Source organism: Kitasatospora sp. NPDC057595, assembly GCF_042800875.1.
In the GTDB taxonomy this organism is placed as follows: domain Bacteria; phylum Actinomycetota; class Actinomycetes; order Streptomycetales; family Streptomycetaceae; genus Kitasatospora.
On record NZ_JBHVGL010000008.1, the window covers coordinates 76,935 to 132,320 of the forward strand.

The 55,386-nt window shown below is 74.4% G+C and carries 54 protein-coding genes and 1 pseudogene; 25 read left to right on the forward strand and 30 right to left on the reverse strand.

Annotation, left to right across the window (positions count from 1 at the left end):
- Nucleotides 1-120: 120 nt before the first annotated feature.
- Nucleotides 121-1,821, reverse strand: coding sequence for an acyl-CoA dehydrogenase family protein (locus ACFU9E_RS14730; RefSeq protein WP_380689699.1), 1,701 nt, complete (start codon nt 1,819-1,821; stop codon nt 121-123).
- Nucleotides 1,822-1,899: 78 nt separating this feature from the next.
- Nucleotides 1,900-2,478 carry a PadR family transcriptional regulator gene (locus tag ACFU9E_RS14735; RefSeq protein WP_380689697.1) on the reverse strand — a complete coding sequence of 193 codons (579 nt, stop codon included), beginning with the start codon at nt 2,476-2,478 and terminating at the stop codon, nt 1,900-1,902.
- 199 nt (nt 2,479-2,677) lie between these two features.
- Here ACFU9E_RS14735 and ACFU9E_RS14740 point away from each other — a divergent pair, with 199 nt between their 5' ends.
- Nucleotides 2,678-3,148 (forward strand): SPW repeat protein, encoded by a 471-nt coding sequence (locus ACFU9E_RS14740; protein ID WP_380689695.1) that lies wholly within the window; start codon nt 2,678-2,680, stop codon nt 3,146-3,148.
- Between the two features lie 158 nt (nt 3,149-3,306).
- Here the strand turns inward: ACFU9E_RS14740 and ACFU9E_RS14745 are convergent, their stop codons facing one another.
- From ACFU9E_RS14745 to ACFU9E_RS14755, 3 genes are all read right to left on the reverse strand, one after another.
- Nucleotides 3,307-4,710, reverse strand: coding sequence for a class II fumarate hydratase (locus ACFU9E_RS14745; protein WP_380688984.1), 1,404 nt, complete (start codon nt 4,708-4,710; stop codon nt 3,307-3,309).
- Between the two features lie 201 nt (nt 4,711-4,911).
- Nucleotides 4,912-5,640 carry a carbon-nitrogen hydrolase family protein gene (locus ACFU9E_RS14750; RefSeq protein WP_380688975.1) on the reverse strand — a complete coding sequence of 243 codons (729 nt, stop codon included), beginning with the start codon at nt 5,638-5,640 and terminating at the stop codon, nt 4,912-4,914.
- Between the two features lie 245 nt (nt 5,641-5,885).
- The gene (locus tag ACFU9E_RS14755) at nt 5,886-6,464 is read right to left on the reverse strand and encodes a helix-turn-helix domain-containing protein (RefSeq protein ID WP_380688977.1); all 579 of its coding nucleotides are present in this window, start codon (nt 6,462-6,464) and stop codon (nt 5,886-5,888) included.
- A 69-nt stretch (nt 6,465-6,533) separates the two neighbouring features.
- Between ACFU9E_RS14755 and ACFU9E_RS14760 the strand changes: the two genes are divergently transcribed.
- Nucleotides 6,534-7,280, forward strand: a complete 747-nt coding sequence (locus ACFU9E_RS14760; RefSeq protein WP_380688979.1) for an AzlC family ABC transporter permease — start codon at nt 6,534-6,536, stop codon at nt 7,278-7,280.
- Nucleotides 7,280-7,588 carry an AzlD domain-containing protein gene (locus ACFU9E_RS14765; RefSeq protein ID WP_380715037.1) on the forward strand — a complete coding sequence of 103 codons (309 nt, stop codon included), beginning with the start codon at nt 7,280-7,282 and terminating at the stop codon, nt 7,586-7,588. The genes ACFU9E_RS14760 and ACFU9E_RS14765 overlap by 1 nt, the downstream gene beginning before the upstream one ends.
- A 101-nt stretch (nt 7,589-7,689) precedes the next feature.
- Here the strand turns inward: ACFU9E_RS14765 and ACFU9E_RS14770 are convergent, their stop codons facing one another.
- Nucleotides 7,690-8,019: a hypothetical protein gene (locus ACFU9E_RS14770; RefSeq protein WP_380687204.1), complete on the reverse strand. Its 330-nt coding sequence runs from the start codon at nt 8,017-8,019 to the stop codon at nt 7,690-7,692.
- Nucleotides 8,020-8,062: 43 nt separating this feature from the next.
- Nucleotides 8,063-8,689, reverse strand: a complete 627-nt coding sequence (locus tag ACFU9E_RS14775; RefSeq protein ID WP_380687206.1) for a GNAT family N-acetyltransferase — start codon at nt 8,687-8,689, stop codon at nt 8,063-8,065.
- 202 nt (nt 8,690-8,891) lie between these two features.
- On the opposite strand from ACFU9E_RS14775, the gene ACFU9E_RS14780 reads away from it, so the two are divergent.
- The 6 genes from ACFU9E_RS14780 to ACFU9E_RS14805 all read left to right on the forward strand — a co-directional run bounded on the left by ACFU9E_RS14780 (nt 8,892) and on the right by ACFU9E_RS14805 (nt 14,802).
- Nucleotides 8,892-10,082, forward strand: a complete 1,191-nt coding sequence (locus tag ACFU9E_RS14780; RefSeq protein ID WP_380687208.1) for an acyl-CoA dehydrogenase family protein — start codon at nt 8,892-8,894, stop codon at nt 10,080-10,082.
- A gap of 80 nt (nt 10,083-10,162) precedes the next feature.
- Nucleotides 10,163-10,549 carry an ADP-ribosylation/crystallin J1 gene (locus tag ACFU9E_RS14785; protein ID WP_380687210.1) on the forward strand — a complete coding sequence of 129 codons (387 nt, stop codon included), beginning with the start codon at nt 10,163-10,165 and terminating at the stop codon, nt 10,547-10,549.
- Nucleotides 10,550-10,560: 11 nt separating this feature from the next.
- Complete coding sequence (locus ACFU9E_RS14790; RefSeq protein WP_380687218.1) at nt 10,561-11,370, forward strand: ATP-grasp domain-containing protein; 810 nt, start codon at nt 10,561-10,563, stop codon at nt 11,368-11,370.
- A gap of 187 nt (nt 11,371-11,557) precedes the next feature.
- Nucleotides 11,558-12,433 carry an alkaline phosphatase family protein gene (locus ACFU9E_RS14795; RefSeq protein ID WP_380687212.1) on the forward strand — a complete coding sequence of 292 codons (876 nt, stop codon included), beginning with the start codon at nt 11,558-11,560 and terminating at the stop codon, nt 12,431-12,433.
- Between the two features lie 366 nt (nt 12,434-12,799).
- Entirely contained in the window at nt 12,800-13,279 is a 480-nt protein-coding gene (locus tag ACFU9E_RS14800) for a hypothetical protein (protein WP_380687214.1), read from the forward strand.
- Between the two features lie 131 nt (nt 13,280-13,410).
- Nucleotides 13,411-14,802, forward strand: a complete 1,392-nt coding sequence (locus tag ACFU9E_RS14805) for a multidrug effflux MFS transporter (protein ID WP_380715039.1) — start codon at nt 13,411-13,413, stop codon at nt 14,800-14,802.
- Between the two features lie 248 nt (nt 14,803-15,050).
- On the opposite strand, the gene ACFU9E_RS14810 is transcribed toward ACFU9E_RS14805, so the two are convergent.
- From ACFU9E_RS14810 to ACFU9E_RS14855, 10 genes are all read right to left on the reverse strand, one after another.
- On the reverse strand, nt 15,051-17,174 hold the full coding sequence (locus ACFU9E_RS14810; RefSeq protein ID WP_380685890.1) for a glycosyl hydrolase family 18 protein: 2,124 nt from the start codon (nt 17,172-17,174) through the stop codon (nt 15,051-15,053).
- A 931-nt stretch (nt 17,175-18,105) separates the two neighbouring features.
- Nucleotides 18,106-18,744 carry a hypothetical protein gene (locus ACFU9E_RS14815; protein WP_380685888.1) on the reverse strand — a complete coding sequence of 213 codons (639 nt, stop codon included), beginning with the start codon at nt 18,742-18,744 and terminating at the stop codon, nt 18,106-18,108.
- Between the two features lie 83 nt (nt 18,745-18,827).
- Entirely contained in the window at nt 18,828-19,793 is a 966-nt protein-coding gene (locus tag ACFU9E_RS14820; RefSeq protein WP_380685886.1) for an ABC transporter substrate-binding protein, read from the reverse strand.
- Nucleotides 19,794-19,946: 153 nt separating this feature from the next.
- Entirely contained in the window at nt 19,947-20,639 is a 693-nt protein-coding gene (locus ACFU9E_RS14825; protein WP_380685884.1) for an ABC transporter permease, read from the reverse strand.
- Nucleotides 20,636-21,304 carry an ABC transporter permease gene (locus ACFU9E_RS14830; protein WP_355362911.1) on the reverse strand — a complete coding sequence of 223 codons (669 nt, stop codon included), beginning with the start codon at nt 21,302-21,304 and terminating at the stop codon, nt 20,636-20,638. Before ACFU9E_RS14830 ends, ACFU9E_RS14825 begins: the two co-directional genes overlap by 4 nt.
- The gene (locus ACFU9E_RS14835) at nt 21,294-22,568 is read right to left on the reverse strand and encodes an ABC transporter ATP-binding protein (protein ID WP_380685882.1); all 1,275 of its coding nucleotides are present in this window, start codon (nt 22,566-22,568) and stop codon (nt 21,294-21,296) included. Before ACFU9E_RS14835 ends, ACFU9E_RS14830 begins: the two co-directional genes overlap by 11 nt.
- 242 nt (nt 22,569-22,810) lie before the next feature.
- Nucleotides 22,811-23,197 (reverse strand): rhodanese-like domain-containing protein, encoded by a 387-nt coding sequence (locus ACFU9E_RS14840; RefSeq protein WP_380685879.1) that lies wholly within the window; start codon nt 23,195-23,197, stop codon nt 22,811-22,813.
- The gene (locus tag ACFU9E_RS14845) at nt 23,191-23,751 is read right to left on the reverse strand and encodes a cysteine dioxygenase (RefSeq protein WP_380685877.1); all 561 of its coding nucleotides are present in this window, start codon (nt 23,749-23,751) and stop codon (nt 23,191-23,193) included. Before ACFU9E_RS14845 ends, ACFU9E_RS14840 begins: the two co-directional genes overlap by 7 nt.
- 186 nt (nt 23,752-23,937) lie before the next feature.
- A complete protein-coding gene (locus ACFU9E_RS14850) occupies nt 23,938-24,018 on the reverse strand; it encodes a putative leader peptide (protein WP_344330530.1) in 81 nt (26 codons plus the stop codon).
- A gap of 47 nt (nt 24,019-24,065) precedes the next feature.
- Nucleotides 24,066-27,296 carry a hypothetical protein gene (locus ACFU9E_RS14855; RefSeq protein WP_380715041.1) on the reverse strand — a complete coding sequence of 1,077 codons (3,231 nt, stop codon included), beginning with the start codon at nt 27,294-27,296 and terminating at the stop codon, nt 24,066-24,068.
- 391 nt (nt 27,297-27,687) lie between these two features.
- Here ACFU9E_RS14855 and ACFU9E_RS14860 point away from each other — a divergent pair, with 391 nt between their 5' ends.
- The 3 genes from ACFU9E_RS14860 to ACFU9E_RS14870 all read left to right on the forward strand — a co-directional run bounded on the left by ACFU9E_RS14860 (nt 27,688) and on the right by ACFU9E_RS14870 (nt 31,135).
- Nucleotides 27,688-28,530: a nitrilase-related carbon-nitrogen hydrolase gene (locus tag ACFU9E_RS14860; RefSeq protein WP_380685010.1), complete on the forward strand. Its 843-nt coding sequence runs from the start codon at nt 27,688-27,690 to the stop codon at nt 28,528-28,530.
- A gap of 14 nt (nt 28,531-28,544) precedes the next feature.
- Complete coding sequence (hydA, locus tag ACFU9E_RS14865) at nt 28,545-30,011, forward strand: dihydropyrimidinase (protein ID WP_380685011.1); 1,467 nt, start codon at nt 28,545-28,547, stop codon at nt 30,009-30,011.
- A 95-nt stretch (nt 30,012-30,106) separates the two neighbouring features.
- Nucleotides 30,107-31,135, forward strand: coding sequence for a TIGR03842 family LLM class F420-dependent oxidoreductase (locus ACFU9E_RS14870; protein ID WP_380685012.1), 1,029 nt, complete (start codon nt 30,107-30,109; stop codon nt 31,133-31,135).
- 263 nt (nt 31,136-31,398) lie between these two features.
- Here the strand turns inward: ACFU9E_RS14870 and bla are convergent, their stop codons facing one another.
- Entirely contained in the window at nt 31,399-32,295 is an 897-nt protein-coding gene (bla, locus tag ACFU9E_RS14875; protein WP_380685013.1) for a class A beta-lactamase, read from the reverse strand.
- Nucleotides 32,296-32,425: 130 nt separating this feature from the next.
- A pseudogene (locus ACFU9E_RS14880) lies at nt 32,426-32,924 on the reverse strand (DUF6624 domain-containing protein); the annotation flags it as partial.
- 290 nt (nt 32,925-33,214) lie between these two features.
- On the opposite strand from ACFU9E_RS14880, the gene ACFU9E_RS14885 reads away from it, so the two are divergent.
- A complete protein-coding gene (locus ACFU9E_RS14885) occupies nt 33,215-33,481 on the forward strand; it encodes a GlsB/YeaQ/YmgE family stress response membrane protein (protein WP_355362929.1) in 267 nt (88 codons plus the stop codon).
- A gap of 17 nt (nt 33,482-33,498) precedes the next feature.
- Here the strand turns inward: ACFU9E_RS14885 and ACFU9E_RS14890 are convergent, their stop codons facing one another.
- From ACFU9E_RS14890 to ACFU9E_RS14910, 5 genes are all read right to left on the reverse strand, one after another.
- Nucleotides 33,499-34,422 carry an ADP-ribosylglycohydrolase family protein gene (locus ACFU9E_RS14890; RefSeq protein WP_380685014.1) on the reverse strand — a complete coding sequence of 308 codons (924 nt, stop codon included), beginning with the start codon at nt 34,420-34,422 and terminating at the stop codon, nt 33,499-33,501.
- 146 nt (nt 34,423-34,568) lie between these two features.
- On the reverse strand, nt 34,569-35,159 hold the full coding sequence (locus ACFU9E_RS14895; RefSeq protein ID WP_380685015.1) for a TetR family transcriptional regulator: 591 nt from the start codon (nt 35,157-35,159) through the stop codon (nt 34,569-34,571).
- A gap of 143 nt (nt 35,160-35,302) precedes the next feature.
- Nucleotides 35,303-36,325 (reverse strand): aldo/keto reductase, encoded by a 1,023-nt coding sequence (locus tag ACFU9E_RS14900; protein WP_380715044.1) that lies wholly within the window; start codon nt 36,323-36,325, stop codon nt 35,303-35,305.
- Between the two features lie 109 nt (nt 36,326-36,434).
- The gene (locus ACFU9E_RS14905; RefSeq protein WP_380687272.1) at nt 36,435-36,737 is read right to left on the reverse strand and encodes a GNAT family N-acetyltransferase; all 303 of its coding nucleotides are present in this window, start codon (nt 36,735-36,737) and stop codon (nt 36,435-36,437) included.
- Nucleotides 36,738-36,788: 51 nt separating this feature from the next.
- Nucleotides 36,789-37,802 (reverse strand): class I SAM-dependent methyltransferase, encoded by a 1,014-nt coding sequence (locus ACFU9E_RS14910; RefSeq protein WP_380687274.1) that lies wholly within the window; start codon nt 37,800-37,802, stop codon nt 36,789-36,791.
- Nucleotides 37,803-37,962: 160 nt separating this feature from the next.
- On the opposite strand from ACFU9E_RS14910, the gene ACFU9E_RS14915 reads away from it, so the two are divergent.
- The 3 genes from ACFU9E_RS14915 (at nt 37,963) to ACFU9E_RS14925 (ending at nt 42,567) form a co-directional block, all read left to right on the forward strand.
- On the forward strand, nt 37,963-39,630 hold the full coding sequence (locus tag ACFU9E_RS14915) for a sensor histidine kinase (protein WP_380687276.1): 1,668 nt from the start codon (nt 37,963-37,965) through the stop codon (nt 39,628-39,630).
- On the forward strand, nt 39,627-40,286 hold the full coding sequence (locus ACFU9E_RS14920) for a response regulator transcription factor (protein WP_355362943.1): 660 nt from the start codon (nt 39,627-39,629) through the stop codon (nt 40,284-40,286). The genes ACFU9E_RS14915 and ACFU9E_RS14920 overlap by 4 nt, the downstream gene beginning before the upstream one ends.
- An 838-nt stretch (nt 40,287-41,124) precedes the next feature.
- Entirely contained in the window at nt 41,125-42,567 is a 1,443-nt protein-coding gene (locus ACFU9E_RS14925) for a M20 family metallopeptidase (RefSeq protein WP_380687278.1), read from the forward strand.
- A 119-nt stretch (nt 42,568-42,686) separates the two neighbouring features.
- Here the strand turns inward: ACFU9E_RS14925 and ACFU9E_RS14930 are convergent, their stop codons facing one another.
- Nucleotides 42,687-43,283 carry an ArsR family transcriptional regulator gene (locus ACFU9E_RS14930; protein WP_380687413.1) on the reverse strand — a complete coding sequence of 199 codons (597 nt, stop codon included), beginning with the start codon at nt 43,281-43,283 and terminating at the stop codon, nt 42,687-42,689.
- Nucleotides 43,284-43,592: 309 nt separating this feature from the next.
- Between ACFU9E_RS14930 and def the strand changes: the two genes are divergently transcribed.
- Nucleotides 43,593-44,243 (forward strand): peptide deformylase, encoded by a 651-nt coding sequence (def, locus tag ACFU9E_RS14935; protein ID WP_380687427.1) that lies wholly within the window; start codon nt 43,593-43,595, stop codon nt 44,241-44,243.
- Between the two features lie 44 nt (nt 44,244-44,287).
- On the opposite strand, the gene ACFU9E_RS14940 is transcribed toward def, so the two are convergent.
- Complete coding sequence (locus tag ACFU9E_RS14940) at nt 44,288-45,220, reverse strand: aminoglycoside phosphotransferase family protein (RefSeq protein ID WP_380687415.1); 933 nt, start codon at nt 45,218-45,220, stop codon at nt 44,288-44,290.
- A 251-nt stretch (nt 45,221-45,471) separates the two neighbouring features.
- Here ACFU9E_RS14940 and paaA point away from each other — a divergent pair, with 251 nt between their 5' ends.
- From paaA to paaE, 5 genes are read left to right on the forward strand one after another with little or no spacing between them, the layout of a single operon-like run.
- Nucleotides 45,472-46,521, forward strand: coding sequence for a 1,2-phenylacetyl-CoA epoxidase subunit PaaA (gene paaA, locus ACFU9E_RS14945; RefSeq protein ID WP_380687417.1), 1,050 nt, complete (start codon nt 45,472-45,474; stop codon nt 46,519-46,521).
- On the forward strand, nt 46,518-46,811 hold the full coding sequence (gene paaB / locus ACFU9E_RS14950; RefSeq protein WP_380687420.1) for a 1,2-phenylacetyl-CoA epoxidase subunit PaaB: 294 nt from the start codon (nt 46,518-46,520) through the stop codon (nt 46,809-46,811). Before paaA ends, paaB begins: the two co-directional genes overlap by 4 nt.
- Before the next feature lie 47 nt (nt 46,812-46,858).
- On the forward strand, nt 46,859-47,740 hold the full coding sequence (gene paaC, locus ACFU9E_RS14955; protein ID WP_380687429.1) for a 1,2-phenylacetyl-CoA epoxidase subunit PaaC: 882 nt from the start codon (nt 46,859-46,861) through the stop codon (nt 47,738-47,740).
- A gap of 5 nt (nt 47,741-47,745) precedes the next feature.
- Entirely contained in the window at nt 47,746-48,321 is a 576-nt protein-coding gene (gene paaD / locus ACFU9E_RS14960; RefSeq protein ID WP_380687423.1) for a 1,2-phenylacetyl-CoA epoxidase subunit PaaD, read from the forward strand.
- Entirely contained in the window at nt 48,322-49,500 is a 1,179-nt protein-coding gene (paaE, locus tag ACFU9E_RS14965) for a 1,2-phenylacetyl-CoA epoxidase subunit PaaE (protein WP_380687425.1), read from the forward strand.
- Between the two features lie 40 nt (nt 49,501-49,540).
- On the opposite strand, the gene ACFU9E_RS14970 is transcribed toward paaE, so the two are convergent.
- Entirely contained in the window at nt 49,541-50,467 is a 927-nt protein-coding gene (locus tag ACFU9E_RS14970) for an NAD(P)H-binding protein (protein ID WP_380689932.1), read from the reverse strand.
- 76 nt (nt 50,468-50,543) lie between these two features.
- On the opposite strand from ACFU9E_RS14970, the gene ACFU9E_RS14975 reads away from it, so the two are divergent.
- Nucleotides 50,544-50,918: a winged helix-turn-helix transcriptional regulator gene (locus ACFU9E_RS14975; RefSeq protein ID WP_380689930.1), complete on the forward strand. Its 375-nt coding sequence runs from the start codon at nt 50,544-50,546 to the stop codon at nt 50,916-50,918.
- Between the two features lie 69 nt (nt 50,919-50,987).
- On the opposite strand, the gene ACFU9E_RS14980 is transcribed toward ACFU9E_RS14975, so the two are convergent.
- The gene (locus tag ACFU9E_RS14980) at nt 50,988-52,145 is read right to left on the reverse strand and encodes a flavin-containing monooxygenase (RefSeq protein WP_380689934.1); all 1,158 of its coding nucleotides are present in this window, start codon (nt 52,143-52,145) and stop codon (nt 50,988-50,990) included.
- Nucleotides 52,146-52,232: 87 nt separating this feature from the next.
- Nucleotides 52,233-52,607: a YbjQ family protein gene (locus ACFU9E_RS14985; RefSeq protein WP_355362963.1), complete on the reverse strand. Its 375-nt coding sequence runs from the start codon at nt 52,605-52,607 to the stop codon at nt 52,233-52,235.
- Nucleotides 52,608-52,754: 147 nt separating this feature from the next.
- Here ACFU9E_RS14985 and ACFU9E_RS14990 point away from each other — a divergent pair, with 147 nt between their 5' ends.
- On the forward strand, nt 52,755-53,684 hold the full coding sequence (locus ACFU9E_RS14990) for a hypothetical protein (RefSeq protein ID WP_380686400.1): 930 nt from the start codon (nt 52,755-52,757) through the stop codon (nt 53,682-53,684).
- A gap of 31 nt (nt 53,685-53,715) precedes the next feature.
- Nucleotides 53,716-54,471: an aminoacyl-tRNA hydrolase gene (locus tag ACFU9E_RS14995; protein ID WP_380686398.1), complete on the forward strand. Its 756-nt coding sequence runs from the start codon at nt 53,716-53,718 to the stop codon at nt 54,469-54,471.
- A 79-nt stretch (nt 54,472-54,550) separates the two neighbouring features.
- Here ACFU9E_RS14995 and ACFU9E_RS15000 read toward each other — a convergent pair whose 3' ends face one another.
- A complete protein-coding gene (locus ACFU9E_RS15000; RefSeq protein WP_380686396.1) occupies nt 54,551-54,994 on the reverse strand; it encodes an SRPBCC domain-containing protein in 444 nt (147 codons plus the stop codon).
- Nucleotides 54,995-55,386 lie beyond the last annotated feature (392 nt).

Consider the following 55,386-nt stretch of genomic DNA (forward strand, 5'->3'; position numbering starts at 1 on the left):
CTACATGCCACACCCACCGATATAAACCCCCCCCCTAGGCGGGGCTGCCACTGTTTGTTAACCCTCACGGGCCCCGGGGGGGGCGGGCCCGGGCCCGGCCACCGCGCAGGCCCGGCTCGGCTACGGAGCCATCTCGTACGCGCCCGAGAGTGCCTCGACCATGCCCCACACCTTCGCCGCCCGCGCGCCGTCCGCGACCGGGCGGCGCACGTGCGCCAGCGCCCATGCCGCCTGGGCCTCGGTGGCGGACGCCTTGCCGTGCAACTCGGTGGCGTGCGCGGAGAAGTCCCGCACCAGCGCGTCGAAGACCTGGTCCAGCAGGTCCGCGTCCAGCCCGGTGAGCGTCGCCTGTTCCAGCACCAGCTGCCCGTAGACGATCAGCGCGAACAGCTGGCCGATCTCCAGCAGGAAGTCGAGGTCCGCCTGCTGTTCCGCGCTCGGAGCGTGGCTGAGCAGCAACTCGCAGAATCCGTCGGCCTGTTCGCGGAAGCGGGCGACGTTCGGCAGGTGTCCGTGCGCGTCGTAGGCGGCGCGCCAGTCGTGGAAGCGGATCGTGCCGAGGCCGCGGGCCGGTCCCTGCCGGAACAGGAACGCGTCGTCGGCGGCGTCCTGCCGGGTCGGCACCGGGGCGTACTCGGCCGGGTCGAACAGGTAGTTGGCCATGAACTTGAGGATCAGCGCCAGGTTGACGTGGACGGTGCCCTCCAGCTTCGGAAGGCCGCGGATGTCCTTGGCGGCCTTGTCGAAGTAGGTGTCCGCCTCGAAGCCCTTGGCCGCGATGACGTCCCACATCAGGTCGATGACCTTCTCGCCCTCGGTGGTGACCTTCATCTTGGTCATCGGGTTGAAGAGCAGGTAGCGACGGTCCTCGGGGGAGGCGGTGCGGAAGTAGTCCACCGAGCGGGCGGCGAACAGCTTCATCGCCACCAGGCGCGCGTAGGCGTCGGTCAACTCGCGGCGCACGTGCGGGAAGTCGGTGACCCGCTTGCCGTACAGCACCCGGTTGTGGGCGTGCGTCACGGCCTCGTACATCGCGTGCTCGCAGATGCCGACGGACGCGGTGCACAGGTTGAACTTGCCGACGTTGACGGTGTTCAGAGCGGCGTCGAAGGCGGCCTTGCCGGTGTGCAGCACGTCCTCGGCGCGGACCGGGTAGTCCTCCAACCGGAACTCGCTCACGTACATCTGGGCGTTCACCACGTTCTTCACCAGGTGGTACGCCTCGTGGCGGCTGTCGGCGGCGAAGAAGACGTAGCCCTCCGGCCCCTCGACGTCCGAGCGGCGGCCGAACACCGAGACCAGGCCGGCGACATTGCCGTTGCCGATGTAGTACTTGGAGCCGGTGGCGGTGAAGCCGCCCTCGCCGTCCGGGGTGAGGATCATGTCGGTGGAGTAGATGTCGGCGCCGTGGCCGCGCTCGGAGAGGCCGAACGCCATGACGTGACCCTCCGCCAGGAGACGGGCGGCGCGCGCCCGGACGGCCTCGTTCTCGCTCTGCCACACCGGGCCCAGGCCCAGGATGGTGACCTGCCAGGTGTACCAGTAGCCGAGGCCGTAGAAGCCGAGGATCTCGTTCAGCTCGGCGATCCGGGCGGTGTCCCAGCGCTTGGCCGGGTCGGCGGCGGAAGGCGTCAGGAACTCGGCGAACAGGCCTTCCTTCGCGGCGAATTCGAGGAAGTCGGCGTACCAGGCGCGGTCGATGTAGGTGTCGATCAGCGCCTTCTTGCCACGTGATTCGAACCAGTCCACGGTCGCGCGCAGCAGCCGGCGGGTCGGCTCGTCGAACTGCGCGGGGTCGTAGCTGCGCGGGTTGAAGAGCATCGCGGGCTCCCGGGGGTCGAGGATGGGGGTGAGGGCGGGGGTGGGGTGAAGAACGGAGGGGGAGTGGAAGCGGGGAGGTCAGCGGCCGGCGCCGGGCGCGTCGCGGCCGTCGGCCAGTTCGCGCAGGGTGGCGAGCACGTCGTCGAGCCAGGCGAGCGTCATCCGCTCGTACTCGATGCCGCCGCGCAGCACCACGTGCTGGAGCCGCTCCGCGGCGTCGAGCGCCCCCGGGGTCGCGGCGGCCGGGAAGTCGCGCTGCTCACCGTGCAGATAGCGGGCGAGCAGGGCGGCGTGGCCCTCCCGGTGGCGCTCGACCTCGGGGATCAGTGCGGCCGGGTCGTCGAAGGCCGCCGCCCGGATCCGGACGGCCAACTCGTGGCGGACGGTCTCCGGTTCGACGGGCTCGCGCAGCCAGGCGGCGAGCGCGTCGCGGCCGGGAGGGGCCGCCGAGTAGACCTTCTTGTCCGGTCGGCCGTCCTGGGCGACCTCCTCGGCGCGGACCCAGCCGTCCGCCTCCATGCGCCGCAGCACCCGGTAGATCTGCTGGTGGGTGGCGGTCCAGAAGCGGCCGATGGACCGGTCGAAGCGCCGGGCCAGTTCGTAGCCGGAGCCGGGCCGTTCCAGCAGCGAGACGAGGATCGCGTGCTCCAGTGCCATGACCGGCATCCTGCTATGCAACGAGTTGCATAGGCAAGGGCGGCCGTCCGCGGTGAGACGGAGGTCACCAGCTCCGCCGGCCGCCCCGGGGGGCGAGGCAGGGTAGCCGTCGGGGCGAAATGGTGCAAAACGGTCTAACGGCGCCAGAATGGTAGCTGGGCTAGAGCCCTCCATGTTCGAAACCTAGGAGGTGGTATCGGTGTCGACCCAAGCGCCGATGGGCATGGAGCACCATCCGGACATCGTCGAACTCCGGGAGCAGTACGAGCGGGTCACCCTGACCCCGCGGGCCCAGGCCGTCGAGGCCCTGGCCGTTCTGGCCGGTCTGTTCCTGGCGGCCTCGCCGTGGATCGTCGGCTTCACCGCGTTCAACACGCTGACCGTCACCTGCCTGATCGTCGGCATCGCCTACAGCGTGCTGATGGCCGGCTACGGCTCGGCGTACGAGCGCACGCACGCACGGGCCTGGGCGGCCACCCTGCTCGGCGTGTGGACGATCATCTCCCCGTGGGCCGTCTCGGGCGGGGCGGACCGGGGCAAGAACATCGTCACCTGCCTGATCGTGGGTGCCGTCATGTTCCTGCTGGGACTCGCCGCCATCTCGATGGCCACCATGACGTCGAACGGAGCAGCGATGCGGCGCGGCCGGGCCGGCCGGGCCAGGGGCTGACGGTCACCGGAAGCCCGACACCCGGGGCGCGGAGGGCGGCAACGCCCGTTCCGCGCCCCGGGCGCGCGTCCGGAGTGTCGGCGTGGGCCGCCGGCGTGGGCCGACAGAGACCGACAGGGGCCGGCGCCGACGAACAGCGGCGCCAGTGACGGCGACGGCTACGGCCGGGTCATCCGCAGCACGTCCAGCGCCTCGTCCAGCTGCTCGACGCTCAGCCGCCCCTGCTCGACGTACCCGCGCTCCAGCACGACCTGGCGGATCGTCTTGCGCTCGGCCAGTGCCTGCTTCGCGACCTTGGCCGCCTCCTCGTAGCCGATGTACCGGTTCAGCGGCGTCACCACCGACGGCGAGGACTCCGCGTACTCCCGGGCCCGTTCGGCGTTGGCCGTGACGCCGTCCACCGCCCGGTCGGCCAGCAGCCGGGCGCTGTTGGCGAGCAGCCGGACCGACTCCAGGACGTTGCGGGCGATCACCGGCAGCATCACATTGAGCTCGAAGTTGCCGCTCGCCCCGGCCACCGTGACCGTGGCGTCGTTGCCGATCACCTGCGCCGCGACCATCAGCACCACCTCGGGCAGCACCGGGTTCACCTTGCCCGGCATGATCGAGGAGCCGGGCTGGAGGTCCGGCAGGTTCAGCTCGCCGAGGCCGGTGCGCGGGCCCGAGCCCATCCACCGCAGGTCGTTCGCGATCTTGGTGAACCCGACGGCGACGGTGCGCAGTTGGCCGCTCAGCTCGACCAGGCCGTCCCGCGCGCCCTGCGCCTCGAAGTGGTTGCGGGCCTCGGTCAGCGGCAGCCCGGTGGCACGCGCGACCTCCTCGATCACCGCCGCCGCGAACCCGGGCGGGGTGTTGATGCCGGTGCCCACCGCGGTGCCGCCGAGCGGCAGTTCGGCGACCCGGGGGAGGGTGGCGAGCAGCCGCTCCCGCCCGTGCCGGACCTGCGCCGCGTAGCCGCCGAACTCCTGGCCCAGGGTGACCGGCGTGGCGTCCATCAGGTGGGTGCGGCCCGCCTTGACGACGTCCGCGAACTCCGCCGCCTTGCGCTCCAGGGCCTCCGCCAGGTGCTCCAGCGCCGGGACCAGCTCGTGGCTGACGGCGGCGGTGGCGGCGATGTGGATCGAGGACGGGAAGACGTCGTTGGACGACTGGCTGGCGTTGACGTGGTCGTTCGGATGGACCGGACGGCCGAGGCGCTCGCCGGCCAGGGTGGCGATCACCTCGTTGGTGTTCATGTTCGACGAGGTGCCCGAACCGGTCTGGAAGACGTCCACCGGGAACTCGGCGTCCCAGCGGCCCGCCGCCACCTCCTCGGCCGCGGAGACGATCGCGGCGGCGGTCTCCTCGTCCAGCACGCCGAGCCGGGCGTTGACCCGCGCGGCGGCGGCCTTGATCCGGGCCAGCGCGGCGATGTGCGCCCGCTCCAGGCGCTGGCCGGACACCGGGAAGTTCTCCACCGCCCGCTGCGTCTGCGCCTGCCACTTCGCCCCGGCGGGCACCTTGACCTCGCCCATCGAGTCGTGCTCGATCCGGTAGCCGCCGGGCATCTGCTCGTCACCCATCGTGCGCTGCACCTCCTGAACGGTCCCGGCGGGACCGGGCCCCCTTCGGGTCGGGGGCCCCGGTCCGCCGGGTTCGGTTTCCGCACACCACAGCCGCGCGCGGGCCCCGGGTATTTCCGCGCCCCCCGCGCTCACGCGGGCACGTGCTCCCCGGCGCTCACGCAGGCACGTGCGCCCACAGGAGGCTGCGGGCGCCCGGGACTACCCCAGCACGGCGGTCACGACCTCGCCCGGTGCCGTGCCCGCCTTGACGACCTCGGTGCCGTCCGGTGCCCAGACGCCCGAGCCGCCCGAACTCGCCGCGAACTCGCCGCTCGGCCCGGCGGCGGTGGCCAGCACCACCCAGACGCCGTTGTCCGCCGCGCGCGCCGGGTACCGGGCCTCCTTGGTGGCCAGCGCCTCGGCGCCCGCCCCGTACAGCGTCGAGGCGACGTAGGCGTCGGCGCCGAGCTCGACCAGCTGCTTCGCGTGGCCGGGGTCGGCGGCGTCCGCGCAGATCGCCAGGCCCAGCCGCCAGCCGTCCAGCTCCAGGACGGAGGGCCGGTCGGCGGAGGCGAAGCGCTCGCCCTCGCTCCCGTAGAGGTTCGTCTTGCGGCAGACCACCGAAGCGCCCGCGCCGGTGACGGCGATCGTGGCGATGTACTCGCGGCCGTCCTCCCCGGCGACCGGCGCGCCGACCAGGGCCGTGGCGCCGGTTTCGGCGCAGGCCGCGACCAGCGGCGCCAGGCGCTCGTCGGACGGGTCGAGGGCGGGCGCGGCCAGGTCGTAGCCGGTGAGCGAGAGCTCCGGGAACGCCACCAGGCGCGCCCTGCCGGCCGCGCGCACGGCGGCGGCGTGGCGCTCGACGTTGGCCGCGACGGTGTCGGGCAGCCCCGACGGGTGGCAGGCGGGCTGGGCGACGGCAACGGTCAGGGGAGCGGGCGCGGGCACGGTGGGGCCTCCGGAGACTGATCGGGGACGGCGATCACGATCAACCTATGAGCGCACCGAGAAATCCGGCAAGGTTCATTGCTTCGAGTGAACATTCTCGGCAACGCCCTTGCCGGCCGACTCCCGAAGCTCCGACCGAGGCTGCCGCCGAGGTCGCCGTCGCCGTCGCCGTCACCACCGACACCGACACCGACACCGACACCGCTACCGTCACCGCTGCGGTCGCCGACGGTGCGTCGGGCAGGTCAGACGTGCTCCATCACGATCACCGCGAGGGTGCCCGGCGCCAGGGCCCGGAACACGTGCGGGGCGTCACCGGGGTAACTGACGTAGTCGCCCGGGCCCAGTTCGACGGGTGCCTGCGTCGGCCCGGCCAGCGCCCGACCGGCGCCCAGCAGCACGTGCTCGACGGTGCCCGGCATGTGCGGGTCGGAGGCCCGGGTCTCGCCCGGCTCGGCGTCGATCCGGTAGACGTCGCGCCGGGCCCCCGGCGGGCAGGAAGCGAGCAGGGTCGCGGCGTAGTCGGCCCGCTCCGAATGGGTGACCGGGCCCTCGCCGGCCCGCACCACCCGGACCACCGGTCGCGGCGGGTCGACCAACCGGCTGAACGGCACGTCCAGGGCGACGCCGAGCGCCCAGAGCGTCTCGACGCTCGGGTTGCCGGCGCCCGATTCCAGTTGCGAGAGCGTCGACTTGGCGATCCCCGCCCGACGGGCCAGCTCGGCCATCGACAGCCCGGCACGCTCGCGCTCGCGCCGGATCGAGGCCGCGATCAGCTCGATCAGCTCGCTCCCGGTGGGGCCGCCGCCACTGTTTCCACTCATCCGCGTTCGCTCCACACGTTCAGGCGTTCGCCTTGACGAACGACCCCGGTTGCGTTCACTCTACTGGACATGCGTTCGCTCCTCCGAACCCTCGAACGTGCCACCCTCCGGGACATCGCCCTGGTCTGCGTCGCGGACGCCCTGGTCGGTGCCTCCTTCGGGGCGATCTCCGTCTCCGGGGGCCTCCCGCTCTGGGTGCCCGTCGCGATGTCCGTGCTGGTCTTCGCCGGCGGCGCGCAGTTCGCCGCCGTCGGCATCGTGCTCGCCGGCGGTGGCGCGCCGGCCGCCGTCGTCACCGGCCTCGTCCTCAACGCCCGCCTGCTGCCCTTCGGGTTCACCGTCGCCGACGCGCTGGGCGGCCCCCGGTGGCGCAGGCTGCTCGGCGCCCAGCTGCTGACCGACGAGTCCGCCGCGTTCACCCTGCTGGAGTCCGACCCGCGACGGCGCCGGGCGGCGTACTGGGTTTGCGGCCTCGCGCTGTTCGTCATATGGAACGTCTCCGTGGTGATCGGCGGGGTGGCCGGCGGGCTGATCGGCGACACCGACGCCCTGGGCCTGGACGCCGCCTTCCCCGCCGTGCTTCTCGCCCTCGTCCTGCCCGCGCTCGGCGACCGCCGCACCCGCACCGCCGCCCTGGTCGGCGCGGTCGTCGCCGTGGCCGCCACGCCGTACGTCCCGGCGGGCCTGCCGGTCCTGCTGGCGCTGGCCGGACTGCTGTTCGCCGGGCGCCCGGCCGCACCGGCGGAACCGGCGGAACCGGAGGCGGCAGCCGGCACCGCGCCGCAGGCCGTGCCGCTCACCAAGGAGGTCCGCTGATGCCCCTGACCGCCATCCTGCTGCTGGCCGCCGGCACCTACGCCTTCCGGCTCGCCGGGCCCCTGCTCGGCGACCGGCTCACCGTCTCCGAGCGCCTGCGCCACCTGCTCGCCGTCGCCGCCGCCGTGCTGCTGGTCGCCCTGGTGGCCACCGGCGCGTTCACCCAGGACCACGGCTTCGCCGGGTGGGCCCGGCCGGCCGGCGTGCTGGTCGCCGGCGTCCTCGCCCTGCGGCGCGCGCCGTTCCCGCTGGTGGTGGTCGCGGCTGCCGCGACCACGGCGGTGCTCCGCCTCAGCGGCGTCTCCTGACGGCCCGCCGGGGCGCCCGTCCGTCGGGGCATCGGCGGGGGAGTCCGCGGAGGCGCCCGCCGGGTCGTCCGGCCGGTCGGCCGGACGACCGGTACCGCCGGTCAGCCCGCGTCGTCCTCGGCCGCCGCCGCGAGCCGCTCCCGCTGCACCTCGGGCCGCTCGCTGTCCCACAGCAGCTCCCACACCTTGAAGACGCAGTGGTAGTCCCGCATCGTCCCCTGGGTGATCAACAGGTAGTCGTCGCCGTCCCGCAACAGCCGGCGCCTACGGGCGTTGAACGGGTGCTGCGGGGTGTACGTCGGAACGATCCGCCGCAGCTCGGCGAGCGCGTCCTCCCGGTCGCCCTCGACCTCGGCGAGCACTTTGGGGCCCCAGATCCGGTTCTCCCCGATGCCCTCGGTCTCCTGCACGACCACGGCCCAACGCCCCACGGTCCACCCCTCACGCCTCGTCGTCCGTCCGTACGCGGAGGCGTCATCCTAGCGACGCGGCCGTCCGGGCCCTGCCTGCCGGCCGGCCGTCGGCACCCTGCACAGGCTTGTAGAAGATGGTCGTCGCGCACGGCACCCCCGCCGGATCGGTTGCGAAGTCCGGCACCGTGCCGACCCTGCTCCAGCCCGCCGCCGCGTACATCCGCTCGGCGGGGCTGCCGGTCTCGGTGTCCAGCACCAGCGTCCGCAGCCCGCGCTCGACGGCCGCCGCCTCCAGTGCCGCGAGCAGCCGGCCGGCCAGCCCTTGCCCCCGGTCCGCCCGGTGCACCATCAGCTTGGCGACGTCCGCCCGGTGTCGGCCGTTGGCCGTGGCCGCCGGACGCAGCTGCACCGTCCCGGCGATCCGGCCGCGCCCCGCGCCGTCCGCCTTCCCCGGCTCGTCCGTCCCGCCGGTGCCCGCGGCCCCGTCCGCCTCGGCGACCCAGAGCAGCAGCCGCTCTTCGGCCACGTCCGGAGCCAGCGCCCGCCACCAGTCGGCCGCCGCGGCCCGGTCGAGCGGGGCGAGGAAGCCGACCGAGGCGCCGCCGTCGACGGTGTCCGCCAGCAACCCGCCCAACTGCTCCGCCGAGCCGTGCAACTCCTCCGCCGTCAGCAGCCGGATTGTGTACATGCTCACTCCTTCGTCCGCGGCCGGTCCGCGAGCGGCCCGGTGCGCCATACTCGCCGGTACCCGGCGCCGCGCCGGGTCTCCGGGCCCGGCATCCGCACCCCGCCGTCCGCCTGGAGTCCGCGCATGGTCGTCCGCGCATGACCGTCCGCGCCCGGTCGTCCGCGCCCGGTCGTTCACCCCGCCGAGAGTACAAGGAGCCCCCGTGGCGAAGCCGCCCAGGATCGACCCCGCCGACCTGCTCGCCGTCGGCGACCTGCTCACCGACGAGGAGCGCCTCGTCCGCGACACCGTGCGCAGGTTCGCCGACGACCGGATCCGCCCCCACATCGGCGACTGGTTCGAGCGCGGCGTCTTCCCCGCCCGTGAACTCGCCCCCGAACTCGGCGCCCTCGGCGTGCTCGGCATGCACCTCGACGGCTACGGCTGCACCGGCTCCAGCGCCGTCGCGTACGGCGTGGCCTGCATGGAACTGGAGGCCGCCGACTCCGGTCTGCGCAGCTTCGTGTCCGTCCAGGGCTCGCTGGCCATGCGCTCCATCCACGCCTTCGGCTCCGAGGAGCAGAAGCAGCGCTGGCTGCCCGGCCTCGCCGCCGGTGAGCTGATCGGCTGCTTCGCCCTCACCGAACCGGACTTCGGCTCCGACCCCGCCAACATGCGCACCCGGGCCCGTCGCAAGGGCGCCGGCGAGGGCGCGGACTGGGTGCTCTCCGGCTCCAAGATGTGGATCACCAACGGCGGCATCTCCGACGTCGCGGTCGTCTGGGCGCAGACCGAGGACGGCGTGCGCGGCTTCCTGGTCGAACCCGGCACGCCCGGCTTCACCACCACCGACGTGTCCGGCAAGCTGTCCCTGCGCGCCTCGGTGACCAGCGCCCTCGCCTTCGACGACGTCCTCCTGCCCGCCGACGCCGCGCTGCCCGGCGTCACCGGCCTGCGCGGACCGCTCTCCTCCCTCAACGAGGCCCGCTACGGGATCCTCTGGGGCACCGTCGGCGCGGCCCGCGACTGCTACACCTCCGCCCTCGACTACGCCAAGAGCCGCGTCCAGTTCGACCGCCCGATCGCCGGGTTCCAGCTCACCCAGCAGAAGCTCGTCGAGATGATGCTGGAGGTCGAGAAGGCCTACCTGGTCGCGCTGCGGATCGGCCGCCTCAAGGACGAGGGAGCGGCCCGGGCGGCGCACATCAGCTTCGGCAAGCTCAACAACGTGCGCGCCGCCCTGGAGATCGCCCGCAGCGCCCGCACCGTGCTCGGCGCCAACGGCATCACCACCGCCTACCCGGTCCTGCGGCACGCCAACAACCTGGAGTCGGTGCTCACCTACGAGGGCACCAGCGAGATCCACACCCTCGTCCTCGGCGAGGCCATCACCGGCGAGTCCGCCTACCGCTGACCGCTGATCCCTGATCGCGGACCTCTCCCGGCACGAAAACCGGTACCGGTCCGGGGCCGTTCATGGCTAACGTCCTGCCCATGAACGGCCCGACGAACCCGCCCACCAGCACCACCACCGCGACGACCACGCTCTGGCGCCCGACCGGCCCTCAGGAGCTGGCCCTGGTCGAAGCGGCGGACTGGCGCGCCTGGCCGCCGCGCCTGCCCGATCAGCCGATCTTCTACCCGGTGCTGAACGAGGACTACGCGATCCGCATCGCCCGTGACTGGAACGTGCCCGCCTCCGGCGTCGGCTACGTCACCCGCTTCGAGGTCGACACCGCCTTCCTCACCCGCTACCCCGTCCGCCAGGCCGGCGGCCGCACCATCCTCGAACTCTGGGTCCCCGCCGAGGAGCTGCCCGAGTTCAACCGCCACCTGGTCGGACGCATCGAGGTGGTCCACGAGTTCCGGCCCCGGTCGTGACGGCCCCGCTCATGACGGCGCCGGGCACGACGGCTCCGGTCCTCCTGACCTCGGCCCAGGCCACCAGCACGACGGCGCTGCTCACCGAGGCCGCCGCCGCCCGCGGGCTGGCCACCGCCGTTCTGACCGGCGACGGCACCGTCGACCGACTGGCCGGCCGGCCGGTCCACTGGTACGGCGGACCGTTCGCCGCCGACCGGATCGCCGACCGTCTCGATCTCGCCCCGCTCGAACCGGCCGACGACTGGCTCGCCGCCCTGCCCGAGGAGTTCACCGGCCGCCGGATCGAACTGACCACGCTCGCCGAGGCCTGGACGCTGCGCCGCCCGGCCTTCGTCAAACCGCCCGCCGACAAGTCGCTGCCGCCCGCCGTCTACGCCGACGGCGGCCGCCTGCCGCGCACCGGCGAGCGGATCGGCCCCGACACACCCGTCCTGGTCAGCGACCCGGTGACGTTCGGCGCGGAGTACCGGCTCTTCGTCCTCGACGGCGCCGTGCGCACCGGCAGCCGCTACGCCCGCTTCGGCCGGCTCGACCCCGGCCCGCTCACCGGGCCGGCCGTCGCGTTCGCCCGGCGGCTGCTCGCCGCCGTCGGGCCGAGCCTGCCCAGCGCCGTCGCCCTCGACGTCGGGACGCTGCTCGACCCCTACGACCCGGCCGAGCGGTGGGCCGTGGTCGAGGCCAACCTGCCGTGGTTCGCCCACTGCTACGCCGCCGATCCGGCGAGCGTCCTGGACGTCGTGCTCCGTGCGGCGGGCCCGGCCGGAGCGGTGCGGGCCGCCGACCGGCGCTTCGTACGCCGCGCCGACCGGCACGCGTGAGCTCCGCCGCGGGCCGTCTGCGGACGGGGGCATTGCGGACCGGGGGATTCCGGACGCCGCCCGTCCACCCGGCCGTCCCTTGCAGGACACCCGGCGGTCCGGCGGGGAGTGAAGCATGGCGCGGTCGCCGGCACCCGCCCCGCCGCGGAGGCGGTCGGCACCCGCACCGTGAAAGGAACCGCCCCTCATGTCCACACCGCCGCTGCCGCGCCCCCGGGTCCTCGTCGTCGGGATCGACGGCGTCCGGTACGACCTGCTGGAGCAGGTGCCGATGCCGAGGCTCGCGGAGGTCGCCGACGCCGGGTTCCTCGTGCCCGTGACGGTGGCGGACACCACGCCCACCATGTCCGGCCCGTGCTGGGCCACCATCGTCACCGGCGTCGAGCCCGCCAAGCACGGCGTGTGGGGCAACCACCTGGGCGGCAACCGGCTCGACGTCTTCCCCGACTTCACCACCCGGCTGGCCCGCGGCGACCACCGCAGCACCTTCGTCGCCGCCGGCTGGGACCCGCTGGTCATCGGCGTGTCCGGCGGTCCGCTGTTCCGCGCCCCCGGCCGGCTCTGCTACGTGGCCCCCGCCGACGACACCCCCGAGGCGTGGGAGGCCGTGGACGAGGAGGTCACCCGGGAGGCCGTCGACGTGCTGCGCGACGCCGACCCCGAGGCCTCCTTCGTCTACCTCGGCGCCGTCGACGAGACCGCCCACTTCCTCGGCTGCGGCGAGGAGTACCGCGCCGGGATGCGGGCCGCCGACGAGCGCCTCGGCCGGCTGCTGGACGCGCTGCGCGCCCGGCCCGGGTACGCCGAGGAGGCCTGGACGGTCATCGTCGTCACCGACCACGGCCACGTCGACGCCGGCGGCCACGGCGGGCGCACGCCCGAGGAGCGCACCGCCTGGGTCGCCTGCGCCGGCCCCGGCATCCCGGCCGCCCCGCCCGTCGGCGAGATCCGACACCCCGACGTCGCCGCCCAGGTGTACGCCGCGCTCGGCCGCCCGATCGACCCGCACTGGACCCTGGACGGGCGGCCCTTCCCGCTCGCCGTCCCCGTGGCGGCGCCCTGATCGCCGGCGACGCCCGCCGCCGTCCGTCGCGGCCGGGTCCGGCAGTATCCGGCAACCGGGTGGCCGACGCACCCGCCGACACCCGGGCGGGTGCGGCCGGGCTGCGCCGCCGGCCGCGACGGGCCAGGCTCGACCGGGGGAAACCCCGAGAGCGGCCGGGCGCGCGTACGCCTCAAGGTGGAGGAGCTACCCCCCAAGGGCGGCGGAAGGTCGCGACCTTCCGGTGACGCTCCGGCACCCCGGCGGGCACCAGGATGGAAGACGACCGGGGGCGGGTCCCGGAGCCGGTGAGGCGAACGCCGCGCGGCGCGGCGGAACGGCACCACAGCACCACAGCAGCACCACGAGGGAAAAGGACGGGCGGGCATGAACGGCATCGCAGGCAAGATCGCACTCGGAGTGGCGGGCACCGGCATGGCCGTCGCCGTCGCGGCCGTGGCGGTCGGGCCGAGGGTGGCCGAGTGGTACGACGGCCGGCACCAGGAGCAGTCCAGCTACAGCAGCGGCAGCGCGGCCAAGGCCGACCGGCGCGCCGTACCGGGCTGGCTGCCCGACAACGCCTCGTCCGTCCGCTACCTGATGTCCACCACCGGCGACGACCGCCTGCTGACCGCCACCCTCCCGGAGGGGCGCCTGCCCGTCGGCTGCCGCACGGGCGAACCCGGCAAGGGCGGCCACCCGGCGCCGGCCTCGCTCAGGGCGGGCTGGTTCCCGGAGGGGATCACGGCCAGGGCCACCGGCTCCTGCGGCCACTACACCGTCGCCCTGACCGGCAACCAGATCTTCGCCTGGCAGGACGGCGCCGCCGTCCAGGCCGCCCTGCGGGCCGAACGGCTCGCACGCTGAGACGCCGTCACCGGGGTCGGGCCGCTCCGCCGGGCGGCGGCAGGGCGGCCGACCCCCGACTGTCGGCGGTCCGGGGGGCTGCGGTAGGACGGAGCGAGCACGAATGCCGTGCCCGTTCCGAGAGGAGCCCCATGCCTGGTCCGACCGCCGGTTCCGCCGGTGACACGTCGACCGCCTCCGCCTCCGCCTCCGCCGCCTCGACCGCCGCCACCTCGGCCTCCACCTCCACCTCCACCGACGCCGCGGCAGCCGTCGTCGCCGAGGCCGGCACCGCACCCACCGACGCCGTGACCGCCAAGGCCCGGACGGCCGGCGGCGCGAGCGGCCGCGCCACCATCGGCGTCCTCGGCGGCCTGGTCGCCCTCGGCCCCCTCACCACCGACCTCTATCTGCCGGGCCTGCCCGCGATCGCCGACGACTTCGGCGCCGAACCGGCCGCCGTCCAGCTCACCCTCACCTTCTCGATGTTCGGTGTCGCGGCCGGCCAGCTGATCTTCGGCCCGCTCAGCGACCGCTTCGGCCGCCGCCCGCCCCTGCTCGTCGGGCTCGTCCTCTACACCCTCGCCAGCCTCGTCTGCGTCGTCGCGCCCAACCTGCCGGTGCTGATCGCCGCCCGCTTCGTCCAGGGCGCCGCGGGCGCCGCCGGACTGGTCATCGGCCGCGCCGTCGCCCGCGACCGCTTCGAGGGCGTCGCGATGATCCGCTTCCTCGCCTCCATCACCCTGATATCCGGCCTCGCCCCGATCCTCGCCCCGCTGTTCGGCGCGCAACTGCTGCGCGTCACCTCCTGGCGTGGCACCTTCGGGGCCCTGGTCGCCCTCGGCCTGCTGCTCGCCCTGGTGGCGTTCGGCGCACTGCGCGAAACCCTCCCGGCGTCCGCCCGACGCGGCGGCGGCCTGGCCGCCACCCTGCGCACGATGGGTGGGCTGCTGCGCGACGTGCCGTTCCTCGGGCTGCTGCTCACCAGCACCTTCGCGTTCGGTGCGCTGTTCGGCTACATCAGCGGCTCGTCGGTGGTGCTGCAGCACGTCTACCACGTCTCGCCGCAGACCTACAGCCTGCTGTTCGGCCTCAACTCGGTGGCCATCGTCGCGTCCACCCAGGTGAACGGGCGGATCCTGGCGCCCCGGTTCGCCGCCGCCACGCTGATGCGGGCGGGCCTGATGACGCTGATCGCCGCCGGGGTGGTCCTGTTCCTGGTCACCGCCGTCTGGGACGGCGGGCTGATCGCCGTCTGCGGCTCGCTGTTCGTGATGATGGCCGGGCTCGGCGTCGTCCTGCCGAACTCGGCGGCCCGGGCGCTCAGTCTGGTCTCACCGCAGGCCGCCGGCTCCGCCTCCGCGCTCCTCGGTACCGCCAACTTCCTGTGCGGCGCGGTCGTCGCCCCGCTCAGCAGCCTGGGCGGCAACCCCTCGGCGGTACTGCTCGCGGTAGTCGTGCTCAGCTGCGCGGTGCTCGCGGCGGCGTCCTACCTGCTGCTCCTGCGCCCGGGGCGGCCCGCCCCGGAGCCGGCCGCCGCCTGACCCGGCGCCGAACGGGGTCCGCCGGGGGGGGGGGGGCCCCGGGGGGGGGGCGCCGCGGCGCGGGCCGCCTGGGGGGGGGCGGCGGGGCGGCCCCCCGGGGGCCCGCCCCCCCCCCCCGGCGGGGGAGTGGAGCGGGGGCGAGGCTGACAATTGACAGTTGACGCTATCTGTCAGCTGTTATCTGTCAGTTGTCATCTGTTAGCTGTCAACTGTCATCCGCCCGTCGTCCGTTCGTCGTCCTGCGGTCCTCAGGCGATCGAGAAGTCGTCGCCGTAGACGTTGCCCTGGCCGTACCAGCCGTGCAGGTACACGGTCACCGTGCCGGAGGCGCCGGTGGTGAACGGGACGCTGAGCTTGGTCCAGCCGGAGCCGCTGGTCCAGGCGGAACCGGTGGCGCCGCCGCTCACGCCGATGTAGGAGTAGTTGCCCTGGACCCAACCGGTCAGCGTGTACGCCTTGTTGGGCGCCAGCGTGACGGTCTGGGCGCACTCGCCGCTCTGCGACGCGGTGGCCGCGGCCTGCAGCGCGTAGGAGCCGGAGTGGACCGGGGTGCTCACCACGGAGCCGCCGGCCTGGCAGGTCCACGGACCCAGGCTGCCGGTCTCCAGACCGCCGTTGGCCAGACCGCCGGGCGGGGTGACCCCGGTGACGGTCAGCGTGTAGGTGGCGGTGTGGCTGCCCGAGGCGGCGGTGCCGGTGACGGTGAGCGGGTAGGTGCCGGGGACGGTGGTGGCCGCGGTGTTGACGGTCAGCGTCGCGGGCGAACCGGCGGTGACGCTACCGGGGTTGACCGCGGCGGTGACGCCGGCGGGCGCGCCGCTCACGCTGAGGGCCACGCTCTGCGCGGAGCCGGAGACGACCCCGGTGTTGACGGTGGCGCTGGCGGACGAGCCCGCCGCGACCGAACCGGCGGCCGGGTTCACGCCGACCGAGAAGTCGTTGCCCGGCTGGGTGCCCGACACGGTCAGCGTGTAGGTGGCGGTGTGGACGCTGCCGGTGGCGGTGGCCTTGCCGGTGACGGTGAGCGGGTAGGTGCCGGGGGCGGTAGTGGCCGCGGTGTTGACGGTCAGCGTCGCCGGCGTGCCGGCGAGGACGCTGCCGGGGTTGACCGCGGCGGTGACGCCGGCGGGCGCGCCGCTCACGCTGAGGGTCAGGCTCGGCGCGGTGCCGGAGGGCGAACCGGGCGTGGTGATCTCGGCGGTGGCGACGGTGGCGGTGGTCGACGAACCGGCCGCCACGGTGCCCGCTCCGGGGTTCACGGTGATCGAGAAGTCGCTGTTCGGCGGGTAGTTGCTGGTGAACGGCGCGAAGATCTTGCTGAAGTCCCAGTTGTTCTGCTGGATCCCGGAGCAGTCGTCGCGTCCGCCGACACCGGGGCACTTGCCGGTGTCGCGCTGCAGCGCCCAGAACGACAGCGTGTTGATGCCCTTGGAGAGGGCCCAGTTGTAGACCGAGGTCGCGTTGGCCAGCGTGAAGGTCTCCGCCGCACCGAAGTCGTCGATGCCGGGCATCTCGATGATGCCGATGGAGTTCCAGAGCTGCGAGGGCGTCCGGGTCGGGTACAGCTTGGCCAGCTGGTTGTACAGGCCCGTCACCGCGGTCTGGGTGTCGACGGCCATGTCGTGCGTGGCGTTGTCGTAGTAGTCGAAGGTCATCAGGTTGACGACGTCGATCCGCGCGTTGTTGGCGACGGCGTTCTTCAGCAGCGCGATGCCGTTGGCGGCGGGGCCGCTGGTCGTCGTGGGCAGCGTGTAGGCGAACTGGATCTGCCGGCCGTTGACGGCGGCCCAGTCCTGCGTCAGCTTGATCGCCTTGTTGCGGCGGTCGACGCCCGCGGAGTTGTCCAGCGAGTCGGCCTCGATGTCGAGGTCGATCCGGCTGATGTCGTACGTGGTGATGAGCTTCTGGTACGCGGCGGCGATCTGGTTGACGTCGGTGCAGCTGTCGGCCAGTTCGGTGCCGGTGGTGTCGGCGGTGTAGCCGCCGAAGGACGGGATCACGTCGCCGCCGTTGGCCCGGATGGTGGCGAAGTCGGCGCCGAAGGACGACTGTGCGATCGGCAGCGCGGTGTTGCCGTTCCAGTACGGGGTGCAGGAGCCCTTGGTGGCGGTCTGCAGGAACGCCATCGTCAGGTGCTTGGCACCGGACTGGGCGGACAGCGCGGCGGGGCTCTCCCCGGTCCAGGACTCGAAGTACGGGGCGAAGACCCGGGTGGGCAGCGGGGCCGCAGCGGTGACCGAGGTACCGGCCGCGACGGTCGCCGGGCTCGTGGGGGCCGCGCCGGCCGTCGTCGCGCCGGCGACCAGGCCGGCCGAGGCGACGAGCGTGGCGCAGGCCGCCAGGGCGGCCTGAACTGTTCGGTGTAGACGCATGGATTCTCCAACAGACTTGGTGGGGCAGGGCGTTGGTGAAGCGTGCGGAACTGCGCTGCGGACCTGCGGGGGAATGCGGGGGCGTGCGGAACCCTCGTAGGGGAGGGGGCCGTGCGGCGGAACGGTGGCGCGGGGGTGTGCGAAATCCCGCAGGCACGCGCACGGACGGGCGGCGTGCGCGGACGCGCGTACGCCGTGGCGGGGCCTGGGGGCGGAGCGGAGCAGGGCAGGGCAGTGCCTCAGCCGCCGGTGGTCACACCCCCACAGTGCATCCCGGTCGGATCGACATGCCTATGGTTGGACTAGACCAGTCGTCTGTCAAGAGTCTTTACAGTTCGTCAGCGAAGCAGCGTGGCACGGAGGTTGGCCGACGGATGGTCAACCGCCAACAAACCGGTTGTGGCCCGGCCGCCCGCTCCGACATCATCGGGGTATGCGAGACCTCGACTGGAAGTTCGACAGAGAGGGCGCCTGCCGCCCGCACGGGTGAGCCCCCGGCCCCCGGGTCGCGACCCGCCGCCATCGGCGGGCGACGGCCGGACCAAGTCCGTTCGCTTCCGCGCCTGTTCATCCGTTCTGCCACTCTCCCGCGTTCCGCCCGCCGGCCCGGCGACTCTCCCGGGCGCGCGTCCACGCGGAACGCCCCTCACTCCGAAGCGCCCGCCGCCGGGCGCCCGCCCGCGTACCGCCGCGCCCGTGCGGCCGAACACCCGCCGCCGCGCGACGTGCGCCCCGTGCTCACGCGTCTCATGTTTGCCGACCCCTGGAAAGGAGGAACCCGTGGACCAGTACATCGCGTCCGATGACAAGGACACCGCCTGGAGCCTCGTCTGAGTCGGGGTTTGTGCCGTGGCCGCGCGGTGGTCGTCGCGCGCGGCCACGGTGGCCCGGAGCTCAGGACACCGGGCCGTTCGGGGGCTCGCCGGGCGGTTCAGGCCGGCGGGCAGAGGGTGGTGCGCAGCGCGTCCAGGATCTTGTCCGCCTTCTCCGGTCCGAAACCCTGGGGGTGGGTGGGATCCGTGAAGCGTTGGTTGACCAGGTCCATCAACTTGGCCCGGTCCTTCGGGAACTGATACATCGACTGGCACTGCTCGCGGGCCCGTTCGACGGCCTGCTCGGGCTGTCCGCCGACGATCGCCGGGTCGATCGCCCGCAGGGCGGCGACCAGCTGCGCGGTGACGTCGGCGGCCGGCTCGGCCGGTAGTCCGGCGTCGGAGGGCGGCGCCGGCTTCGGGGCGGCCGGGGGGTCGGCGGGGGAGCCCGTCGCGGATCCGGTCGGGGAGTCGGGGGCCGGTGCGGAGCCCGTGGTCCCCGGGGAGGGCGGACCGGCGGACGGCTGCGCGGTCGTCGTGGGCGGAGCCGGGGCCGTCGAGGGGGCGTCGGACGCGGCGGTACCGGTCGCCGTGGCGGTCGCTGTGCCGGATGCGGTCGCGGTCGCTGTGCCGGTCGGGTTGCCGGTCGCGGTGGTACCGGCCGCGGTGGCGCCGGAGTCCGAGCCGGAGCTGGAGCACGCGGCGAGGCTCACCGCGGCGCAGGCCGTGAGGGTGGCGGCGAGGAGACGAGTGCGCATGTCGTCACACTGTCATGTTCGCGCCGGTCAAGGGAAGATCTGCCGGGCCCGGGATCGGCTCCCGGACCCGGCATCCGGCTGGGTCAGGACAGCCCGTTGCTCTTCAGCCAGTCCTTGGCGACCGCCGACGGGTCCTCCTTGTCGACCGCGACCTTCTTCATCAGGGCCAGCAGCCCCGGCGTGTCCAGCTTGGCGGACACCGCGTTGAGCGCGGCGGTCGCCGTCGTGTCCACCTTGGCCTTGTTGACCAGCGGCGTCACGTTCTGGGCGGCGAACAGGTTCTTCGGGTCGGTCAGCGGGACGAGCTTCAGCTGTGTGATCTTCGGGTCGGTGGAGAAGACGTTGCCGACCTGCACCGAGCCGTCCTTGACCGCGTTGGCCGTGGTGTCGCCGGTCGACTTCCACTCCTTGAACGTCACGCCGTAGACGTCCTTGAGCGGCTGCTCCTGGCGCGACTTGAACTCCGGCGGACCTCCGATGGTGAACTCGCCCGCCTTGCCGGCCAGGTCGGCGATCGACTTCAGCCCGTACTTGTCGGCCGTCTCCTGGCTGACGCTCAGGGTGTCCTTGTCCTCGGCGGGGGAGGAGTCCAGGATCGCGAGCGTGGCCGGCAGCGACTTGGTCAGTGCGGCGTTCACGGCGGCGGTGCTCGGGTCGGACGACTTGTTGCCCAGGTAGGCGAGCAGCGAGCCGTTGTACTCGGGCAGCACGGACAGGCTTCCGCTCTGCACCTGGTCGTAGAGCACCTCGCGGCTGCCGATGTTGAACTTCTCCTCGACCTTCACGCCCTTGGCCTTGAGCGCCTGCGAGTAGATCGAGCCGAGCAGCACGTTCTCGGGGAAGTTGGCCGAGCCGACCACGACCGTCCCGCCGGCCGCGGCACCCGCGGAGGTGCTGCCGGCGGGCGCCGGTGCCGCCGAGCCCTTGCCGCCCAGCGGGTCGTCGCCGGAGGAGGAGCAGGCCGTCGCGGTCAGCGCGAGCGCGGCGAGGGCGGCAGTGCGACGGCCGGCCGTCACCGCTCTCAGCGGCGCGGATGCGGATGTCGACATGGTGATTGGTGTCCTTTCGAGGTGGACGTCACGGTCGGGTGGAGGAAATGGCGATGGAGACGGCACGAGGACGGCATGGAGAGGGCGAAGGGGACGGTGAGGAAGCCGGCGAAGGGGACAGAGTGGCGGCGACACGCCGGGCGGCCGGCACGGTCATGTCGGCTGCCGGGCCGCGGCCAGCTGCTGGGCGCGCAGTCCGGGCGGGAGCGCGTACCGGGTGAGCAGGGCGAAGAACGCCTGGGCCCCGACGGCGAGCAGCACGACCAGCAGCGCGCCGCCGATCGTCATCGCGTAGTCCCGGGTGGCCAGCCCGTCGACGACGTACCGGCCGAGACCGCCGAGCCCGACGTACGCGGCCACCGTCGCCGTCGCGATGACCTGCACGGTCGCGGTCCGGAAACCGGCCAGCAGGGTCGGCAGCGCCGACGGTACGCAGACCTGCCAGAGCACCTGCGGGTGCGTCAGCCCGACGCCGCGCGCCGCGTCCCGCACGTCCGGGTCGGTGCCGCGCACCCCCTCGACGGCGGCGACCAGCAGGGGCGGCGCGGCCAGCGCGACCAGCGGCACCAGCACGGCGGTGTCGCCGACCCCGGCGAGCAGCACCGCCAGTGTCACCAGCCCGAGCGTGGGCAGGGCGCGGGCGGCGCCGGCCAGCGCGGTCACCACGGTGACGCCGCGCCCGGTGTAGCCGATCAGCAGCCCGAGCGGGACGGCCAGCAGCGCGGCGAAGAGCAGCGCCTCGCCGGAGAACAGCAGGTGCTCGGCGATCCGGTGCGCGATCGAGTTCGGACCGCTGCGGCGGTCCGGGTCGGAGAAGAAGTCCCCGAGCCAGGTGAGCCAGTTCACCGGCCCGCTCCCTTCTCCCGCACGGCCCAGGGCGCCAGCAGCCGGCGGGCGCCGACCAGCAGCAGGTCCACGGCCAGCGCGAGCGCGGCGATCAGGACGATCCCGGCCACGATCGGGGTCGGGAAGGTGCGCTGGAAGCCGTCGACGAACAGGTAGCCGAGCCCGCCGCGTCCGACCAGCGCGCCCACCGAGGCCAGCGAGATGCTGGAGACGGCCGCCACCCGCAGACCGGCCACCAGGTAGGGGACGGCGGCGGGCAGTTCGACGGCGGCCAGCCGGTGCCACGGCCCGTACCCCATCGCGGTCGCGGCCTGCCGCACCGGGTCGGGCACGGCGCGCAGCCCGTCCACCGTGGTGGGCAGCAGCACGGCGAGCGCGTAGAAGGTGAGCGGGATCATCACGGTCGCCTGGGTGGCCAGCCCGGTGTAGGGGATGAGCACCACGAAGACGGCCAGCGAGGGCAGCGCGTAGACGATGTTGAAGACGGCGGCGAGCGGCTGGTAGAGCCGTGGGTAGCGGGTGCAGGCCAGCCCGAGCGGGATCGCCAGCAGCAGGCCGATCAGTACCGGGAGCAGCGCGATGGCGGCGTGGTCGGCGAGCAGGTCGCCGAGGTAGCCGAGGTGGTCCCCGATCCAGTACCAGCGGATGATCGGTTCATCGTCCACCGGTGGCTCCGTCCTTTTCGGCCCCGGCTTCTGCCTCGGCCCCGGCTTCTGCCTCGGCCGCCGCGGCCCGGTCCGTCGTGAGGGCGGCGTCGCCAGCGGCAGCGGCAGCGGTGTCGGCGTCCGTGTCGTCGGCGACAGTGGCCGGGATCAGGGCCGGGGACGGGGCCGGGCGGGCCGCGAGCGCGGCCAGCACCGCCTCGCGGTCGGCCGTGCCGGTCACCCGGCCGTCGGCGTCCAGGGCGACGGCGATCCCGGCGGGGGAGAGCACGGCGGCGTCCAGAGCGGCGCGCAGCGTGTCGGCCTCGGGCCGGAACCCGGGCGCCGAATGGAGGGCGGCTCCCGCGGTGTCCCGGTCGATCCACCCGATCGGGCGGCGCGCGTCGTCCAGCACGAGCTCCCACGTGCCGAAGCGCGCCCCGATGCCTGCCCCGCCTGCCCCGCCTGCCACGCCGTTCGCGCGGCCACCCGGTCCACCCGGTCCGCCCGGTATCGGCCGGACGGCCACGGCCGTGGCGGGGCGCAGCCCGAGCCCGCGCAGGCCCCGGTCACGGCCGAGGAAGGCGGCGACGTCCGCGTCGGCGGGCGCCGTCAGCAGCGTGTGCGGGTCCGCCAGCTGGGCGATCCGGCCGTGCTCGCGCAGCACCACCACCTGGTCGCCGAGCCGGACGGCCTCCTCGATGTCGTGCGTCACGAACAGCACCGTCTTGTGCAGCTCGGACTGCAGGCGCAGCAGCTCCTCCTGGAGCCCGGCCCGCACCACCGGGTCGACGGCGCTGAACGGCTCGTCCATCAGCAGCACCGGCGGGTCGGCGGCCAGAGCCCTCGCCACGCCGACGCGCTGCTGCTGGCCGCCGGAGAGCTGGAACGGGTAGCGCTTGGCGGTCTCCGGGGCGAGTCCGACCAGGTCGAGGAGCTCGGCCGCCCGTGCCCGGGCCTTCTTGCGGTCCCAGCCGAGCAGGTACGGGACGGTCGCCACGTTGTCGATCACCCGGCGGTGCGGGAACAGCCCTGCCTGCTGGATGACGTACCCGATGCCGCGCCGCAGCTTGGCCGGATCCAGTGCCGCCACATCGGTGCCGTCCAGCAGCACCCGGCCCGAGGTCGGCTCGACCATGCGGTTGACCATCCGCAGCAGGGTGGTCTTCCCGCAGCCGGACGGTCCGACCAGCACGGTCGTGCGACCGGTGGGAACGTCGAGGTCGAGGCCCTCGACGGCGACCGTGCCGTCGGGGTGGCGCTTGCCCGCGCCGTCGAATCTGATCACGGGGGTGTTCCTCGTCTCGGCGGTCCCCGGCGGCGGCGCCGATGGTGTCGTCTGGCGGTCTGTCGGTCTCGGTCGGTGTGCCTGTCGGTCGCGTGACTGCCCGCCATGGCGGCGGTGGAAACTCTGATCAGCCTATGACCTGACGACCCTGGTGTCCCTGATTTACCAGCCGTGGTCGGATCCGCCGGGTGTCGCGGCCCGCGCGGATCCGACCACCGGCCGGGGTTCCGCTCCCGGCTCGCTCACCCTCCCTGACGGGTCGGCAGCCCGGCCGCCGCCCAGCCGACGAACCCGCCGTCCAGGTCGGTCGCGCGGTGCAGGCCCAGCTCGCGCAGCGACGCCGCCGCCAGGCTGGAGGCGTACCCCTCCGAGCAGACCAGGATCACCTCCAGGTCGTACCCGGTGGCCTCCGGGATCCGGTGACCGCCCGTCGGATCCAGCCGCCACTCCAGGACATTGCGCTCGATGACCAGCGCGTCGGGGATCTCGCCCTCGGCCGCGCGCTGCGCCGCCGGGCGGATGTCCACCAGCAGCGCGCCGTCGCGGTGCGCGCGGTAGGCCTCCTCGGCGCCGGGCCGGTGGACGCCCTCGCGGGAGCGGGCGAGCAGGTCGTCGATCGTGGTCACCACTGGTCGGGTCCTTCCTCGGAGGTGCGGACCAGGCCGCCGGCCCGCAGTTCGTAGTGCGCCATGGAGTGGAGCGGCGGCGAGTAGGCGTGCAGCGTCACGGCGGGGCCGGACGCGGTGTTGCGGACGTCGTGCACGTAGTCGGGGCCGAACGCGCGGGCGGTGCCGGACTGGATGCGCCGGATCAGCAGGCCCTGCTCGGGGCCGCCCAGCGACAGCTCCTCCAACTCTCCCAGCGCGACGGTGAACGCGCCGCGCGAGCCGCCGTGGTCGTGGAAGCCGGTGGACTGGCCGGGCAGCCAGCTGATCAGCCAGACCTCGTGGTCCTCGTCGGCGGCGAGCCGGCGGTACCAGCGCTCCTCGGTGGAGAGCCGGACGTGGTGGATCCACTGCTCGGGCTGTTCGGCCAGCTCGCGGACGATCGTCCGCAGCGTGTTCGGGGTGAGCGGCGCGCGGGTGTCCCCGGCGGCGGGTGCGCAGGCCGGAGCCGGCGCCGAGGCCGGGGCGGGTGTGTCGGGTGCGGTCGTGGGCGTCTCGGGGGCGAGGTTCAGGCTCATGCGGGCGTCCTCGGGAAAGGCGGGAGGGAAACGGAGACGTGGTGGCGCACGCACCGGACCGCACGGGTGCGACACCGGTGGACGGCACGCTCACGCCGGGCGAAGGCGCGTCAGGAAGACGGGTGTGGCTGTGCGGCGCGAACCCTGGGGGACGTCACAGGGCGGAGCCGAGGGGGAAGGGAAAGATCAACAACAGGCACAGATGGAACTCGCCTGGCGTCGGAGGTCGACGTGCAGGCGGCAGACCAGAGTGGTGCCGGAGTCCATGTGCCGGATCCTTCCCGACGGAAGCGGCAGGAGTCAAGCGAGCACCGTCACAGCTGCCCGTTGCGCCCCTGGTCGGGCGCGGTGGCGCCGCGCTCCGCGCCGGGCGCCCGGCCGGGCCCCGGCACGCTCCCCGTCCGGTCCGGACCCCGGCCGTTGGTCTTGCGGTCCGGCGCCGGCATCGGCGCCGCTGTCGGGGCTGGTGCCGGCGCCGGACCGGCGGCTCCCGTGGTCGCCGAGCCCGCCGCCCCCGACCCGGAGGCCGACCCCGCCCCGGAGGCCGACCCAGCCCGCGCCGCCGACCCCGACGCCGCCGCCTCGGCCTCCGCCAGTGCCGCCGCGACCGCCGGCGCGGCCTGCTCGCCCAGGTACCGGCCGAGCGTCTGGTACGCGTCGAACTGCCGGTGGTCGAACCACTGGTCGCCGGCGCCGTCGTCCGGGAACGCCGGATCGGCCACCGCGTACGCGTGCAGCTCGTACGGCATGCCCGGGGTGAGCACGGCCTGAGCGACGATCAGCGTGCCGTGCCGGGCCGCCGCGTCCGGCGGGGCGCCGGCCTCCCCGAGATCCAGCGGCCACGGGTAGGTGATGTCGCCGACCACCACCGCCCGGGCCGAGAGCCGCTCGGCCAGCCGCGCCGCCAGACCGCGCAACGGCGGCTGGCCGCTCCCCCCGCTCCCCCCGCTCCCCCCGCGCCCGCCGCCGCCCCCGGCACTGCCCGGGACCAGCAGCTCCGGCTCGCGCAGCGTGATCGCGATGCCCAACTCCTCCCGTGCCAGGGTGATCGCCGCCGCGAGCGCGCCCGCGAAGGCGGAGTCACCGCTCGCGTCGATGCACACCGCCGTCCGCACGCCGTGCCGCAGCAGCTCGACCAGGCCGAGGTTCTCGTAGTGCCCGCCGTCGGTGGTGAGCAGGAACCGCGCGTCCATCGGGTACCGGCCGCAGGCCTCCCGCAGCTGGTAGGAGAGCCGCCGGACGGCGGGCTGCGGCGCGTACCGCCAGTCCCGGTCGGCGGCCCAGAGCGGGGCCAGCGCCGCCGGATTGGGCAGCCAGGTGCCCAGCCGCGCGTTGGTCACCGCGAACAGCCCCTGGTAGGCACGGGAGCGGCGGCCCATCGCGGAGGAGAACGCCGCGCCGGAGACCGCCATCGCGGACTGCACGGTGAGGTCCCGGGCGATGTGCCGCCTGGTGCGCCGCTCCAGCAGGTCGGTGCGCGCGTACCCGACGTCCGGCCCGCCCACGTAGTCGTGCGAGAAGGTGAACGAGACCGCCCGCCGGCCCGGTGGCGTGCGCGCGCTGCCGGAGAGGTTCGCCGCCGCCGCGAAGATCACCTGGGGGAAGTCCGGCCGCCGGGCGCCGTAGTGGCTGAGCCGGGTCTGCTCGCGGAAGAAGTGGTACGGCCGGGCCAGCACCTCCCCGCCCCGGTCCGCCCCGGCGTCCGCGCCCCCGCCCTCGCCCCCGTCCCCGCCCCCGTCCTCGACCACCCGCCGGACGGCGAAGGCCGAGGCGAGCCGGCGCCGGTAGAAGGGGTGCAGGCCCATCCAGGTCTGGTCGAGGTTGAGCCCCACCGTGACCAGGACCAGCGGCAGCAGGACCTGGATCGCGCGCGGCCAGCCGTGCCCGGTGGCCACCGCCCAGCCGAAGGTCAGCAGCGTGCCGAAGGTGAGCGCGATCAGCGCCGACCAGAGCACCAGGTACTCGGTGATCCGCCCGGTGAGGCCGCCGGTCCGCCGCCGCGCGCCGCCGCGCCGCACCCCGCGCAGCACGCCGCCGAGCACCGCCGCGCCCTGCTCGATGGCGTGCCGGCCGCGCCAGAGGATGCCCAGCAGCAGCGCCAGGTAGCTGAGCAGCACGGTGAGGCTGATGCCGGCCCCGGTCTGCCGGGCACCGACCGCGAGCGCCCGCTGCAGCGCGACCGCGCCCCAGGCCAGACCGGGAACGGCCAGCACGCCGACGGCGGTCAGCGCGGCCAGCGCGAGCGCGCCGTGCGAGAAGCGGCGCAGCACGCGGGGCAGCGGGGTGTTCCAGCCGAGCCAGGAGAAGGTGAGCAGCCACAGCAGCCACCCGGTGGCGGCGGCCGCCAGCAGCCCGGCGAGGGCGAACGCGGCGGGGGAGACCACCGACGGCGGGCCGTCCAGGTCGGCGAGCGGGACCAGGTGGTAGAACCGGCTCAGCGCCAGGCCCAGCACCAGGACGGTGGCGAGCAGCAGGGAGAGCGCCGCGACCGTGCCGCGCAGCAGGGTGCCGAGCGCCACCAGCCACTCGCCCGCGCCGTCGGCCAGGTACTTGGAGTGGCGCCGCAGGTGGTCCTCCTCGGGCGAGCCCGGTTCGAGCACCGTGTCGGAGTCCAGCCCGGAGCGGGCCCGGACCGGTCCGCCGGGCGCGGAGTCGCTGAGCGCCAGCTGCATCGCGCCGACGGTGTACCCGCCGCCGGAGACCGAGACCAGGTAGCGGGCCTGTTTCAGCCAGGGGCGCAGCGCCTGCAGCGCGCCGAGGGTGACGCAAGCGGCGCGGATGCCGCCGCCGGAGACGCAGAAGCCGAGCCGGGCGTGCTCGCGCCCGGGCGGCACCCGGGCGGCGTTGCGCCAGCGGGCGTGCCGGGCGAGCGGCGCGTGGGCCCTGGGGCCGGGCGGCCAGCGCCCGCCGCGCGCGGTCGCCACCGGCCACGGCGGGATCAGCGCCGGCCCCGCCCCGGCGTCCGCGCGCTCCTCCTCCGGCGGCCGGGGCAGCAGCGCCCGCACCGCCCGGTGCACGGTGGCGCTGCAGACGACCACCGCGACCGCGCCCGCGGGCGGGAGCAGCAGCCACTTGAGCGTGGCGAACGCGGCGGCCGCGGCGAACGGGGCGTCCCCGCCCGACGGTCCGGGGCCGGCGCGGCCGAGCCCGGCGGCCAGCAGGACGTCCTCGGCGAGGTCGCAGCCGCCGGCCAGCACCCCGGCCAGGCCCGCGACGAGCGCGGTCAGCCGCCAGTGCGCCCGGGTGAACACGTACGCCCCGAGCATCCCGGCCGCCGCCAGCGTCACCGCGAGCCCGCCGACCAGCCAGAGGTCGGCGTCCAGCGAGGCGCGGAAGACCGGGGCCCGCCCGGCGAGCACGGCCTCGGCGGCGGCCCGCGATCCGGCCAGCTGGAGCCGGACGTCCAGCGCGCCCTGGCCGGCGGGCGTGCGGTGGACGAACAGCAGCCACCCGAGCACCGCCGGCACCGGCACCCCGAACCCGAGCAGCACCCCGCCCCAGGCGGGCACCCGCCCCGCGCCCCGCGCTCCCTCGCTCGTCCCCACCCGCCACCACCCCCTCCAGCCGCTGCGCGCCGCCACCGTCGGTCGACCGCCACCGTCGGTCGACGGGCTCCTCCGGCGGCGGACCGGAGGAGCGTCACCGGCTTCTTGCCCCGAACAGGGCCGTGCACCTCCCGGATTCACCCGAATGAGTAAGGAGTGCGCTCCCGGGGTAGATGAGCGTTTCATCCCACCTACGGGACCCCGCGTGTCCGCACATCAAGATCGCGTCGGCCGCCTGGCGTTCGACGTATTGTCAGGCGACCGGGGCCGGGCCTACGGTCGAGGCACCCACCCTCTACGCACGTAGACATCCACCGCAGGCTGCACCGCCCGCCGACCCTCGAACCGCGGGCCCGCCCCCGGGACGGGCCGCGGAGTTGCGGAGGTACCCATGTCGCAGATCGTCCGTGCCGCCCTCGTCCAGACCCGCTGGACCGGCGACCAGGAGAGCATGATCGCCCTCCACGAGGGCTACGCCCGCGAGGCCGCCGCCCGGGGCGCGAAGATCCTCGGCTTCCAGGAGGTCTTCAACTCCCCGTACTTCTGCCAGGTCCAGGAAGCCGAGCACTACCGCTGGGCCGAGCCCGTCCCCGACGGCCCCACCGTGCGCCGGATGCGCGACCTCGCCCGCGAACTCGGCCTGGTCCTCGTCGTCCCCGTCTACGAGGAGGAGCAGCCCGGCGTCTACTACAACACCGCCGCCGTGATCGACGCCGACGGCAGCTACCTCGGCAAGTACCGCAAGCACCACATCCCGCAGGTCAAGGGCTTCTGGGAGAAGTACTACTTCAAGCCCGGCAACCTCGGCTGGCCGGTCTTCGACACCGCCGTCGGCAAGGTCGGCGTCTACATCTGCTACGACCGGCACTTCCCCGAGGGCTGGCGCGCGCTGGGCCTGGGCGGCGCGCAGATCGTCTACAACCCCTCCGCGACCAGCCGCAGCCTCTCCGCCTACCTCTGGCAGCTCGAACAACCGGCCGCCGCCGTCGCCAACGCCTACTACGTGGCCGCCATCAACCGCGTCGGCACCGAGGAGTACGGCGACAACGACTTCTACGGCTCGTCCTACTTCGTCGACCCGCGCGGCCGCTTCGTCGGCGAGGTCGCCTCCGACAAGGAGGAGGAACTGGTCGTCCGCGACCTCGACCTCGGACTGATCGAACAGGTCCGCCAACAGTGGGCGTTCTACCGCGACCGCCGCCCCGAGGCCTACGGCCCGCTGACCGAGGCCTGACGGAGGCGAAACCGGTGACCACCAACCCCGTGACCCCCTCGTCCACCACCCCCGCGAGCGTCGCCGCGCCCCGCCGCACCGCCGTCCGCGGCGGGCTCGTGATCACCGCCACCGAGGAGCTGCGCGCCGACGTCCTCATCGAGGGCGAGCGGATCGCCGCCCTCGCCGCCACCGGCAGCGAGGCCGCCCTCTCCTGGACCGCCGACACCGTCATCGACGCGGCCGGCCACTACGTCATCCCGGGCGGCGTCGACGTCCACACCCACATGGAGCTCCCGTTCGGCGGCACCCACGCCTCCGACACCTTCGAGACCGGAACCCGCGCCGCCGCCTGGGGCGGTACCACCACCATCGTCGACTTCGCCGTCCAGCCCGTCGGCGGCAGCCTGCGCCAGGGCCTGGACGCCTGGCACGCCAAGGCGGAGGGCAACTGCGCGATCGACTACGCCTTCCACACCATCGTCTCCGACGTCACCGACGCCGTCCTCAAGGAGATGGACACCCTCGTCGACTCCGGCGAGTCCACCTCCTTCAAGCTGTTCATGGCCTACCCCGGCGTCTTCTACAGCGACGACGGCCGCATCCTGCGCGCCATGCAGCGCGGCGCCGCCAACGGCGGGCTGATCATGATGCACGCCGAGAACGGCATCGCCATCGACGTCCTCGTCGAACAGGCCCTCGCGGCCGGGCGCACCGCGCCCCGCCACCACGGCGAGGTCCGCCGCGAACTGCTGGAGGCCGAGGCCACCCACCGCGCCGTCAAACTCGCCCAGGTCGCCGGCAGCCCGCTCTACGTCGTCCACGTCTCCGCCGCCTCGGCGCTCGCCGAACTCGCCCGCGCCCGCGACGACGGCCACCCCGTCTTCGGCGAGACCTGCCCGCAGTACCTCTTCCTCTCCACCGACAACCTCGCCGAGGAGGGCGCCGACGGCTTCGAGGGCGCCAAGTACGTGTGCAGCACCCCGCTGCGGCCCCGCGAGCACCAGGCGGCCCTCTGGCGCGGCCTGCGCACCAACGACCTCCAGGTGGTCTCCACCGACCACTGCCCGTTCTGCTACACCGGCCAGAAGGAACTCGGCCGGGGCGACTTCTCGAAGATCCCCAACGGCCTGCCCGGCGTGGAGAACCGGATGGACCTCCTGCACCAGGCCGTCGTCGACGGGCACCTCAGCCGCCGCCGCTGGATCGAGATCGCCTGCACGACCCCGGCCCGGATGTTCGGCCTGCACCCCCGCAAGGGCACCCTCGCCCCCGGCGCCGACGCCGACGTCGTCGTCTACGACCCCACCGCCGTGCAGACCGTCTCCGCCGCCACCCACCACATGAACGTCGACTACTCGGCGTACGAGGGGCGCACCCTCACCGGCCGCGCCCGCACCGTCCTCTCCCGCGGCACCGTCGTCCTCGACCAGGGCACCTGGCTCGGCCGGGCCGGCCACGGCACCTTCCTGCGCCGCGGCACCTGCCAGTACCTGGGCTGACCCCGTCCCCCGCGCCCCGTCCCTCTCCCGGTCCCCCGCGCCCCGTCCCTCTCCCGGTCCTCCCTCTCCCGTCCCTCCCTCTCCCGGAGCCCACCATGGACATCGGCCTCGTCCTGCAGACCGACCCGCCCGCGCGCCTGCTCATCGACCGCATGATCCGCGCCGAGCGGGCCGGCTTCAGCCACGGCTGGACCTTCGACTCCTGCGTGCTGTGGCAGGAGCCCTTCGTCATCCACAGCCGCATCCTCGCCGAGACCGGCACCCTCACCGTCGGCCCCATGGTCACCAACCCCTCCACCCGCACCTGGGAGGTGACCGCCTCCCTGTTCGCCACCCTCAACGACATGTACGGCAACCGCACCGTCTGCGGCATCGGCCGCGGCGACTCCGCCATGCGGGTCGCCGGGCGCCCGCCCGCCACCCTGGAGCGGCTCTCCCGGGCCATGCACGCCATCAAGGAACTGGCCGAGGGCCGCACCGCCGAGGTCGACGGCACCGAGCTGCACCTGCCCTGGGTCGGCGAGGGCGCCACCCTGCCGATCTGGATGGGCGCCTACGGCCCCAAGGCCCTCGCCCTGACCGGCCGCCAGGCCGACGGCTTCATCCTCCAGCTCGCCGACCCCTTCCTCACCGAGTACATGGTCAAGGCCGTCCGCCGGGCCGCCGCCGAAGCCGGCCGCGACCCCGACGCGCTCACCGTCTGCGTCGCCGCCCCGGCGTACGTCACCGCCGACGACTCCCCGGCCGCCCTCGCCCACGCCCGCGAGCAGTGCCGCTGGTTCGGCGGCATGGTCGGCAACCACGTCGCCGACCTCGTGCGCCACTACGGCGAACACTCCGGCCTCGTCCCCGAGGCCCTCACCGCCTACATCAAGGACCGCCAGGGTTACGACTACAGCCACCACGGCCGTGCCGGGAACCCCGACACCGCCTTCGTCCCCGACGAGATCGTCGACCGCTTCTGCATCATCGGCCCCACCGCCACCCACCTGGCCCGCCTCGACCAGCTCCGCGACCTCGGCGTCGACCAGTTCGCCGTCTACGCCATGCACGACGCCGTCGAATCCACCATCGACGCCTACGGCACCGACGTCATCCCCCACCTGCGCACGGCCGGCGCCTGACCCCGCCGGCCCGGCCCCGGGAGTGAGTCGGACATTCTTCGCAATCTGGGCGGGTCGGTGTGATGGTGTCAGGCTCTCCGGGGCAGGTGGTGATGCGGGGTGGAACTGGACTGGACCGCCTTCGAACGTTGCTGGTGTGAATCAGCGGCCGGAGCAAGACGGGGCTCCGACGGTCGCTGATCTCGGGCCCTGCGGTGCGTAGAGCCGTTGGCCGTTGGGTGAGGCGCCGGCGGCCACACTTGCGCCCTGTTCTTGCGGCCTGATCAGGCCAGCGCCGCTGCGATCAGTGTTGCCGCCCGGGCGAGCAGCGGTTCGTCGGCGGGAGCGGCAGGCGCCTGCTTGGTCGACAGGACTGCCACCGTGATCGGCCCTCGGCCGGGTGGCCAGGTGATGCCGACGTCGTTGGTGGTGCCGTAGTTGCCGGTGCCGGTCTTTTCTGCAACGGCCCAGTCCTTCGGCAGCCCTGCGCGCAAGCGGTTGGCGCCCGTCGTGTTGCCGAGGAGCCAGCCGGTCAGTCGTCGGCGGTCATCGGGGTCGAGGGCATTCCCGACCGTGATGCGGGTGTAGGTGCGGCCGATGGCGCGAGGGCTCGTAGTGTCGGTGACTCGCTCGGGTTCTGCGGAGTTGAGTGCGGGCTCCCAGCGGTCGAGACGGGTCACGTGGTCGCCGACGGAGCGGCAGAAGCGGGTGACTGCGGCGGGGCCGCCGAGATCGCGCTGCAGGAGGTTGGCGGCCGCGTTGTCGCTGTGTGCGATCGCAGCCGCGCACAACTCTTCGACGGTCATGCCACTTTCGAGGTTGGCAGATTGGCCCGTGATGGGTGCGTAGCCGGCGTCCGTGACGTCCTTGTCCGTAAAGCGGATGCGCTTGGTGAGCAGCGTGCCGTTGCTCAGAACGGCTCCTACTGCGATCGTCTTGAACGTCGAACACATCGGGAACAGTTCGTCCGCGCGGTACTCCACCGTCCTGCCGGTGAACGCGTCATGCGCGAAGACCCCCAACCGCGCCGAATGCGCCCACTCAAGCTCCCGAAGTCGACCGGTGAGGAGAGGTTCGTCCGCGCCCCGTGCGAACGCCCGTGCCTCAGAGGGGAGTACGGCGGCGAGCGTAGTTGCGAAAGCCCCGCCAAGGAATCGACGTCGACCGGGTCGCAATCCCATCGGTGTCTCCTCCTCTTGGGGCCGTTGCTGCGATCCTGGCCTGCATCGGGGCCACTGCTTGACCCTGGCCGGCGCCTGTCCGGCGGGTCGGGCGAGAGCTGATCCTCCGCTGCCCGGAGCGCTCAGGGGGGGAGAACTGGGCGACGTACTCGGTGAACGGTGGGATGCCGGACCTCCTTGCGGCGCTCGTCCATGCGCTCGGGGTCCTCGCAGGGCCACGGGATCGGCGAGCCGTCCTTCACGCCGGCGATCTGTGTTCCGTAGATCTGCTTGCGGCCTTCGTTCACGAGCGTGCGATCACGCAGGAAGGCGAGATCGCGCGGGCTGGCGGTGCCGTTGGCCACCGCTTGCTCCATCAGAAGCAGCGTGCGCCGCTGGACGTCGAGTTGCCGGTCAGCGTGTTGCGCGATCAGCCATGCGGCCCGAGCCGCGTCCTCGCCGAACAGGTCCGCGGTCGGCCAGCCGTGCGCGTCCGTGATCTCGCTGAGGCGATCCGCGTGCTGTGCGGTCAAGCGGCGCCAAGCCAACTGCTCCGCCGGGTCGTCGCTGTTCGCCCGGCGCGCGCCCTGGTGATCGGCCGCGGCCATGGCGGTGAGTTCGGCGGTCACTGTCTCGACGTCGGGTGCCATCCCTGCTCCAATGCGCATTGAAGTTCTCGCTGGTCATCCGCAACCCTAAGGAGGCAATTCCCCACCAATATCCTCCCGGAGAACAGTGACGGACACGTCCGGATGTCGGGATACTTGAGCTGTCCGGGGAGCCGGACGACGGCGGTGGGAGCGGCCCGGTTCGTCGCTGTGGCGTGGCCGAGTCGCCGGCCGCGCCAGGGGCGGGAACCGGCGGGCGGTGGTGCGGCGTCCTTGCGGGCAGTACGGCGTGCACGGGGCCGTCGTACGGTTCGGAGGGCGGGAGGACACGGATGAGCTTCGTCGCATGGATCGTGCTGGGCCTGGTGGCCGGGGCCCTGGCCAAGCTGCTGCTGCCGGGCCGGGACCCGGGCGGCCTGGTGGTGACCACGCTGATCGGTGTCGCCGGCTCGTTCGTCGGTGGCTGGATCTCCTCGAAGTTCCTGCACCGCGAGGTGACGGCGCACTTCTTCGACCTGGCGACCTGGGCGTCCGCGATCGGCGGCGCCCTCGTGCTGCTGATCATCTACCGGATCGTCTTCGGCAACTCCCGGAGCTGAGGAGGGCGCCGCGCCGGTCAGACGGCCGGTAGGTCGGCCGGCAGGGCTTCGCGGGCGGCCAGCCAGCCGGCGGGCACGGCGGCCGGCCCGGTGCGGGCGGCGACCACGCCGCCCGCGATGGCGGTGGTGGTGTCCATGTCGCCCCAGCCCTCCAGGGTGTGCCAGAGGGCGTCGGGCAGGGAGTCCGGGTGACCGGCGGCGGACCACAGGGCGAACGGCACGGTGTCCGGCGCGGAGATCAGCAGCCCGGAGCCGAGGACCTGCGCCGCGTGGCGGACGGAGGTGCCCTCGGGGAACCGGGCGGCGATCCGCAGCCCGGAGCGCACGTCGCTGTCCGGCAGTCGGCCCGCGACCTCGTCGAGCAGCTCGGTGCGCGCGGGCGCGCCCTGTCCCCGGCTGCGGGCGGCGAGCCCGGCCGCCAGCGCGACGGCCACCGCTCCGGCGACCGCCTCCGGGTGGAAGTGCGTGGTGCGGGCCTGGAGTTCGGCCTGGCGGGCAACGGTGTCGAGGTCGTCGGCGAACCAGGCGCCCAGCGGCGCCACCCGCATCGCCGCGCCGTTCCCGTACGAGCCCTGGCCGCCGAACTGGCTCGACGTGACCTCGCGCCAGTCGGCGCCGGCCTGGATCTCGCGCAGCACGCGGTGCATCGACGGCCCGTACTTGCGCCCGTACTCGCGGGTGTACTCGGCCGCGAACTCCCGGGCCAGCGCGTCCTGGTGGACCTCGCCGTGGGCGCGCAGGTGGCGGACCAGGACGATCGCCATGGCGGTGTCGTCGGTCCAGTGCCAGGGTGCGGGCCGGGGCAGCCGGGCCGCGAGCGCGGCGGGGGCCTCGTCGACGGGGACGGCGAACCAGCGGTCGCCGAACGCGTCGCCGAGGGCGAGGCCGTGCAGGCTGTCGAGGGCGGGGCGGGGGGCGGGATTCAGGCTGGCGGTGCGCACGGCGCTTCTCCGGGAGGGGACTTCGGACGGGTTCGTCGCGCGTCAGTCTGCTGGTCGGGGGGCGCGGCGTGCCAGCGGTTTTCGCCCGGCGGGGCCGGCCGGGCCTGTCCGGGTCCGCCCTGTTCGGGGCGGGGCGGGGACGGCCGTCAGGCGTCGGCGGCCAGGCCGCGCAGGACGAGCTTCCAGACGGCCTCGAACCGGTCCCCGACCGCCGGGTCGGACCAGCCGGAGGCGTGGGCGGGGTCGTGGAAGTGGGCGGTGGCCTCGAACACCGCGCGGGCGGTCGGGACGACGGGGGTGTGCCGGAACTCCCCCTTGTCGATGCCGTCCTGGAGGATCTGGCCGATCTGGTCGATCAGCGTCGCCAGGTGGGCGTCGACGATGCGGCTCGCCTCGCCGACCAGCGTCGTGTACGTCGCGAAGAGCTGGGGGTCGTCGAGGGCCTTCTCGCGCGTGGCGGCGAACAGCGTGGCCAGCCACCGGTGCAGGCGCTCCCCGGCCGGGCCGGGCTCGATGGCGACGAGCTGCAGGTCGTGGCGGGCCTGGGAGAGCCAGCGCTGGGTGACGGCCTCGCGCAGCGCCGCCTTGCTCGGGAAGAAGCGGTAGACGCTGCCGTGGCTGACGCCGAGGGTGCGGGCGACGTCGACGACGGTGGCCTTGACGGGGCCGAACCGGCGGAGGACGTCCTCGGTCGCGCTCAGGATCTGTTCGGTGGTGAGTGCGCTGTCCGTGGCCACGGCGAGGTTCGTCCTAACGGGTGAGGCGTGAAGCCCGCCGGGTGCGGCGGACGGGCGACCGGCCGGGTGGCGGCCGCCGGCGGGTGGTGCGGGTGCGGACGGCCCTTCCTGCGGCGGGCGCCCGCCGCGGGCCGGGCCGCGGCTCAGCGCTCGCTGTCGAGATGGGCCATCTGGGCGGCAGCGTACCGGTCCCCGGCCGCCGACCCGGCGGGGACCGCCGCCTCGACGGCCGCCAGGTCGGCCGCGGTGAGCGCCACGTCGAGCGCGCCGAGCGCCTCGGCGAGCCGGTCGCGGCGCCGGGCGCCGACCAGCGGGACGACGTCCTCGCCGCGCGAGGCGACCCAGGCGACGGCGACCTGCGCGACGGTGGCGTCCCGTTCGGCGGCGACCGCGCGCAGGGCCTCGACCAGTTGGAGGTTGTGGGCGAGGTTGTCGCCCTGGAAGCGGGGGCTGTGGCTGCGGAAGTCGGTCCCGGCCAGCTCGCGGTCGCCCTGCCAGTGGCCGCTGAGCAGGCCGCGGGAGAGGACGCCGTAGGCGGTGACGCCGATGCCCAGTTCGCGGGCGGTGGGCAGGATCTCGGCCTCGGCGGAGCGCGAGAGCAGCGAGTACTCGAGCTGGAGGTCGCTGATCGGGTGGACTGCGGCGGCTCGGCGCAGGGTGTCGGCGCCGACCTCGGACAGGCCGATGTGGCGGACGTGGCCGGCCTGGACCAGCTCGGCGATCGCGCCGATGGTGTCCTCGACCGGCACGGCCGGGTCCAGCCGGGCCGGGCGGTAGACGTCCACGTGGTGGGTGCGCAGGCGGCGCAGCGTGTAGGCGAGGGCGGTCTTCACGGCGGCCGGGCGGGCGTCGTAGCCGAGCCACTGGCCGTCCGGGCCGCGCTGGGCGCCGAACTTCACGCTGAGGAGGACGTTCTCGCGGTCACGGCCGCGCAGGGCGTCGTGGATCAGCAGCTCGTTGTGGCCCATGCCGTAGAAGTCGCCGGTGTCGAGCAGGGTGATGCCCGCGTCGAGGGCGGCGTGGATGGTGGCGATGCTCTCGGCCTCGTCGGCGGGGCCGTAGAGGTCGGACATGCCCATGCAGCCGAGGCCGAGGACTGAGACGCTCGGGCCGGTGGCGCCGAGCGTGCGCCGGGGAAGGCGGGGGAGGGGTGATGTGGTGGACATGGGGCCAGGGTGCACCTGGCGCTGACAGATTTCAAAGTCTGTCATCTGTTATCTGTCATCTGAAATCTGTCAGCTGTCATTTGTCAGCTTGCGGCGGGCCCCCGGTCCGTCAGTCGGTCACCCGGCTCCGGTTCTCGTACGCGAGATCGAGGTACTCGGGGTGCCGCAGCATCCACGCCTTGATGAACGGGCACGTCGCCAGCACCGCCAGCCCCCGCGCCCGCGCATCGTCCAGCGCCGCCCGCGCCAGCGTCCCCCCGATGCCCTGGCCCTCGTACGCCGGCTCGACGACCGTGTGCGGGTACACCACCAGCCCGTCGCCGCGCAGGTACTCCGCGAACCCGGCCAGGGTGTCGCCCACCCGCGCCTCGAACCGGCCGGCCTCCTCGGCGTCACGGATCGTGACTGTCATCGTGGACTCCTCGCTGCTCGCCACGGAGCCGCGGCCGGCGGCCCCGGTCCATCATCGAGCGGCAGCCGCCGTCCCGCCCGCCGTCCCGCCCGCCGTCCCGCCCGCCGTCCCGCCCGCCGGGCCGTCGCCCGCAGGCCCGCTGCGGCCCGCGGCCGAGTCCCGCTGGCCGCCCGGTGCGCGCAGCAGGTGCGCCCGTGCCGGCGGAACGTTCCGCCACGCCGTCCGGCTCCCCAGCCCGTACTCCGCCTCGAACCGACGCAGCAGCCGCACCACCGCCCGGTGCTTCGCCCCGCGGCGCGGCCCGGACGTCAGCAGTCGCGCCGCCGACGTCCCCAGATACGAGAAGTACGTCAGCTCGCCGCCGGGCACCAGCAGCCGCAGATAGAGGTCGAGGATGCGCTGGACCTCCACCGGTTCGAAGTTGGTGAACGGCAGGCCCGAGACGATCACGTCGTACCGCTCGGCGACCGGCCCGGCTCCGAGACCCCCGCCGTCGTCGCGGCCCGCACCCGCCTCCGCCGCGCGGGCCTCCGGGAGGTCCTGCACCCGGCACTCCGACACCCGCAGCCCCAGCTCCTGACCGCGCCGGGCCAACTCCGGATCCGCCCAGAGCCGTTGGACGAACCGCGGATTGGACTCCACCGCGTGCAACCGGTCGCCCGCCCGCAGCACCCGCACCAGCCGACGTGTCACCGCCCCCGTCCCGGCCCCCACCTCCAGCACCGAGATCGGCCGGTCCGGACGGCTGGTCGCCGGGACCACCAGCGCGTTCACCAGATCCGCCCCGCTCGGCGCCACCGCGCCGGTCAGCCGGAAGGTGCGCAGGGCCTCGGAGAGGAAGAACCAGCCCTCGCCGCCACCCGGACGGGGCTCGGCGGGAACGGGCAGGGCCTGCGGCAGGGCGGCAGCGACGCCGACGCCGACGCCGACGCCGACGCCGACGCCGACGCCGGCACCGGGACCGGAAACGGGATCGGAGACAGGACCGGAGACTGGACGGGAGACAGGACCGGAGACGGGGTCGGGACCGGGAGCGGGATCGGGCCGGAGGTGATCGGTCGTCATATCACCGAAACTAGAGAAGCCTCCGCCTCCCCGAATCGGCCGACCGACCGCCAGCACCCCCGACGAAAGTCGAGGGTGCTGCTGGTCGATCGTCAGGGGCCATGACCCGCCCCCACGTCGTAGCATCAGGGCCCTGAACCGCGAAGGGAGGGAGGAACGGATGGCCGCCGATCACCTGACACGCACACCACGCCCGCGCCTTCCACGCCTTCCAGGCCTTCCGTCCCGTCCACCCCGGCCGTCCCGTCCAGCTCGTCCGGCGCGCCGACCGGAGACCCCGCCCCCCGGCCCCACCGCGCTGCTCGGTTGGTACGGCCCCGACCGGAGCCGGCTGACCGAGACGCTCCTGCTCGTCACCGTCCTGGTACTCCTCGCCGAGGAGACCGCGTCCCAGTGGCTCGACCACGGCCTGCCGCTGCGCCCGCTGCGGATCGCCGGCGCCGCCCTCACCACGCTCTCCCTCCTCCTCACCCGCCGCCACCCGATCGCCGCCGCGGTGCTGCCCGCCCTGTTCAGCGGGTTGCTCAACCGCGCGTTCCCCGGACTGTTCAGCGTCTTCCACCTGGCCTCGACGGGCCGTGTCGGCCCGGCCTTCGTCTTCGGGGCCGCGATCGCGCTGCTCAGCGCGATCCGAGCCGACTCCGTCGTCGCCGGGGTCGGCATCACCGGGTCGCAACTCCTCGTCGAGGCCGCCGCCGTCGCCGTCGGCCTGTGGCTGCACGGCCGCCGCGCGCTGATCCGCACCCTGAACGCCAAGGTCGAAGCGCTGCGCCGCGAGCGCGAACTCCGTGCCGAGCAGGCCCGCGCTGCCGAACGCGCCCGGATCGCCCGCGAGATGCACGACGTCCTCGCCCACCGGCTGAGCCTGCTCGTGCTGCACACCGGAGTGCTGCGCGACCAAGCCCGCGCCGGCACCGTGGCCGACGACCTCGACCGCCTCGCCCACCGCCTCGAACTGCTCCGGGCGACGGCTGCACGGTCGCTCGACGACCTGCGGGACGTCCTCGGCGCCCTGCGCGCCGACCCGCCGGACCAGCCCGAGCCACCGGCCCCACCGGCCCCACCGGCCCCACCGGGCCCACCGGGCCCACCGGGCCCACCGGACCGCGCCGCCCAGGACGCCCAGTCCCCACCGCCGTCCGACGGCACCGCCGACCGTGCGGCGGCGGCCCCGTCGGACGCCGAGCGGATCGCCGTCGGCGACGGCACGCCACCAGCCCGGCGCGGTCCGGATCCCAGGCCCGTGGCCGCCCCCGCCCTGCGTGATCTCGCCGAACTCGTCGGCGAGGCCACCGGCGCGGGCCAGAACGTCGAACTCGCCCTTGCCGGCGACCCGGAGAGCATCCCGACCACCCACCGGCTGGCCGTGCACCGGGTCGTCCAGGAGGCGCTGACCAACGCGCGCAAGTACGCGCACACCGCGGCGGTCACCGTCCGCGTCCAGTACGGGGCGCCCACGACGACCGTCGAGGTGCGCAACGGTCCGGGCGACCCGGCGCCGTCCGGTGCCTGCACGGGCGGCGGCTACGGTCTGGTCGGGCTCGGTGAGCGGATCGGCGCGCTCGGCGGCCACTTCGACGCCGGTCCCGACGGCGGCGGGGGCTTCCGGCTCTCCGCCCGCCTGCCCGCTCCGCAGCGGCCGCCGGTCCGCCCGCCCGTGCGACCGCCCGCACAGCCGTCGGTCGGGACGAGGCCCCGCCCCGGCCCGGCGGATGCGACCCCCCTCCCGACGTCGCTCCCACCGCGCCCGCATCCGCTCCCGACACCGGCCCCGGGCCCGACCCAGGGGCCGGCCCTGACCCCGAACCCACCGAATGAGGCGACGTGATCCGCACGATGGTCGTCGACGACGACGCGCTGGTCCGGCTCGGGCTCGTCGACCTGCTCGCCCAGGACCCCGAGCTCACCGTCGTCGCCGAGGCCGCCGACGGTCTTGAGGCCGTCGAACTCGCCGGACGGCAGCGGATCGACGTCGCCCTCATGGACATCCGGATGCCCCGGCTCGACGGCATCGCCGCGACCCGCCGGCTGCGCGAGCTGCCCGACGGCCCGCGCGTCATCGCGCTCACCACCTTCGACCTCGACGAGTACGTCTACCGGGCACTCGCCGCCGGTGCCGACGGCTTCCTGCTCAAGGACACCCCGCCCGCCGAGATCGCCCGCGCCGTCCATGTCGTCGCGGGCGGCCAGGGCATGCTCCACCCGGCCGCCGCCCGCCGGCTCATCGACCGCTACCACCGGACCGGCGAGCCGCGCGCGGTCGCCGCCCGGAGCCGGCTGGCCGCACTCACCCCGCGCGAGGGCGACGTGCTGCGCGAGCTCGCCGTCGGCCGCTCCAACGCCGAGATCGCGCTTGTCCTCGGCATGCGCGAGAGCACCGTCAAGGCACATGTCAGCCGGATCCTCACCGGACTGGGCGTCGGCAACCGCGTCCAGGCCGCGTTGCTCGCCCGGGACGCGGGCGTGGTCGACGACTCCGCCTGACCGACCGTCGCCCGTCCCGAACCCGCCGCCGCTTTGCGCCCACTTTCCGCCCGCGTTCCGCCCGCTCTTCCGCCCTTGCGTCCGCGCCCCGCCCGTCCGACCGACGGCTCGTCCTGCCGGCGCCCGCGAGCGACACCGCGCGATTCGTCCCGTCCCGACCATCTCCGGTCAGCGCCACGCGGTACTCGCCACCGATCCGCCATCACCCATCTGGCTTGGAAAAGGCGCGCCTTGGCGTCCCGCGCTGCCGAACCCCCGCCCCGGGTCCATGGTGGAGGTGGGCGCGATCCGGCGACCGCGCCCGCGCGCCGGGCTGGATTCGTACGCCGTGCGCCGACCGTCTCCCGCGGCCGCGCGCCGGGGCGGATCCCGGTTCCGGCACGCTGGGAGCAGGGCCACCTCGCAGGAAACCGAACGGTTCTTCTAGGCTCACATCTCGGCTTCCCTGCGGTGATGCGCCGTTCTGCGCCCCGCCGCAAGGGAAGCCGCCGTCCACGGAGGCCCCGGGACGATCGGGGCCACCGGATCGAGCGAGGAGGACGCACATGCCACACACGCCGCCCAGCCGTTCCAGCGCACTTGGACCGGAGGGCCCCTGCCGCTGTCCCGCCATTGTGACCGGGCCCGTCCGCCCGGTGACCCGGTCCGGCCGCCCCGCCCGGCCGCTGTATACCGGCGGCGGCCGCGGAGGCGAGCGTTGAGTCCTCAAGCAGTCCGCCCGTCCACCGCGTCGGCGGCCCCCACGACCGCCGTCGCTCCCACCGCTGTTGCCGTCGCCACCCAAGGCACCACCGTCCAAGGCGCCACCGTCCAAGGCGCCACTGCCCAGAGCACCGCCGTGCAAAGCACCACTGCCCGAGGCGCCACCGCCACCCCCGCCGCCTCTGCCTCCGCCTCCGTCGTCACCGCCTCCGCCGTCACCACGGCCGAACCGGCCAGGACCACCGTCGCCGCACCCGGCGCGGCCAAGCCCGGCACGACCGGAACCGGTACCGCCCGAACCGCCCTCGCCACGGCCACCTCCTCACCCGCCGCCGCACCACCCACCGCGGCGGCCCCCCACGTTCCGGCCGTCCCCGACAGCGAGGGCCAACCCGGCCCGACCGCCGCGCTTCCCGGTCTGCCCCAGGCCCTCACCACTCGCGCCCGCACTCTCGCCGGAGCCGTCCGGAGACGCTGCGCGGACCTGGCCAGGATCGAGTCACCCAGCGGCGACGTGCCCCGACTGGACGCCCTCGCGGAGGAGTTGGCCGCCGGCTTCCGTGCCACCGGGGCCACCGTCCAGCGTGAACCCGGCCCGGCCGGCGACCATCTGGTCCTCCAGTGGGACGGCCGGGACGACACCCTGCCGCACCTGCTCGTGGTCGGCCACCACGACACCGTCTGGCCCGCCGGCACCCTCACCGACTGGCCGGTCACCGAACAGGACGGCACCCTCAGCGGGCCCGGCGTGGTCGACATGAAGGGCGGACTCGCCATTCTCGAAGGCGCGTTCGCGCTCCTCGCCGACCTCGGCCAACGCCCGCACCGCACCGTCCGCCTGGTCGTGGTCTCCGACGAGGAGGTCGGCAGTCCGGACGGCCGGCGTCTCGTCGAACGCCAACTGCGCGGAGCCGCCGCCGTACTGGGCCTCGAACCCCCGCACCCGGACGGCCGTCTCAAGACCGCCCGCCGCGGCTCCACCCGGGTACGGCTCACCGTCACCGGGCGCGAGGCGCACGCGGGCAACGACGCCGCGCAGGGGGTGTCGGCGGTCGACGAGCTCGTCGACCAGCTGGTCGCCGTCCGCGGACTGGTCAGCCTGCCCGGCACCGAGCTCAACGCGGGCCGGATCAGCGGCGGCAGCCGCGCCAACGTGGTCGCCGGCCGGGCCGAGGCCGAACTCGGCCTGCGCTTCTCCACCACCGAGGCGCAACGCCGGACGCTCGACGACCTCGCCCGGCTGACCGCGCTGCGGCCCGGCGCACGGGTGCGGACCGAGGTGCTGTCCAGCCGCCCGGCCTGGCCCGAGCGCTCCACCAACCCACTGCTGCGTCACGTCCGTTCGCTCGCGGCGGTACTCGGACAACAGTTGGACGGCGGTCCGGCGGGCGGCGCGGGGGACACCAACCTGCCGGGTTCGCGGGGGCTGCCCACGCTCGACGGCTTCGGCGCCGTCGGCGGGGGCGCGCACGCCCGGCACGAGCACATCCGGATCGATCAGCTGGCGCCGAGGATCGCCCTGCTGGCGGCGCTCCTGGCCGTCCCGCTCCCGAGGCTGCGCGACCGCTCGGAGGGGTGAGCGCCCGGATGGATGAGCGCCCGGTGCCGGCGCCGGCCGGTTCACGGCCGGTGGCGGTCGGCGGGTAGCCGCAGGCGGCGGTGGTCCGTCGTCCGTCGGGACGCCCTGACGTCAGGGCGTCAGGACGTGCCCGGTTCCCCCTCGCGGTCCGCGAGCAGCGGGAAGAGCCGGGTGACCGCCGCCACCGGGTGCGTCCCGGGGCGCGGCCCGCGCTGTCGGTAGGGCGCGAGCAGGGCGCGGACGGCGGCGCCGAGGTCGGCGAGTTCGTCGGCGGTGAGGTGCAGGACGTCGCTGGAGGTCTGTTCCAGCTGCCATTCGGCGGGTGCGGCGGACCGGTTGGCGAGCCAGTGCCGGTAGCTGCTGTCCTCCAGGTCGCTCGCCAGTTCGGGGGTCAGGTCGTGTCCGGCGCGGCCTCCCGGTTCCTCCGCCGAGCCGGGTGGCATGAGCGATCCCTCCCAGCGCAGCCGCCACGGCCGTGAGCGGCCGTCGCTGGTGGGCGCCTCCTCGATCAGCCCGTACCGAGCCAGTTGCCGCAGGTGGAAGGAACATGTCCCCGAACTCTGGCGGATCATCTGAGCGGCCTGGTTCGAGGTGATGGTGCCCCACTCGGCGATCAGGTCGAGCAGTGCGGCGCGCACCGCGTGCTGCGGCAGTGGCCGCGCGGGTACCGCTGTCGGGGTGGTCGCCGGTTCGGCGGGGGTGTTGTGGGTGGTCACTTTGCAAAGAATCTACTTTGCAAAGTGACTTGGCAAGCCCGGAGGGCGTCCGCGCCGTGCAGCATGGCCTCTGAACTGGAGGAATACCCCGCCTCCGCTGGGTTCCCGCAGCCTCGTTGCGCCTCGCTGCGCCTTACCGCACGCACTTTGCAAAGTTCAGACTTTGCAAAGTGTGGCAGAGTGAGAGCCGCCGGCACCGGATGCGGTGCCGGCGTTGTCGGCGCGGACGGCGCGGACGGCGCGGGCGGCGCGGGCGGGCCGCGCGGAGGGGAGAGAACCGTGGCACGAGGCGCAACAGCACGGCGGGCGATGCCCGTCCGGGAGCAGGTGCGGGTCCAGGGGGAGGCGGTGAGCGCCTACCCGGAGGTTCCGCCGGAGACGTTGCGGGGTGAGGTGCGACGGATCACCGTCGTCGGCGAGGACATCCTGCACCGGCGCTGCCGGGACGTGACGGAGGCCGAGTTCGGTTCACCCGGGACGGCCCGGCTGATCGACGACATGTTCGCCGCCATGTGGGTTGCCGAGGGTGTCGGGTTGGCGGCCAACCAGATCGGCGTCGACCTCCGGGCCTTCGTCTGGGACTGCGTCGACGAGGACGGCGTCCGCCACGTCGGCCACATCCTCAACCCGGTGCTCGACGAGCTGCCGGCGGGCGCGCGCCGGCTCGTCGAGGCCGCGGAGGGCTGCCTCTCCGTCCCCGGCCCGCACCTGGAGCTGGCCCGGCCGGACACGGCGGTCGTCCGCGGCCGGGACCTCGACGGACGACCGCTGGTCGTCGAGGGGCACGGCTACTTCGCGCGTTGCCTAAAGCACGAGACGGACCACCTCAACGGCAGCCTCTACGTCGACCGCCTCACCGCCCGGGGCCGACGCACCGCGCTGCGCCGCATGGAGGAGCAGAAGGCGGAGGTGTTCGCCCGGCGGGCGGCCCGCGCGGAGGAACTGGCCGCCCTGCGCTGAACCCCTTCCGGCCTGGCCGGGCGCCGGACAGCGCTGCCCGGTCGTCAGGCGGCGTCGCCGCGCCCGGCGGCGTCGGCGAGGATCGCCTCCAGGCGGGCCAGGCACTCGGCGACGAACGCCGGATAGGTGTGCCAGTAGTACGAGATCCCGCTGGCCGCGACCGCGATCGCCCAGGCACGGGCGCGCGTCCAGGTCGCCTCGTCGAGGTCGAGCGCGTCCCGGTAGGCGCGACGCGCCGCGGGCGGCAGGTCCCAGACGGTCGAGTGCTCGGCGTCCGGGAGGCCGACCGAGAGGCAGCCGAAGTCGATGACCGCGTGCAGCCGGCCGTCCCGGACCAGGAGGTTGGTGGGCTTGAGGTCGCCGTGCAGCCAGACGTGCGGCGCGGACGGCTCCGGCGGCGCGAGCGCGGCCCGCCAGAGCCGCTCCAACGTGTCGACGTCGAGCTCGCCGCCCCCGTCGGCACCCGCGAGCGCGCGGCAGTCCGCGAGGGACCGGGTGGTCCACTCCGCGCAGTCCCGCAGCGAGCCGCCGCGGTACCAGCTGAGCTCGTCCGCGCGGGTCGCGCCCATCAGGTCGAGGCCGTGCAGCTCCCGCACGAACGCCGCCAGGTCGCTGCCGAGGCCGGCCCAGTCCCGGACGTTCGACGGTCCGGGCTCCGCGCCGTCGATCCAGCGGTAGACCGACCAGGCGAGCGGGAAGGCCTCGCCGGGCACCCCGGTGTGCACGGGCTCGGGGACGGCGAGGTCGAGCAGCGGGGCCAGGCGCGGCAGCCACCGCTGCTCCTTGCGCACCGACCGGGCGGTGTCCGGGGTGCGCGGAAGTCGGACGAGCAGCTCGTCGCCGAGCCGGTACATGGTGTTGTCCGTGCCCGCGCCCGCCGGGGTCAGGGGGAGGGCGGCCCACTCCGGCCGCTGGGCGTCGAGCAGGGACCGGACCAGGTCCTCGCCGGCCGGGATCTCGTCCGCGTGCAGTGCCATGGGGGAAGTCTTGTCCGCCGGCCGGGCGCGGGCCACCGGTTTTCCGTCCGGGCGGCCCGGGGCGGTCCGTGCGAACCGGGTGGTCGGCGCGCGGGCGCGCCGGGCGGACGCTCCGGGGCCGTCCGTCACCGGCGGTGCTCCCTTGTCAGCCGCCCCGTTGCCCCGCACAATGGAACCGACCGAACGGTTGGTCGGTAGCCTTCGGCGGTGGCCGGAGCGGCCGGGGAGACAGCCAGCGAAAGGGGACCGTGGTGACAGCAGAGGTGGCCGAGCGGCCCGGGGCTTCGCCCGAGGAGGCGTTCGAGGCCGTCATCGCCGCGGAGCAGCGGATCGAGCCCCGCGACTGGATGCCCGACGCCTACCGGGCCACCCTCGTCCGCCAGATCGCCCAGCACGCGCACTCCGAGATCATCGGCATGCAGCCCGAGGGCAACTGGCTCACCCGCGCCCCGTCCCTGCGCCGCAAGGCGATCCTGCTCGCCAAGGCCCAGGACGAGGCGGGCCACGGCCTGTACCTGTACGCGGCCGCGGAGACCCTCGGCGTGGACCGCGCCGAGCTCACCGAGAAGCTGATCTCCGGCCGCCAGAAGTACTCGTCGATCTTCAACTACCCGACCCTCACCTTCGCCGACGTCGGTGTGATCGGCTGGCTGGTCGACGGCGCCGCGATCTGCAACCAGGTCCCGCTCTGCCGTTGCAGCTACGGCCCGTACGCCCGCGCCATGGTCCGGATCTGCAAGGAGGAGTCGTTCCACCAGCGCCAGGGCTACGAGCTGCTGATGACGCTGATGCGCGGCACCGACGCCCAGCGCGCGATGGTCCAGGACGCGGTGGACCGCTGGTGGTGGCCGTCCCTGATGATGTTCGGCCCCTCGGACGCCGCCTCGCCGAACACCGCCCGCTCGATGGCCTGGCGGATCAAGCGGCACACCAACGACGAGCTGCGGCAGCGCTTCGTCGACATGACGGTCCCGCAGGCCGAGCACCTCGGCGTCACGCTCCCCGACCCGGAGCTGCGCCGGAACGAGGAGCGCGGCGGCTGGGACTTCGGCGAGCCGGACTGGTCGGAGCTGAACCGGGTCATCCACGGCGAGGGCCCGTGCAACGCCCAGCGGATGGAGCGCCGCAGGGCCGCGCACGAGGACGGTGCCTGGGTGCGCGAGGCGGCCACGGCGTACGCGGCCAAGCGCCGCGCCGACACCGTGGCGGACACCGCAGCGGACACGGCGGCGGACACCGTGGCGGACATGGAACCGGACACGGCAGCGGCACAGCACGCGGAAGAGGAGAACGGAAAGTGACCGAGTCCAAGGCCGGCTGGCCGCTCTACGAGGTGTTCGTGCGCCCCCGGCGCGGCCTGAACCACGTGCACGTCGGCTCGCTGCACGCGTCCGACGAGCGGATGGCCCTGCTCGCCGCCCGCGACCTCTACACCCGCCGCAACGAGGGCGTCAGCCTCTGGGTGGTGCGCTCCGACGCGATCACCGCCTCCACCCCGGACGAGCGCGACCCCTTCTTCGCGCCCAGCGGCGACAAGGTCTACCGCCACCCGACCTTCTACGACATCCCCGAGGATGTCCCGCACATCTGACCGGGAGCAGCCGAACCATGACCGACGACCACACCACCAGCGGCCACGTGACCGACGACCACGTGTACCTGAGCCTCGTCGAGGCATCCCCCGAGCCCGAGGGCGAGGGCCGCTGGGCGTACGGGACGGGCTTCGCCGACCCGCTGCTCGGGGTGGACACCGCCGTGCCGCCCGGCCTGGACGGCGCCGAGCTCGCCGCCTACTGCCTGATGCTGGGCGACGACGCGCTCGTCCTCGCCCAGCGGCTGATCGAGTGGTGCACCCGCGCGCCGGAGCTGGAGGAGGAGGTCGCGCTCGCCAACCTCGGCCTCGACCTGCTCGGTCAGGCCCGCCTGCTGCTCACCCGGGCCGGGCAGGCGGACGGCTCCGGGCGCACCGAGGACGACCTGGCGTACTGGCGGGAGGAGCACGAGTTCCGCAACGTCCGCCTGGTCGAGGCGCCGAACGGGGACTTCGCGTACTCGATCGCCCGTCTGCTGCTCTTCGCCACCGCCCGCGGCGCCCTCTACGAGGCGCTGGCCGGGCACGCCGACCCGGTGCTGGCGGCGGTCGCGGCGCGCGGGGCGAAGGAGCTGGCCTACCACCGCGAGTACGCCACGGCGTGGACGCTGCGGCTCGGCGACGGCACGCCGTACTCGGCCGCGCGGATGCAGGCCGGGCTGGACGCCGTGTGGCCGCTGCTGGAGGAACTGTTCACCGCGCACCCGGTGGAGACGCGGGTCGGGGTGGACCCGGCGACGCTGCGCGAGCCGGTGCTGCGCTCGCTGGCGACGGTGTGCGGGCAGGCCGCGCTGACGGTGCCGGACGTGCCGGGGCTGGCGCGCGTCGGCGGCCGGGCCGGGCGGGACGGGGTGCACACCGAGGCGCTGGGCCCGCTGCTGGCCGAGCTGCAGGTGCTGGCCCGCGCGCACCCGGGCGCGACGTGGTGACGGCCGTGGCCGGGGCACACGCGTCGAGCGGGGCGGGCGGGGCCGCCTGGGCGGTCGCGGCGGCGGTGCCGGACCCGGAGCTGCCCATGCTGACCCTGGCCGACCTGGGCGTGCTCGCCGACGTCGTGGAGGACGGCGACACGGTGACCGCGTGGCTCACCCCGACGTACTCGGGCTGCCCCGCCGTCGCCGAGATGGCCGCCGACGTCGACCGGCGGCTGCGCGCGGCCGGGTTCGCGGACGTCCGGGTCCGGCTGCGGCTGGATCCGCCCTGGTCGACCGATCTGATCACGCCCGAGGGCCGGCGCAGGCTGGCCGAGGCCGGCATCGCGCCGCCCCGGCCCGGCGGCGCTGCGGCCGGCGGGCGCACCGGTGGCGGGAGCACACCGCTGAGCCTCGGCCCGACCCGGCTCGCGGGGGCCGCGGGGGCCGCCTCCGGGGGCGTCCCCGCGCCCGTCACCTGCCCGCTCTGCGGTGGCACCGACACCGAGGAGCTGTCCCGCTTCGGCTCCACCGCCTGCAAGGCACTGTGGCGCTGCCGGGACTGCCGCGAGCCCTTCGAACGCGTCAAGGAGATCTGAATGGCCGCCGTCCCGTCCGCCGCCCCCTCCGCGGACCTGCCCGCCGCCCAGCCCCCGGCGCCGTCGACCCGGCCCGCGGAACCGGCGACCCCGCCGTCCGCCGTGCGCGCCGCCCGTCGGCCGAGCTTCCACGCGCTGCGGATCGCCGGCCAGGAACGGCTCTGCGAGGACGCCGTCGCGGTCACCTTCACCGTGCCGCCGGGGCTCGCGGACGCGTACGCCTTCCGCCCGGGCCAGACGCTGACGCTGCGCCGGGTGGTGGACGGCGTCGACGAGCGCCGCTCGTACTCGATCTGCGCCCCCGCCGGCGGCCCGCTGCGGATCGCCGTGCGCGAGGTGCCGGGCGGGCTGTTCTCCCGCTGGCTGGTGCGCGAGGCCCGGCCGGGGGAGGAGGTGGAGGTGCTGACGCCGTCCGGCCTGTTCACCCCCGACCTCGCCGAGCCCGCCGACCACGTGCTGCTGGCGGCCGGCTCCGGCATCACGCCGATGGTCTCGATCGCGGCCTCCGTGCTGGCCGCCGACCGCACCTCCACGGTGACCCTGCTCTACGGCAACCGGCGCAGCGACACCGTGATGTTCGCCGACGAGCTGGCCGACCTCAAGGACCGCTACCTGGACCGCTTCCAGCTGGTCCACGTGCTCTCCCGGGAGACCAGGGACGCCGAACTGCTCAGCGGCCGGCTGGACCCGGAGCGGGTCGGGGCGCTGCTGACGGCGCTGGTGGACACGGCGGCGGTCGGCCACTGGTGGCTCTGCGGGCCGTTCGGCATGGTCGCCGGGGCGAAGGAGCTGCTGGCCGGGCTGGGCGTCCCGGCGGAGCGGGTGCACCAGGAGCTGTTCCACGCCGAGGACGAGCCCGTCGCCGAGCGCGCGGAGGACACCCCGGACGGTGGCGCGGCCGGGTACAGCGAGGTCACCGTCGTCCTGGACGGCCGGGGCAGCACCCTGTCGCTGCCGTGCGACCGGTCGATCCTGGACGGCGCGCAGCGCTCCCGCCCGGACCTGCCGTTCGCCTGCAAGGGCGGGGTCTGCGGCACCTGCCGCGCCCTGGTGACGGAGGGCGAGGTGGAGATGCGGCGCAACTTCGCCCTGGAGGAGAAGGAGCTGGCGGCCGGCTACGTCCTCACCTGCCAGGCCCGGCCGGTGACGGACAGGGTGACGGTCGACTACGACCGCTGACCGGGCGGCCGGCCCGGCGGCCACCGGGCCGGCCGACCCGTCAAGGTGTCGCCGCCGTCAGCTCCGCGCGGTGGGCGGCGAAGAACGCGCCGAGCGTGACCGGGGCGCGTCCGAGCAGCCGCCGCGTGGTGCCGTCGTCGGCGACGTCGAACCAGCCCTGGCGCCGGAACGGGTCGTTCTCACCCCAGCCGGCGGCCAGGGCCGGGGGCACGCCGAGCGCGGTGAGCGCGCCGGGGACGTCCGCGTCGGCCACCGGGCGGTGCCGCACCGGCCGACCGGTGGCCTCGACGAGCGCGGCGGCGACCTCGGCGTCGGTCAGGCCCGGACCGGTCACGTTCAGCACAGCCCCGGTGGCGCCCGGCGCGGCGGCGGTGTCGAGGGCGCCGGTGTCGACGGCTCCGGTGAGGACGCGGGCGGCGGCCCAGGCGGTGTCCTCGCGGGTGATGTAGCCGACCCGGCCGTGCGCGGCGCTGCTGGGCAGCTCCCCGTGGGCGACCGCGAGCCGGGCCAGGCCGGAGAGCAGCAGCATCTGCGGCCAGACGTTGAACCGCAGGACGGTGTGGGCCAGGCCGGATCCGGCGAGCAGCCGTTCGGTCCGCCGGTGGTCGGCGGCCTCGGGGACGGGGTTGGCCGGGTCGCCGGCGCGGACCACCGAGGTGTAGACGAGGTGCTCCACCCCGGCGGCGACGGCCGCCTCGACGGCCGCCTCGTGCAGCTGGAACCGTCGGGGTGAGCGCTCGGTGCTGACGAGGAGCAGCCGCCGGACCCCGGCGAGTGCCGGCGGCAGGGTGGCGGGCCGGGCGAAGTCGGCCTGCCGGACGAACAGGCCGGGCCGGGCCGGGTCCGCTCCGGCCCGGGCGGGATCGCGGGTCAGGGCGACCGTGCCGGTCCGGCCGGCGGTCAGGTCGAGTACGGCGGCGAGCGCCAGCCGGCCGAAGCGCCCGGCCGTTCCGGTTACTGCGAGCATGTGAACTCCTCGACTGTGCGGGTGTCTTGGAGCGATCATGGGCGGGGTCGGCGGGTCGTCGAAAGAAGGAACACTCATGTCCACTGGCACGGACGGCTCTCCGGTCGGCGCCGTGCGACCGGTCACCACGCAGGACCGCGCACGATGCCCGGCGACGGCGGTCCTGCACCGGATCGGGGACCGCTGGAGCGTCGTGCTGATCTGCCTGCTCGCCGAACACCCGCGCGGATACAACGAGTTGGACCGCGCCGTCGCCGACCTGAGCCGGCGGATGCTGACCCGTGCGCTGCGCACCCTGGAGGCCGAGGGGTACGTCAGCCGCACCGCTCGCGCCGAGTCCCCGTACCGGGTCGAGTACGCGCTGACCGGTCTCGGCGAGTCGCTGCACGCGGCGGTGCGGGAGCTGGGCGCCTGGGCCGCCGCGCACGACGGCCCCGCGCGGGCACGGTGAGGGCCGGCGGGCACCGCCGTCCCGCCGCCGTCCCGCCGCCGTCCCGCCGTCCCGCCGGCCGTCGCTCCGTCAGCCGCCGACCGGCACCGGCACCGTCGCCCCGGCCCGGTCCGGGGCCGGGGCGCCGAGCAGCCCGACGATGTCGTTGACCGCCGCCCGCCCGGCCCGGTTGGCGCCGACGGTGCTGGCGGACGGCCCGAAGCCGACCAGGTGGACGCGCGGGTCGGCGGTGGCGCGGGTTCCGGTGACGGCGATCCCGCCGCCGGGCGAGCGCAGGCCGAGCGGGCCGAGGTGACCGACCTCGGGACGGAACCCCGTGGCCCAGACGATCGCGTCGACGGCGAGCTCCTCGTCGCCCCAGGCGACCCCGTGCTCGGTGAGGCGGTCGAACATCGGGCGGCGGTGCAGCGCGCCCAGCTCCTCGGCCCGGCGGTAGGCGACCGACGGGCCGAGCCCGGTCACGCTCACCACGCTGCGCACCGGCAGCCCCTGGCGGACCCGCTCCTCGACCTTGGCGACCACCGCGCGCCCGTACTCGGGGGTGAACGGCCCCTCGTGGTAGACCGGCGGGGTGCGGGTGACCCAGACGGTCTCGCCGACCGCCGCGACCTCCGACAGCACCTGGATCGCCGAGGCTCCGCCGCCGACCACCAGCACCCGCTTGCCGGCGAACTCCTCCGGGCCCCGGTAGGCGGCGTAGTGCAGCTGCCGGCCGCCGAAGCGGCCCGGGTAGTGGGGGAGGAAGGGGCGGGTCCAGGTGCCGGTGGCGTTGATCAGCGCCCGGGTGGACCAGGTGCCGGCGTCGGTCTCGACCAGCAGCCGGGCGTCCGGCCGGGTGGAGGCGGAGCGCACCGCCAGCACCTTGACCGGGCGTACGACGGGGAGCGCGTGCTTCGCCTCGTACGCCGCGAAGTACCCCGGGACGACCTCGCGCGCGGGGGCGTCCGGGTCGGGTGCGGGGAGCTCGAAGTCGGGCAGGTCGTGGAAGCCGTGCACGGTGGCCATCCGCAGGGAGGGCGAGCGGTGGGCCCAGGCGCCGCCCGGGGCGCGGTCGGCGTCGAGGACGACGAAGCCGCCGTCGGTGTCCGCCCGGTGCGGCGCGAAGCCGCGACGGCGCAGGTGGTAGGCGGCGGACAGGCCCGCCTGACCCGCGCCGATCACCAGCACGTCGACCCTGCGGCCCTCGTCCGAGGCCGCGCCGGAGGTGGTTGCACCGTAAACAGTCACGTCGGTGAAACATCCGGTGGGCGGGGCGTGTTCCCGGGAACGCGCCCCGCCCACCGCGGTCGGGTCGCTGCGGTCCGGCCGCCGGGGTCAGACGGTGGCCGGGGAGATCACCACCGCCGTGCCGTAGGCGCAGACCTCGGTGCCGACGTCCGCCGCCTCGGTGACGTCGAAGCGGAACATCAGCACCGCGTTGCCCCCGCGCGCCTTGGTCTGCTCGACCAGCCGCTCCATCGCCTCGTTGCGGCTCTCCACCAGCGTCTTCGTCAGACCGCGCAGCTCGCCGCCGACCAGCGACTTCAGCGAGGCGCCGATCTGGCTGCCGATGTGCCGGCTGCGCACGGTCAGGCCGAAGACCTCGCCGATCACGTGGTCGACCCGGTAGCCCGGGATGTCGTTGGTGGTCACTACCAGCACCTGGGCGTCCGGGCGCTGCCCGCCGCCGTACTCGTCGATGTTTGCCATGGGCCCCATCCTGCCGGGAATTCGGACGTCGTCGAACAGTGGCACGCGGGGCGTGCGCGGGGACGCGCGGGGCGGTGACGGCGAGAACGCGTAGGGTAGCCGGAACAGACCGGTGATCGGAGAGCCGAAAGGCCGTACCGTAGCCCCATGGGCGAGCGAAGCGATCATCCACAGGGGCCGGGCGCGGCGGAGGACTCCGACGCGCAGGAGATCGAGGCGACGGTGGTCCTGGGACTGCGGATCACGAACTGGCCGGCGCTGCGTGCCGCCGCCATCGCGGCCGTGGAGGAACTGGACTTCGAGGGCATCGATCCGGCCGGGCAGCGCCGTGAGCTGCTGCGCGAGGTGGCGGAGGACGCCAACGCGGCGCTGGGCGCGCTGCTCCACCCGGACCGGCTGGTGGCGGCGATCCCGGGGGTCGAGGCGATCGGCGGCACGCTGGAGATCAGCGTCACCGAGGACTTCGCGCCCGACTTCGCCGAGCTGTTCCCGCTGGAGGGCGAGGAGGAGGACGGTGGCGCGGCCGGCGACTGGACGCTCACCCCGCGCACCGCCTGCCTGCTGCACGCCCAGCTGCTCGGGCTGGCCGACGCCGCCTACGACGACCTCGACGAGCACGAGGACGAGCCGGTCGCCGACGGTGAGGAGGCCGACTGGACGGTGTTCGGGCGGCTGCCGCAGCGCACCTGGCGGCTGCACCGCAGCTGGCGCCGCGCGATGGCCCGCACCTTCGACGACCTCGCCGACGACCTCGCGCTCGGCGAGTGGCCGCTGCCGCGCTGCCTGGCGGAGGAGATCGCGCTGCGGATGGCGCTGGTCGACGCCCGGGCGCTGCTCGGCGCGCAGCCCGAGTCGGTCGCCGACATGATGGGCGACCTGCCGGCGGACCTGTACGACTACGACTGGGACGGCTGCCACGACGAGCTGTTCGGCGTCTACGGGCCGGACGACGGCGATCCGGAGCTGACCGCGGAGCAGCGCGCCGAGCTGCTGCTGACGGCGACCCACCCGGAGGGCTGGTTCCTGACCTACGAGGACGCGGAGGAGCGGGACCCGCAGCGCGGCTACCGCCGCTGAGCGCGGGCGCGGGGGCTGGCATGCTGGTCGGGTGACTTCTCCGTTCGACGCCCCGGCCCCAGCCCCTGCCTCCGCCCCTGCCCCCGCTCCTTCCGATGTCCCCGGCCCGGCTCCGGAGGACCGTGACGCCCGGCCGCAGTACGTGCTGCCGCTGGTCGTCCGGCTGGAGCGCGCGACGCCGCCCGGGCGCACCGACGCGCTGGAGACCTCGGCGCGCGCGGTGCTGACGCTGCTCGCCGACCCGCGGGTCGCGGAGGCCGAGGGCGAGTGGGCGGAGCGGGTCGCGGCCTGGGAGGACGCGCGGATCCGCAAGGTGGTCCGGCGGGCGCGCGGCGGCGAGTGGCGCCGGGCCGGGGAGCTGCCCGGGATCACGGTGGCCGGCCGGGAGGCGGAGGTGCGGGTCTTCCCGCCGGTCCCGCTGGACGGCTGGCCGAAGGAACTCGCCAAGCTCCAGGTGTCGGGCACCGACCTGGAGGAGAGCGGCCCCGTCGACGCCCCGGCGCCGGGCGTGCCGGTGCTCTGGCTGAACCCGGAGCTGGAGATGAGCGCGGGGAAGACCATGGCGCAGACCGGCCACGCCGCACAGCTCGCCTGGTGGCGGCTGGACGGGACGCGGCGCAAGGAGTGGGCCGAGAGCGGCTTCGCCCTCGCCGTACGCACGGCCACCCCGCAGGCCTGGGCGGAGCTGGTCGCGAGCGGGCTGCCCCTGGTCCAGGACGCGGGCTTCACGGAGATCGCCCCGGGCAGCTGCACGGTGGTGGCCGACCACCCGGCACTGCGCGACTGACGGGGGATGGCTGACAGATTTCAAAATCTGTTATCTGTTATCTGTCAGCTGAAATCTGTCAGCTGTCAGTTGTCAGCTGTCACCGGCGGTGCGCGAGGCGCTCGGTGTGGCAGGCGAACTCGGTGAGCCGTCGGGTCCAGCCCGTGCCGGTCCGGATGACGCGGGTGCGCAGTGCCGGTCCGCTCTCCACCAGGCGCAGACGGGTGTGGTTGCCCGGCTCGGTGGTCAGCGTGAAGGTCACCAGGGCGGGGCCGGCCGGGTACTCGCCTCCGGCGGCGTGCTGGGGCCGGGACCGGCGAAGGACGAGGACGGCGGGCGGTTCCATCCGCTCGATCAGCGCCGACGGCTCCCCGGGGTCACCGGCCGCCCCGGGGTCGCCAGGTCCGCCGGGCAGCCGGTCGAGCCGTGCGGGGGCGCCTGCGCCGAACCAGGCGCCCAGGAACTCCGCCCGGGTGAGCACCTCCCACACCCGCTCGCGCGGTGCCGCGATGGTGATCTCGCGCTCGATGCCGTCGGCGACCATGCCGTGAACCTCCTCGACCCGTTGCCCGAGGGTCGCACGTTCCGGCCGTGATGTGCAACCTTTGGGTTGCACATCACGAAGGGCGGGCCCGGCGCGTCCGGGGGCCTCCACGGCGTGCCGCACCCAGGTAGTGGCGGCCGATGAAGCCTCACATGGTGCTACCTATCGGCAGCACCTCCGCACGACTGTCCCGGGTGGCGCTGCTGGTCGACTTCCAGGCACGACGAAGGGTCTCACGCCTGATTCGCTACGGTCGGTTCGTCGTACCGCAGCCATGCGAGTGCCTCCTCTCGCTCCACGCGGGCGTCCCACGCTTCGGCCGCCGCCCAGTTGATCATGCGGGGTACGGGCCCCGTATCGCCCCGGGTGGCCGTACTCGCTCGTCCCCGGGC

Excerpts from the sequence above, each read along its gene's own strand:
- ACFU9E_RS14730 (WP_380689699.1), bottom strand. The coding sequence starts at position 1,821 with ATGCTCTTCAACCCGCGCAGCTACGACCCCGCGCAGTTCGACGAGCCG.
- ACFU9E_RS14810 (WP_380685890.1), bottom strand. The coding sequence starts at position 17,174 with ATGCGTCTACACCGAACAGTTCAGGCCGCCCTGGCGGCCTGCGCCACG.
- ACFU9E_RS14915 (WP_380687276.1), top strand. The coding sequence starts at position 37,963 with ATGGCCGCCGATCACCTGACACGCACACCACGCCCGCGCCTTCCACGC.
- ACFU9E_RS14845 (WP_380685877.1), bottom strand. The coding sequence starts at position 23,751 with ATGAGCCTGAACCTCGCCCCCGAGACGCCCACGACCGCACCCGACACA.
- ACFU9E_RS14905 (WP_380687272.1), bottom strand. The coding sequence starts at position 36,737 with ATGACAGTCACGATCCGTGACGCCGAGGAGGCCGGCCGGTTCGAGGCG.
- ACFU9E_RS14900 (WP_380715044.1), bottom strand. The coding sequence starts at position 36,325 with ATGTCCACCACATCACCCCTCCCCCGCCTTCCCCGGCGCACGCTCGGC.
- ACFU9E_RS14795 (WP_380687212.1), top strand. The coding sequence starts at position 11,558 with ATGTCCACACCGCCGCTGCCGCGCCCCCGGGTCCTCGTCGTCGGGATC.
- ACFU9E_RS14790 (WP_380687218.1), top strand. The coding sequence starts at position 10,561 with ATGACGGCGCCGGGCACGACGGCTCCGGTCCTCCTGACCTCGGCCCAG.
- ACFU9E_RS14820 (WP_380685886.1), bottom strand. The coding sequence starts at position 19,793 with ATGTCGACATCCGCATCCGCGCCGCTGAGAGCGGTGACGGCCGGCCGT.
- ACFU9E_RS14805 (WP_380715039.1), top strand. The coding sequence starts at position 13,411 with ATGCCTGGTCCGACCGCCGGTTCCGCCGGTGACACGTCGACCGCCTCC.
- def (WP_380687427.1), top strand. The coding sequence starts at position 43,593 with ATGCCCGTCCGGGAGCAGGTGCGGGTCCAGGGGGAGGCGGTGAGCGCC.
- ACFU9E_RS14910 (WP_380687274.1), bottom strand. The coding sequence starts at position 37,802 with ATGACGACCGATCACCTCCGGCCCGATCCCGCTCCCGGTCCCGACCCC.
- ACFU9E_RS14745 (WP_380688984.1), bottom strand. The coding sequence starts at position 4,710 with ATGGGTGACGAGCAGATGCCCGGCGGCTACCGGATCGAGCACGACTCG.
- ACFU9E_RS14885 (WP_355362929.1), top strand. The coding sequence starts at position 33,215 with ATGAGCTTCGTCGCATGGATCGTGCTGGGCCTGGTGGCCGGGGCCCTG.
- ACFU9E_RS14800 (WP_380687214.1), top strand. The coding sequence starts at position 12,800 with ATGAACGGCATCGCAGGCAAGATCGCACTCGGAGTGGCGGGCACCGGC.
- ACFU9E_RS15000 (WP_380686396.1), bottom strand. The coding sequence starts at position 54,994 with ATGGTCGCCGACGGCATCGAGCGCGAGATCACCATCGCGGCACCGCGC.
- ACFU9E_RS14735 (WP_380689697.1), bottom strand. The coding sequence starts at position 2,478 with ATGGCACTGGAGCACGCGATCCTCGTCTCGCTGCTGGAACGGCCCGGC.
- ACFU9E_RS14970 (WP_380689932.1), bottom strand. The coding sequence starts at position 50,467 with ATGCTCGCAGTAACCGGAACGGCCGGGCGCTTCGGCCGGCTGGCGCTC.
- ACFU9E_RS14850 (WP_344330530.1), bottom strand. The coding sequence starts at position 24,018 with ATGGACTCCGGCACCACTCTGGTCTGCCGCCTGCACGTCGACCTCCGA.
- ACFU9E_RS14940 (WP_380687415.1), bottom strand. The coding sequence starts at position 45,220 with ATGGCACTGCACGCGGACGAGATCCCGGCCGGCGAGGACCTGGTCCGG.
- paaE (WP_380687425.1), top strand. The coding sequence starts at position 48,322 with ATGGCCGCCGTCCCGTCCGCCGCCCCCTCCGCGGACCTGCCCGCCGCC.
- ACFU9E_RS14990 (WP_380686400.1), top strand. The coding sequence starts at position 52,755 with ATGGGCGAGCGAAGCGATCATCCACAGGGGCCGGGCGCGGCGGAGGAC.
- ACFU9E_RS14755 (WP_380688977.1), bottom strand. The coding sequence starts at position 6,464 with ATGAGTGGAAACAGTGGCGGCGGCCCCACCGGGAGCGAGCTGATCGAG.
- ACFU9E_RS14860 (WP_380685010.1), top strand. The coding sequence starts at position 27,688 with ATGTCGCAGATCGTCCGTGCCGCCCTCGTCCAGACCCGCTGGACCGGC.
- ACFU9E_RS14775 (WP_380687206.1), bottom strand. The coding sequence starts at position 8,689 with ATGTACACAATCCGGCTGCTGACGGCGGAGGAGTTGCACGGCTCGGCG.
- ACFU9E_RS14815 (WP_380685888.1), bottom strand. The coding sequence starts at position 18,744 with ATGCGCACTCGTCTCCTCGCCGCCACCCTCACGGCCTGCGCCGCGGTG.
- ACFU9E_RS14765 (WP_380715037.1), top strand. The coding sequence starts at position 7,280 with ATGCCCCTGACCGCCATCCTGCTGCTGGCCGCCGGCACCTACGCCTTC.
- ACFU9E_RS14975 (WP_380689930.1), top strand. The coding sequence starts at position 50,544 with ATGTCCACTGGCACGGACGGCTCTCCGGTCGGCGCCGTGCGACCGGTC.
- bla (WP_380685013.1), bottom strand. The coding sequence starts at position 32,295 with ATGGGATTGCGACCCGGTCGACGTCGATTCCTTGGCGGGGCTTTCGCA.
- ACFU9E_RS14785 (WP_380687210.1), top strand. The coding sequence starts at position 10,163 with ATGAACGGCCCGACGAACCCGCCCACCAGCACCACCACCGCGACGACC.
- ACFU9E_RS14985 (WP_355362963.1), bottom strand. The coding sequence starts at position 52,607 with ATGGCAAACATCGACGAGTACGGCGGCGGGCAGCGCCCGGACGCCCAG.
- ACFU9E_RS14870 (WP_380685012.1), top strand. The coding sequence starts at position 30,107 with ATGGACATCGGCCTCGTCCTGCAGACCGACCCGCCCGCGCGCCTGCTC.
- ACFU9E_RS14760 (WP_380688979.1), top strand. The coding sequence starts at position 6,534 with ATGCGTTCGCTCCTCCGAACCCTCGAACGTGCCACCCTCCGGGACATC.